We start from the raw sequence: 42862 nt of genomic DNA, 5'->3' as shown, positions 1-42862 counted from the left end.
CGCCGTGGGCCTCGATGAAGGTCCTGGCCAGGGAGAGGCCGAGGCCGACGCCGCCGTCGGCCCGGTTACGGGCCTTGTCAACCCGGTAGAATCGCTCGAAGATATGGGAAAGGTCGGCGGCGGGAATCCCCGCGCCGCTATCGATCACCGCGACCCGCGCCAGCCCGCCGTTGGTGTCGAGGGCCACGGAGATCTCGCCTCCGGCGGGGGTATACTTCACCGCATTGTCGATGAGGTTCATGAAGACCTGACGCAGCTTGAGCCAGTCACCCCGGACCACCACCGGCTCTTCGGCCGCAAAGCCGATCCTGAGCCCCTTGCCGGGGTCGATGAGCCGCGCCTGCTGGACCAGCCCCTCCAGGACATCCGCCAGATCGACTTCCGCAAGCTCCAGCCGCATCCCCCCCTCTTCGGCCCGGGAGAGGTCGAGAAGACACTCAATGATCTTCGACATCCGGTTGATCTCCTCCAGATTGCTCTGAAAGAGCTCCCGGAACTCCTCCGGCTCCTTGGCCCAGCGCAGCCCCACCTCCGTCTCCCCCCGCAGGATGGTAAGGGGGGTCCGCAGCTCATGGGAGACGTCGGCCGAAAACTGCCTGATCCGGGTGAAGGCGTTCTCCAGCCGTTCGAGGGTGTCGTTGAACGTCTCCGCCAGCCGGCCAATCTCATCCCGGGGGTTGGCGACCTCAAGCCGCAGCCCCAGGTTTTCGGCGGTGATCTTCTGGGCGCTGCGGGTAATGATATCCACCGGCTTCAGTGCCCTTCCCGCCAGGAACCACCCCCCCAGACTCCAGAGAAGGAGCGACAGGGGAATGGAAACGGCAAAAACGAGGAGCACCTTGTCGAGGGTCTCCGCCGACAGCTTCATGGAGGCGCCGACCTGGACGATCTGGAGCAGCTTCCCGTCCGCGAGGATCGGGTAGGTAATGGTCCGGACCGGATAGATGTCGAGGTTGACCTTCGTCTCGTAGGTCACCTTTCCCTCGACGGACCGTTGCAGCGCCCTCTTGCTGAGGGGAATCCGCAGCTCTTCGAGGTTTTTCGAAGAGGCGCCGACCTGTCCGGCGGGGTCGAGGACCTGGACGTACTTCCCCCTCAGTTTTTCTCCGATGAAGTCCTCCAGCACCTGGTCGAAGACCGACGGCCCCGAGCGGCGGAACGGCTCCAGCGTCGGGCTGGCAACCGCCTCGGCGATGGTCAGCAACTCATGGTCGACCCCCTTGTTCAGCTGGTTTCCGAGGACCAGATAGATGAAGGAGCTGAAGAGGACGAGAATGACCGCCAGCGTGACCGCGTACCAGAGGGTCAGGGAAAAGCGGATCGAGCGGAAGAGCAAGAACTACTCCTCCTCTTTGAGGATGTAACCGACCCCCCGCACGGTGTGAATGAGCTTCTTGTCGGTATCGCGGTCGATCTTCTTTCGCAGGTAGTTGACGTAGACGTCGATGATGTTGGTGAAGCTGTCAAAGGTATAGTCCCAGACATGCTCGGCGATCATGGTGCGGGTCAGGACCTGGTTCGGGTTGCGCATGAAGTACTCCAGGAGCGCGTACTCCTTCGCCGTCAGGTCGATCTCCTTGTCCTTGCGCCAGACCTTGTGGGTCACCGGGTCGAGCCGCAAGTCGGCGAAGTGGATCTCCGCTCCGCGGTCCTGCTCGCTGCGGCGGATGAGCGCCCGCACCCGCGCCAGAAGCTCGGCAAACGCGAACGGTTTGGTGAGGTAGTCGTCGGAGCCGGAGTCGAGCCCCGCCACGATGTCGTCCACCGAATCCTTGGCGGTCAGCATCAGCACAGGCGTCGCGGACCCCTTCTCCCGCATCTCGCGCACGACGCTGAGGCCGTCCTTCTTCGGGAGCATAACGTCGAGGACGACCAGGTCGTACCCCTTGTCGAGGGACATCTTGAGCCCCTCCTCACCGTTGAAGGCGGTATCGACCTCATACTTCTCCTCCTCAAGCCCCCGCTTGATGAAGCTGGAAACCTTCTTTTCGTCTTCAACCACGAGAATTCTCATTGTTCATCCCTCTCTTTCTCTAAAGTGCCAGCGTGCAACAGCAATTTGTCTCTTGAACCGTCACTCGTTCAACCTTTGCAGGATCTCCGCCGCCGATTCCTCCACCGACTTCCTCGTCACGTCGATGACCAGCCATTGGGGGTTGCGCCGATAGAGCCGACGGCAGGCATCGAGTTCCTCTTCCACCTTTTCAAGGGCGGCGTAGCTTCCGCGGGCACTCTGTCCCAGGTTGCGAAGCCGCGCCGAGCGAATCTCCACGAGCCGGTGGGGGTCGATGATGAGCCCCACCACCCGGTTCGGGTTCACCTTGAAGAGTTCCGGCGGCGGCTCGATCCCCTTCACCAGGGGGACGTTCGCCACCCGGTACCCCTTGTGGGCCAGGTACATGGAGAGAGGGGTCTTGGAGGAGCGCGATACCCCGACCAGGACAAAATCGGCCTTGGCGAGCCCCCGGGGATCCTGGCCGTCATCGTGCTTGACCGTGAAGTCGACCGCCTCCACCCGCTTGTGGTACTCGGCATTGAGCTGGTACAGGAGCCCCGGCTCCTTCTGGGGAGGGACCCCGAAGAAATCGGAGAGCTTGTAGAGGAGGGGGCTAATCAGGTCCACCGACTGGAGGCCATGGGCCTCGGCCTCGTCGCGCAGAAGCTGGGCCAGTTCGGTGTCGACCAGGGTATAGACCACGATCCCCCGCTCCTTCAGGACCTCTTCGAGGGAGTGACGGACGTCTTCGCGGCTCCTGATGCGGCTCATCCGGTGAAAACGGACCTCCACGTCCCGGAACTGGGAGAGGGCCGCGCGGACCACCCGCTCCACGGTCTCACCGGTTGCATCGGAAAAGAGATAGATATGTTTCATGGTCCCTTCTGCCTCACCGTCCCCGAGCCGATCTCATTTTCATTAAGCTATGTATACCATGTTTTTCCGTTCAGGCAAAAATTGTTGTTTATCCATTGAATTCCGCCCTGATTTTTTCCCGGATTTCCGGCCGCAGGACCAACTCGACAGCGGTCAGCGCCAGGGCGGCCGCCCCCTCCGCCACGGCGGCCCTCCCCCGCTCGGAGACGGTGGCCCGGGCAAACTCCTCGCTGTGGATCTGGATCCCGTCGCCGATCGGGACGTGGGGATGTATCGTCGGCACGATCTGGGAGACGTTGCCGATGTCCGACGACCCCCTGTTCTTATCGGCAGGCGCATCCGACTCCTGAAGCCCCAGGTACGCAAGCTGGGCCGAGTAGAGTGCCGAAAACGTCCGGTTGACCTTGAGGGGGGCGAGAACCCGGGGGTCGTCCTCCACCTGGAGCCGGCAGCCGGTGGCCGTTGCCGCCCCCTCGGCGCAGGCGACGACACGCCCCTTCACCCGCTCCAGCTCGGCCAGGTCGTCGGCGCGGACGTAGAAATAGGCGGCGGCCCGTTCCGGAATGATATTGGGGGCAATCCCCCCTTCGGTCACGATCCCGTGGACCCGCACATCCTGCCGGAGCTGCTGGCGCAGGGCGTTGATGGCGTTGAAGGTCTGGAGCACGGCGTCGAGGGCGTTGATCCCCTCCTCGGGGTACGCCGCGGCGTGGGCCGGCTTTCCGAAGAAGGTGAACCGGACCTTGGCGAGCCCGAGGTACTCCTTGATCACATAGCGGCGCGACGAGGGGTGGACCATGAGGGCGAAGGAGATATCGTCGAAGAGGCCGTGGCGGATCATCTCCACCTTGCCGATCCCGATCTCTTCCGCCGGCGTGCCGAGGACCACGATCCGGGCCGCGTCGGCGGGAAGGAAGCTCCGCAGGGCGGCGGCGGCCCCGATGGCCGCGGCAGCGATCACGTTATGGCCGCAGGCGTGCCCCATGACGGGAAGGGCGTCCATCTCGGCGATGAGGACGATGGCCGGCTCCCCCTCTCCGTACTCGGCCCGGAAGGCGGTCGGCAGACCGGCCTCCCCCCGCGTCACCCGGAAACCTTCCCTCACGAGAAAACCGGCAAGGAGCGCCGAACTTCGCACCTCGTCGAGGCCCGTTTCGGGGTGACGGAAGAGTTCGTCGGCAATGGCGCAGAAGTCGTCTTTGCGCCGCTCCACGAACGCCACGATCTCTCGTTTCAAGCTCTCAAGCTCCATCCCTCACCCCGAAACCATTTCTAATGAGAATTAGACCGCGCCCGGACGGATTTGTCAAGGTTTTTATTGTCTTACCCTTTTAGTTCTGCTACGTTAGCTCATCTTTTGGGCCCGCCGCGCCCCACAACGGCGAATTTCCTGCATAGGAGCATCCATGAACAAAGTCTGGGCAGAGGTCTGCTGCGAGATCCCCGCCGCCATGGTCGACCTCGTCGCCGACTACCTCGTCGAGCTGACGGGAAACGGCGTCAGCATCGACAATCTGGAGGTAGACACCTTCTCCATCGACACGATCCGGGAATCTCCGGTCAAGACCGTGCGGGGCTATTTCGCCCCCGGCGACGGGCTCGATGCCCGGATCGCCGAGCTGGAGCAGTTTCTCCGGGAGAACGGCCCACGGTTCGGGGCCGACAGCATCCCCACCCCCAGCGTCACCATGATCCGTGAGGAAGACTGGGCCACGGGATGGCGCCAGCACTTCGCGCCGGCACGCATCGGCAGACACCTCGTGATCAAGCCGACCTGGGAGCCGTTCGCCCCCCTCCCCGGAGACCTGGTGATCGAGCTCGACCCCGGCATGGCCTTCGGCACCGGCACGCACCCGACCACCCGGCTCTGCCTTGAAGCCCTGGAGGAAATCGTTGCCACGCTCCCGGCGGCCGACGCCTCCTCCCTGGCGGTGCTCGATGTGGGGACCGGGTCGGGGATCCTGGCCATCGCCGCCGCCAAGCTCGGCGCCCGCCGCGTGGTCGGGACCGATATCGACCCCGACGCCGTGGCCGTGGCGGCGGAGAACTGCGCCCTGAACGGCGTCGCCGACACCGTCGAGCTCGTCACCACCCCCCTGGCGGCCCTCCCGGGGCTCTTTGCCGTGACCCTTGCAAACATCCTCGCCGAAGACCTGGTCCGGATGGCGGGGGAGCTGGCGGTGAAGGTCGCCCCCGGCGGCTTCCTCGTCCTCTCTGGGATTCTCCGGGAGCGGGAAGAGTTCGTCCTCGCCGGCTTCGCCGCCACCGGCCTCTCCTTCCGGTCGGCCCGCCACGACGGCGAATGGAGCTGCCTCGTCTACCGGAGGGGAGCGTAGCGTGCGCCGCTTCATCCTCCCCGGAGCGGACCTCTCGGGAGACACCGTCGAGGTGCGCGGCGACCTTTTTCGTCACATGGCGAAGGTGCTGCGCCTGAAAATTGACACTCGCGTCCAGCTCGCCGACGGCCGCGGCTGCGAATGCACGGGGATCATCCGGGAGATCGGACGGGAGAGCCTTCGGGTGGCCATCACCCGGCGGCGCGCCGCGGCGCCGTTCAATGCGGCCCCCCGCATCACCCTCTACCAGGGAGTGCCGAAGGGGGACAAGATGGAACTCATCTTGCAGAAATGTACTGAACTCGGGGTAACCGAGGTGGTCCCGTTCCAGGCGGCCCGTTCCGTCAGCCGCATCGCCGGGGAGCGGGAAGCGGAAAAAATCCGCCGCTGGCAACGGGTCGCCGAAGAGGCATCCCGCCAGGCAGGGAGGGGGGTCGTCCCGGCGGTGCGGTTTGCCCCCGGCATGGGGGCGGTGGCCGACGAGGCTGACCACGACCTGAGGCTCCTTCTCTGGGAGGAGGAGCGGCTCACCGGCCTGCGGGACCTCCTTACCGCCACCCCCCTTCCGGAGAGCATCGCGGTCATCGTCGGCCCCGAAGGGGGGATCGCTCCCGAAGAGGCCGACCTTGCCCGGCGGGGGGGATTCGTTCCGGTTACCCTCGGCCGGCGGATCCTGCGGACCGAAACCGCGGGGATAGCCATCGTGGCGATTTTACAGTATCTGTTCGGCGACCTCGGAAGCGCAGGACCAACGACATAGCGGGACAGTGCAGCGACGTTGTCCCGCGCAAGGAGCATCAGCCGATGAAATGTCCCAAGTGCGGGTATAACAGCTTCGAGTTTCTCGACACCTGCAGGAAATGCAACCACGATCTGGCCGGGTTCAAGATGAGCCACGGCATCCGCCCCATCGTCGTTCCGGCTGTCGCGGCGGCTGCGGCCGTGGTGACCCCGGCGGCGATGGTTTCCCCCCTCGACGCGCCACCGGCCCCGGCGGATGAATCGTTCACGTGGGAGTCCCCGACCCCCCCCTCCCCTCCCCCGCCGAAGCCGGGGGACGACATCTTCCCCGACCTCGATCTCGGTTTTGCCGAAACCGCCAAACCGGCACCGGCGGAGGAGACCTTCTCCTTCGACCTCGAACCGACCGCCGCGCCCGAACCCCCTCCCGCCGCGGCTGCCGAACCTTCCTTCGCCGACTTCTCCTTCGACGAACCGACCGGGGAAGTCACGACGGCGGCTTCTCCCTCCTCCTTCGATGCGGAGAGCAGCGCCGATGACGGATTTGCGAGTCTTCTGGAGACCGACGCTCCCGACCCGCTGCTGGCCGCAGCGGTGGCCGACACCTCGGCCGGCGTCGAACTGGAAAATCCGTGGGACACGCCAACGGATCCGCTCGGAGGGTTCGCCATCAAGCCGGCGTCGGCCACCCCCCCGGCGGAGGAGGCGCCCGCCTCCTTCGAGCTGGAGAGCTTTGAGTGGGAGGAGGCGGAGAAAAAGCCCGAACCCCCTCCCGCCGCGGGACCAAAGGTCGAGCTTGATCCATTCTCGTCCGACGAGTTCGATTCGCTTTTCGGGGAGCCGGACGACAAGAAGGGGTAGAGGGGGGCGCGCTTACCGGACGGCGGCGAGGAGTGCCAGGATCGCCGGGCCGAACTCCCGCTTCTGCCATTGCCGCAGGCCGATGGCGTCAAGCTCCGCGTCAGAGCGGGGAGCGACGACGGCCAGTTGCTCCAGGAGGGCGTTGTTGGCCAGATACCCCATGTCGATCCCCAGCCGCGCCGCCTCCTTCTCGCGCCACCCCTTCAGGGCCTTCAGCCACTGCTCCTCGGGGCCGCTCAGCCGGCGGCGCTCCTCCCGGGGGTAGAGCGGCAGGCTCCGTTCCGGGACGGCCATCCCCTTCTCCACCGACTGCAGAATCCCTTCACCGTGGCGTGCCGCCACCTTCTCCGTAATCCCCGCGATCCCGGCAAGTTCGCCGGCCGACCGGGGGCGCTTCTCGGCCAGCTCCCGCACCGTCTCGGTCCCGAGGATCTTGAACGGCGGCACGTCGGCCTGCCGCGCCCGCCGGTCACGGAACCGGAGAATCTCCTCCAGCACCGCCAGGGTCCGCCGGTCCAGCCGGGCCGCCCCCTTGAACCGCAGAAAAAGCGGCTCATCGCCGCGCTGCGCCATCCGCACCCGGGTGAGAAGCACGCACTCCTCCTCCACCCACGCCAGCCGCCCCCTCTCCCGCAACTCACCCTCCAACTGCCGATAGAGCTCGATGAGGAGCGTCGTATCCTTCACGGCGTACTCGATCATCCCCGCGCTGAGGGGGCGGCGGCTCCAGTCGGCCCGCTGGTACTGCTTGTCGAGCTCCACCCCGAAGCGCTTGCGAAGCGCCGCCGCCAGGCCGAATTCCCGCTCCCCCAGATACTGGCATGCGATCATGGTGTCGAAGAGGCTGTTCACCTCGATGCCGAAATCGCGGTGCAGCGACCGGATGTCGTAATCGGCGCCGTGGAAGACCTTGCGCCGTGAGGCATCGGCGAAAAGCGGCGCCAGGGGGGAGAGGTCGGGGACGGCAAGGGGGTCGACGATGGCGGCATACCCCGGCACCGCGAACTGGAGAAGGCAGACCTTCTCCTGGTAGTGATGCATGGAGTCGGCCTCCAGGTCGCAGGCAACCAGGGGCTCCCGGTCGAGGCGCTGGGCGAGCTGGCGGACCCCGTTGGCGGTGGTGATGATCTCGGGTGAAACGGTGGTGTCAGACAAGGAAATCTCCAGTCGTGATAATTGGTTCGGGGAGGTGAATCTCTAAAAATCCCGGATGATCCGGTAGAGGGTGGTCCGCTGGGCCGCCCGGAAGCCGGCCTCCCTGATCAGCTCCACCATCTCTTCCAGACTCATCCGGAAGGTGCAGCCGGCGGCGGCGACCACGTTCTCCTCCAGCATGGTACCCCCCAGGTCGTTGGCACCGAAGAAGAGCGCCACCTGGGCCATGGCGGCCCCCTGGGTCACCCAGCTCGCCTGGATGTTCGGGATGTTGTCGAGGACGATCCGGGAGAGGGCCAGCACCTTCAGGTACTCCACGCCGGTGGCGGTCTTTCCCCCCAACTCGGTGTTCCCCGGCTGGTAGGTCCAGGGGATGAAGGCGGTGAAGGAGCCCCCCGCGGCCTGGAGCTCCCGGATCCGGAAGAGGTGCTCCACGATATCCTCAGGGCGCTCCGTGCTGCCGAACATCATGGTGGCGGTGGTCGGCATCCCCTGCCGCGCCGCCTCCCGCATCACCGCCGCCCACCCCTCCCAGCCGATCTTCTTGGGGGAGATCGCCTGCCGGACACTGTCCACCAGGATCTCGGCCCCGCCGCCGGGGATGGAGTCGAGCCCCGCCTCCCGCAGCCGCCGGATCGTCTCGGGGATGGCGAGCTTCGAGATGGCGGCGATCTGGGTGATCTCCGCCGGCGAGAGGGAGTGGTTCTGCACCCGGGGAAAGCGCTCCCTGATCCCCCGGAAGAGCGCCTCGAACCACTCGATGCCGAGCTGGGGGTGAAGCCCCCCCTGCATCAGGAGCTGGGTCCCTCCGCGCGCCACCAGCTCGGCGATCTTGGCGTAGATCGTCTCCTCGCCGAGGAGGTAGGCGTCCGGCGCCCCGAGGTCGCGGTAGAACGCGCAGAACCGGCATTTTGACTCGCAGACGTTGGTGTAGTTCACGTTGCGGTCCACCACGAAGGTAACCGTCTCTTCCGGGTGCATCCGGCGACGGATGCCGTCGGCAAGCCGCCCCAGGGCAAGGAGGTCGCCGGTGGTCAGGAGGTCCAGCGCTTCGGCGCGGGTGAGGGCTTCGCCCCGCTCGCTCTTTTCCAGTGCACGCGTCGTCATCAGTACACCCGCAGCTCGTTGTAGAGGGTATCCCGCTCCACCGGCACCCGGCCGGCCTTGCGAATGAGGGAGGTGATCTCGTCGCGCCCCATGGTCTGGGGAGAGGCGGCGCCGGCGTCGTGGCCGATTCGCTCCTCCACCACGGTGCCGTCCAGGTCGTTCACCCCGAAGGCGAGGGCCGTCTGGGCGATCTTCACCCCGAGCATGACCCAGTAGGCCTTGATGTTGGCGAAGTTGTCGAGGTAGATGCGGGCCACGGCCAGGGTCTTCAGGGCATCGACCCCGCCGGGGCCGGGGCGCTTCAGGTGGCCGAGGGGGTTGTTCTCCTTCTGGAAGGCGAGGGGGATGAAGACCTGGAACCCCCCGGTGCGGTCCTGGAGCTCCCGCAGCCGCCGCATGTGGTCGATGCGGTCGGCGTAGCTCTCGATGTGGCCGAAGAGCATGGTGGCGTTGGACTTTAGCCCCGCCCGGTGGACCTCCTCCATGACGGCGAGCCACCGCTCGCCGGAGATCTTCTCGGGGCAGAGCTTCTGCCGCACCGCTTCCCCCAGGATCTCCGCCCCGCCGCCGGGAAGGGAACCGAGCCCCGCCCCTTTCAGCTCCCGCAGGGTCTCGGCGAGGGAGAGCCCCGCGATCCGAGCCAGGTAGTCGATCTCCACGGCGGTGAACGCCTTCACGTGGAGGTAGGGGGAGACCCCCTTCACGGTCCGGAGCATCTCCAGGTAGAACTCGAAGGGGAGGTCCGGGTGGAGGCCGCCGACGATGTGGATCTCGGTGGCTCCCTGGGCGTACGCTTCCACGGCCCGGTTGCGGATCTCCTCCAGGTCGTAGAGGTATGCCCCCTGCTCGTCGGGGGTGCGGGAGAAGGCGCAGAAGGCACAGCGGTTCACGCAGATGTTCGTGTGGTTGATGTGGCGGTTCACGTTGAAGAAGACCCGGTCGCCGTTGCGGCGCCGGTTGACGGCGGCGGCCAGCTCTCCCACGGCGATGAGATCCCGGCACTCGAAGAGGAACAGGGCTTCCTCGCCGGTGATCCGCTCACCGGCTTTGACCTTGTCGGTTATGGCAGAAAGAGATGTCATGGTTGTTCCCCCGGGAGCAGATTCTCCCCTCCCGCGCCCCACCTCGCGAAGAGGTCATGCTCCACCCCCAGTTGATCCAGGACCTTGCCGGCCACGAACGCCACGAGATCATCCACCGTTGCGGGTTTCTGGTAGAAGGCGGGCATGGCCGGGACGATCCGGACCCCGAGCCGGGCGAGCTTCAGCATGTTCTCCAGGTGGATGGGGGAGAGCGGCGTCTCACGCGGGACGAGGACGAGGGGGCGCCCCTCCTTGAGCGCCACGTCGGCGCAACGCTCGATGAGGGTGCCTGAGAGGCCGGCGGCGATCCGGGCAAGGCTCCCCATGGAGCAGGGGCAGACCACCATGGCGTCGGGGGCGCGGGACCCGCTGGCAATGGGGGCCAGGAGATCGTCGTCGGCATAGTAGCGAAAGGTTCCGGCGCTCGCCCCGTAATGGGCGGCGAGGCGGGCGGCGACGGCGTGCGGTTCCCCCTCCCAGTCAAGGCCGCACTCCTCGCGCAGGACGACAAATCCCGGCCGACTCACCAGGAAGGAAACCCGGTGCCCCCCCCGCAGCAGTTCTCCCCCGAGCCGCAGGCCGTAGGCCGCGCCCGATGCGCCGGTAAGGGCAAGGACCACGTGCCGCCCCATCATGCGCTCCCCCTCCCCGCCAGCACGTCAACGAGGGTGGCGACGAAGAGGGTGATGCTGATGTAGCCGTTCATGTTGAAGAACGCGGCGTCAAGCCGGGAGAGATCCCCGCCCCGCAGCAGCCAGTGCTCGTAGAGGAGCATGGCGACACAGAGGGCAAAGCCGGCCACGAACCACCCTCCCAGGCCGGCAACGGGAACGAGGAGCGCCAGGAGAAGGACCATCGCCCCGTGAAAGAGGCGGGCGGTCCGGAGCGAACCGTTCACGCCTAGCCGCACCGGGATGGAGTGGAGGCCGCTTGCCCGGTCGAACTCCAGGTCCTGCAGGGCGTAGAGGATGTCGAACCCCGCGACCCAGAAGAGGACCGCGAGGCCGAGGAGCATGGCCGGCACCCCCACGCTCCCCCGGATGGCTATCCACGCCCCGAGCGGCGCCGCGGCGAGGCAGATGCCGAGGACCAGGTGGGCGAACGCCGTGAACCGTTTGCAGTACGAGTAGAGTACGAGAAAGAAAAGCGCCACCGGCGACAGGTAGAGGCAGAGGGGGTTCAGGCGGTGGGCCGCATGGAGCATGAGCAGGACCGAGGCGACGATGAAGAGCCCCACTGTCCCCTTGCCGATGAGCCCCGCCGGAATGGCGCGGCCGGCGGTCCGGGGGTTGCGGGCGTCGATCTCCGCGTCGATGAGGCGGTTCAGCCCCATGGCGGCGGTCCGGGCCCCCACCATCGCCATCAGGATCCAGAACGCCTGGGTCGCCGTGGGGAGCCCCCGGGCAGCCAGAATCGCCCCGGTGAACGCGAACGGCAGCGCAAAAACCGTGTGGGAGAATTTGATCATCTCCAGAAAGACGGCTATCTTTTTCACCATATCTGTCCCGATCCGCTCGTCACTGACCATTTCCCACTCCCGCGCGCAGGGCGGTTTCCAGCTCCCTTTTCACGCCGTTCAGCTCCCTGTTGACGACATCGAGGTCGAACATGCCGGGATAGTGCTCGTAGGGGTAGCGCTTCATGAAGTAATTGACCTTCCCCCCCTCGTCGTATGCATAACTGGAGCGGATCTCCAGGTCCACCGACTCTACGGCCACCTCGCTTCCCCCCGCGGCCTCCCGGACCGTGACCCTAAGCCGGTGGAAGTAGAGCCGCCCCCCCTCCGGCAGGGTGAGCCCCCCCGCGCGGGTGGCAAAGTGGCGAAACCCCGTCACAAGGAGCCTCTCCTTCCCCTCCTCCTGCTCGAACTCGTACCGTTCGCGCGCCAGCAGGCATTTCACGGCAGCATAGACGTCATCCGGCGGCCGGGGGACCTCGAACCGCCGCACATCGAGAGGGGTCGCCTCCAGGCGCAGATGGTAACATCCCGAGATGAGGAGAACCCCGACGCAGAGCGCCCAGAGCCATACAACGCGGCCAGGTCTCACAAACCGTATTCCCCCCACCGTTTATCGATCAGGCGACGAATCTCCTCCCCCATTCCCAGCGCCGGGGGCCTCGCTCCCCCCCCGCCGCAGCGGGTGGCGTCTATCCCGAGCCTGCTCCCGAGCCAGGGGAAGAGGGGCGTTCCCCGCTCCCGCGCGGAGACGACCAGGTCACTTCGCCAGTCGGGGAGATTCACGATCCGCCAGGCGATCTGGGACAGGTCGCGGACGTCCGTCTCCTCGTCCACCACGACGATGAGCCGCGAAGTCCCCATCAGTTCCGACTCCCACAGCTTCGCCATAAGCTCCTTGGCGCGGACCGCCGCTTCGCTTCGGACCGAGACGATGGCCCCGCCGTGAAAAATCCACTCCGTCGGAAAGGAGATGTCGACGATCTCGGGCCAGCGGCGGAGAAAAAGGGGACGCATGAGCATAGCCGCAGCCTGCGCCAGATGGCAATCCTCCATGGGAGGAGGTCCCACCACCGTGGCGGGGTAGACGCAATCCGCGCGCCGGGTCGCGCAGGAGACCCGGAGGTGGGGAACCTGGGCCGCAGGCGCATAAAAGCCGGTGTAATTGCCGAAGGCACCGTCCAGGATCGTATCGCCCGGCTCCACGAATCCTTCGATGACGAGCTCAGCCCCGGCCGGAACCCGCAGCTCGCTCGTCCGGCAGCGGACCATCTCCACAGGAGCCCCCCGCAGCCAACCGGCGAACTGCATCTCGTCGACCCCTTCGGGCAGGGGGAGCATGGCGGCCAGGGCCAGGGCCGGATCTCCTCCCACCGCCACCGCCACCGGCATCCGTTCACCCCGCTCGCGGTACCGGCGACTGTGGCGCTCCCCTCCCCTGCCGGCATACCAGCGGATGCCGGCACTCCGCTCCCCGGCTATCCAGACCCGGTACATGCCGCAGTTGGCGCAACCGGTCCCGGGATCCCGGGTGATAACCAGCGGGAGGGTAATGAAACGGCCGTCACCATGGGGGTGGCCGTCACCAGGCCAGGAGGTGAGAAAGGGGTAACGGGATAGATCAGGGACGGTTTCGACGATCTCCTGACACGGCGCGGCCGTCACTGTCACAGACAGAAACCGCTTTAGCACATTGGCGGCAAACGGCGCGGCCAGCTCGTCAATGGCACCCTCTCCCGCCGCCGGGCCGAGAAGCTCCTCCATGCGCACCGTCAGGGATTCCAGGGTCGAGACCCCCAGAGCCGCCGCCATCCGCCTGGGGGAGCCAAAGAGGTTGGTCGCCACCGGGATGTCGCTTCCCCGCACCCTTTCGAAGTGGAGCGCCCTTCCGCCGCCGGACGACTTGCAGACCCGGTCGGTGATGGCGGCGATCTCAAACCTCGGATCGACCTCGCTTCCCACCCGGTGCAGCTCCCCAAGGCGTTCGAGCTCCCCGAGAAACTCGTGCAGGCTGCGAAACATAGCGGCGCTTCCCTCCCGAAAACTACTGGCAACCATTGATACCTAGCATTTCGCCCGGACCGTGACAACCATTTTCTCGGCACCGCAAGCAGTTGACTAACGGAGCAGCACAACTAAAAAAGGAGGTCACCCAGACGGGTGGCCTCCTCAGGTACAGCGGGTAAAGCTGGTCGGGGCGAGAGGATTTGAACCTCCGACCCCCTGCTCCCGAAGCAGGTGCGCTACCAGGCTGCGCTACGCCCCGACACAGAGAATTTCGTTTATACCATGGCGGGCAACGTCGCGCAAGGTTTTTTTCCCCGACCGAGACTGAGGCCTACGCGACCAGCTTCCGCCACCAGCATGAAACGGGAGAGGTTCCTCGACGTGGTCCACCGAGCTATTGCGCAGATTTCTCCGGAAGGTACTGCTCGAACTGCTTCTTGTCCTGGGCGCAGCGGTACGCCTCCTCCGGGGCAATCTTCTTCATCTTGAGGTGGTCGAGCAGATGCTGATCCATGAGCTGCATGCCGTCTTTCTTGGCAGTCTGGATGATGGAGGGGATCTGGAAGGTCTTCGCTTCCCGGATCAGGTTGCCGATGGCCGGGGTGCCGAGCATGATCTCCAGGGCCGCCACCCGCCCCTTGCCGTCGGCGGTCTTGAGGAGCTGCTGGCAGACGACCCCCTTGAGGGACTCGGAGAGCATGGCCCGGACCTGCTCCTGGGAATCCTTCGGGAAGACGTCGATGATCCGGTCAATGGTCTTGGCCGCCGAGTTGGTGTGGAGCGTCCCGAAGACGAGGTGGCCGGTCTCGGCGGCGCTCATGGCGAGGCTGATGGTCTCCAGGTCCCGCATCTCGCCGACGAGGATCACGTCGGGGTCCTCCCGCAGGGCCGCCCGCAGTGCGTTGGAGAAGCTTTCGGAGTGCTCCCCGATCTGGCGCTGGTTCAGCAGAGACATCTTGTTCTCGTGGATGAACTCCAGCGGGTCCTCCAGGGTCAGGATGTGCTCCTTGCGAGTGGCATTGATGAGATCGATCATCGCCGCCAGGGTGGTCGATTTCCCCGAACCGGTGGGGCCGGTGACGAGCACTAGTCCCTTCTTGAACTGGGTCATCCTCCGCACCCCCTCCGGGAGGTTCAGGTCGTCGGCCGACAGGATTTTGCTCGGGATGATCCGGAATACCGCCGCGATCCCGCGGTGGGTCATCAGATAGTTCCCCCGGAAGCGGGCAAGCCCCGGAAGCGCATAGGCAAAGTCGAGGTCGCGCTTTGCCTCGAACTCGGCGATCTGTTTCTCCGTGAGGATTTCGTAGAGGATGACCTTCAGCTCCTCATGGGTGAGGGGCTTGAAGTTCTGGCGGGCCATCTCCCCGTGAAGCCGGAAAATCGGGGGGGTCCCGGAGGAGAGGTGAAGGTCCGATGCCCCCTGCTCCTTGAGCATTTTGAACAGTGCGTCTATGCGTGCCATGGATACGTCTCCGTCATGTGAGGCTCTTGCAAAACTATTGCGGGGCCGGTCTGCGGTTGCCGCTCGCTCGAAAGCTCAACGTACCAACGGGTACGCCTCGCTCCCTCGCTCGCTTGCGCCTTGCATACCGGCCTCCTCATGACGTTTTGCAAGTTCCTCATGTGAATAGGGAAGCCGCGAACTCCTCCGGCGAGAGGTCGCCGGAGGCGAGGAGATCCCGCGCATCCTCCTCCACCCCGCGCCATCCGCGGGACTTCGCGAAGTCCAGGAATGCCTCCGCCGTGGGAGCGGTTTCGAAGTGCCTGCGACTCTCCTCGTCGATTGCCAATACGTCGACGAGGCAGCGCTTTCCCCCGATCCCGGTCTGATCGCAGGAGGGGCACCCTACGGCCCGGTGGCAGCTTCCTCCCCCGCCGAGCCGCAGCGTCTTCGCCTCCTCCGGGGTGCAGGGTTCACTGCGCCGGCAGTCCGGGCAGAGGGTGCGGACCTCCCTGGCGACGAGCACTCCCCGAAGGTATGCCGGGGCGAGATGATGGCGGTCGCGGAAGGAAAGGAGCTGCCGGAACAGGGAGACGATGTCGCCCAACGCCACACCGGCCACCACGAGCTTGCCGCGAATCGCCGCCTTGCAGGCGGCGGAAAAGGCGCGCCCGTCGGTCGCATCTTCCATGACGACGAGGTCGGGGTCTTGCTCCAGCGCCGCCAGGAGCACTTCTCCAAGGTCTGCCCCCGGTGAAAGGGGGATGCGCGGAAACCGCTTTTCCCCCTGCCCCGGCCCGCTTCCCAGCACTATGACCGTCTTGGCGGCCGTTTCGTGCTCCTGGAGGTAGAGGTCGATCATCCGGCAGCGAAGCTCCGGTTCCCGGGCCCCCACCAGGATCATCCCTCTCTGCGCGGCTGCCAGCGCTTCAAAACTCCGCGCCTTTTCCGCGGAGAGCCCGAGGTCGGCCACTCCCGCGGGATACGGTGCCGCGATATGCACCCTGAACGTGAGGTGATCTCCCCCCTCTCCCCGCAGGAGTGCCGCCTGAAACGCGATCGTCTTCCCCTTCCAGGCGAAGCTGAGTTCGCCCCGGGCGGCAAACTCCCCGGCGCCGGCAATCCTGGCGAGCTTTCTGACCCGCAGGACCACTTCGGGATAGTGACAGGGGGATAGCCGCCCGATCTCCCGCGTCTGTCCGCCACGGCGGGCGGCAACGACAACGGCATCCCCCACGGGGTAAAGCGAGAGGGACGACAGCTTCTGCTGCACGATGAAGAGGAGAAGGTAGTCGATGAGCTTCGCACCGGAGAGGTCGCGATTGATGGCGTCGAGGGCAGCGGCGGGAAAGTTCGCCGAGACGAAACCGAGGCTCTCGGCCGTCTCCGAGGGACCGTAGAACTCATCCTGCATCTCGCGGATTTCCCGGATCAGCGCCACCGAGATGGAGACCGTGCAGCCGGTGGCCTGTTCGACCGCCGCGACGGCCGCCTTGTTGAGAGGGTCGGCGATGGCGATGCTGAGCTCGTCGCCGGCGCGGATGAGCGGCATCAGGTTGTGCTGGCGGGCCAGCGCCGCGGGGACGAGCGCCACGGTCCCCCGGTCGACCATGGCCGGCTTGAGCCGCACGTAGGGGATATTGAGCTGGTTGGAGAGCGCCCAGTCGATATCCTCCTGGGTGACGATGCCGAGCTTGACGAGCGCCTCGCCGAAGCGGCACCCCGTCTGCACCTGTTCCTCCAGGGCCGCCCGGATGTCGTCTTCGCTGATGATCTGGCACTTGAAGAGAATGGATCCGAGGGACCCTTCCTTGACGATGCTTTCCATTTTATTCCCTCCTCTTGTAACCATCGGTCGGAGCGGGCCGTTTCTTGAGACCTTTTTCGCCCGCCACCCTTTACATCCCGGCGAGCGTTGTGTTAGCCTGATGCAAAAATCCGGCCCCGTACCAGACCGTCCCACCCTTCCAGGTCCGTGATGGCGCCCCAGGAGCGACCATGAAACGAAAAGCCCTTGCCCTCCTCTCGGGGGGTCTCGACTCCACCCTTGCGGTCAAGGTGATGCTTGAACAGGGGATCGAGGTAGAGGCCCTCAATTTCACCTCCCCCTTCTGCACCTGCACCGCCAAGAGCGCCGGCTGCAAATCCGAGGCGGTGCGCGTCGCCGAAGAGTTCGGCATCCCGATCAAGGTAATGAACAAGGGGGCCGACTATCTTGAAGTCGTCCGCCGCCCGAAACACGGCTACGGCAAGGCGATGAATCCCTGCGTCGACTGCCGCATCTTCCTCCTTCGGAAGGCGAAGGAGTACATGGCAGAGAGCGGCGCCGATTTCGTGATAACCGGCGAGGTGCTCGGCCAGCGTCCCATGAGCCAGCGCCGCGACACCCTCCGGGTCATCGAGCGGGAGAGCGGCCTGGAGGGGCTCCTTCTGCGTCCCCTCTCGGCCAGGCATTTCGAGCCGACCATAGCGGAACGGGAAGGGTGGGTCGACCGGGAGAAGCTTCTCGCCATCCAGGGGCGCTCCCGCAAGGAGCAGATGCAGTTGGCCGAGGAGCTCGACGTGAAGAACTACCCCTGCCCCGCCGGGGGATGCCTCCTGACCGAAGTCTCCTTCGTCTCCAAGGTGCGCGACGTCTTCGGCCACTCGGACCAGCTAAACCTGCGCGATTTCCGCCTCCTCAAGACAGGGCGCCATTTCCGGGTCGGTCCGCGGACCAAGGTCCTCATCGGCCGCAACGAAGCGGAGAATGAGCTCCTCTCCCGCAACATCCAGCCGGGGGAGGCGACCCTGCGCTGGATCGACGGGTCGAGCCCCCTCGGCGTCCTTATGGGAACGGTGGCCGACGCGCTCCTTGAGACTGCCGCGAAGATCCTGCTGCGCTACACCAAGGCCGAACCCGGGAACGACTGCCGGGTGAAGGTGGTGATCGACGGCAGCGAGCGGATTGTCGTCGTCCCCAACGAGTTTTCGGACCCGGCCATCGAGGGGTATCGCGTATAGGCGGGAGCATCCGGACGCAATCTGTCACGCCACAGGCTCGATGCAAGAAGGGCGGGGAAAACCCCGCCCTTTTCTATTTCGGCTCCTCCCGAACGGGCGGAGCTGCACCATTGCCTTCCCCCCCGGGGGCCGCCCCGGCCGGCTCGGCAGACGGCGGCGCTGCCGGCGCCTCCCGGGAGGAGCTCTCTCCCTCGGGGATCGGCGTGGGCACCGGCTCCCGTGGGACGATGGCAGCCGTGACATTCTGGAAGGGGACCACCTCCTTCTCGATGCTCTCGTCTACCTTCCGCTGCAGACCGGCGATGTTGGGCATCTGCTGCAGAGCCACCCGGTACTCCCCTTCGGAGAGCACTCCCTTGCTCCTCAGCAGGCGGAGGATCATGTCCGAACGCTTGACGACCTTCCCCAGGTTCTTGTAGGGATTGTAGGCGACGCGGGGGCCGGGGAGCATGGCGGCCAGAAACGCGCATTCCCGGGGTGTAAGGGCGGAGGCCGGCTTGCCGAAGTAGTACCGTGCCCCATGGCCGATCCCGTAGACCATGGGGCCCAACTCCACCACGTTCAGGTAGAGTTCCATGATCCGCCCCTTCGTCAGCTCCTCCTCCATCCGTTTGGCCAGAACGAGCTCCTTGATTTTCCGGCTGATGGTCTTTTCCCTGGAGAGGAAGAGATTCTTCACCACCTGCTGGGTAATGGTCGAGGCCCCCCGGGCGAGGCTCTTCTTTTCGAGATCGTACTTGATGGCATTCTTGATCGCCTTGACGTCGATCCCCTCGTGCTTGTAATAATTGGCGTCCTCCGCCACGATCACCGCCCACTTCATCTCCGCCGGGATGCTCCCCGAAGGGGTCCAGTACCGGTTCTTCGGCCCCACGGTGTATGGATGGTAGTTCCCCTGCCAATCCTTCACCTGGATGGTCAGGTTCGTCCTGCGGTTCTGAAGGGTTCCCACCGGCGGAAGAAACATGAGCGACACGCCGATATAGCAGGCGTAGGCAACGACGAGCCCCCCCACGGCAAGCGCAATTTTCTTCTTTCCCATGGCGTCGATGCTCCTTCTTATTCCGCGGCGGCGCCCGACCCGCGGACGCGGGCCATGGCGGCCGCCATCTCGATGGCAGCGCACATGCTTAGTTCCGAGGCCTTCCCCGTCCCGGCCAGATCATAGGCGGTGCCATGATCGACCGAGGTACGAATGATCGGTAGCCCCAGCGTAACGTTCACTCCGTCGTCGAAGTGGAGAAGCTTCAGCGGAATGAGCCCCTGGTCGTGGTACATGCAGACCACGGCATCGTACTCCCCCCGGGCCGCAAAGTGGAAGAGCGTATCCGCCGACAGAGGACCTACGGCATCGATTCCCTCCACCCGGGCCGCCGCCACCGCCGGACCTATCACCGTCAACTCCTCATCGCCGAACAACCCCCCTTCGCCGCAGTGGGGGTTGAGGGAGAGGACGGCGATACGCGGATGGGGGCGAAAATAGCGATGCACGTCTCGGTGGGTGACTCGGATGGTATCGAGGACCCGCTCCACCGTCACCAATCGCGGGACGTCCGCCAGTGCCACATGGATCGTCACCAGGGCTACGCGAAGCCGCTTCCCCGCCAGCATCATCACGTACTTTTCCGTCCCGGTGAGCTCGGCCAGCAGCTCCGTGTGACCCGGATAGTGGTGCCCGGCCCGGTTGAGCGCCTCCTTGTTGATCGGCGCCGTAGCCATTCCCTGAGCGGTCCCGTCGAGGCAAAGCCGGGCAGCCTCATCGATGCAGCGAAACACTGCCTCCCCCCCGGCAAGCGTCGGCCGCCCCGGAATCAGGTCATCGGGACCAAGCTTGGCGACTTCCCTGAGATAGATCGTCCCCTCCTTCCACTTCCGGGGCAGGGTCGATCCCACCGGCTCGATCTCGAGCCGTACCCCCGTAATGGAGAGCGCCCGCTCGAACGCTCCCCGGACCCCTAGCACAAGGGGGCGGCAGACGGATGCAACGGTTTTCCGTGCCAAGGCCTTCACGATGATCTCCGGACCGATTCCGGAAGGATCCCCCATCGTGACAGCGATTAGGGGTAACTGCTCTTGCATGTCGACCTCCATGGAGCGTACCAACCGCAAGCTGCGTCGGCCTTGCAAAAAAAAAGAGCGGCATGGCCGCTCTTTCAATGTAGGGTAAGTTTTGCGCTACTTGCGGGCAGCCTTGGCAGCCACCTGCATCCGGATGGTGGCGCGTTCAAGGGCCGCCTCCATCACCCGGTAATCCTTATCCTCGATGGTAAGCTTCTTCAAGGCCTCTTCCGCTCGGCCGAGGGCGGCCTTCGCCCGCTCAAGGTCGATTTCGTCGGCCCGCTCCGCGGTCTCGACGAGGACGATCGCCTTGTCGTCCTTGACTTCCAGATACCCCCAGTTGAGGGCAAGGTGGCTAACGCCCCCCCCCTTCTTGTAGCTGAGCTCGCCGATTTTGAGGGAAGTGAGAAGGGGCGCGTGGCCGGGAAGAACTCCGAATTCCCCGAGCGCACCAGTGGCGGTGATCTCGTCGACCTCTTCAGTCAGGACCTTACGATACGGGGTTACCAGTTCAAGCGTTATCTTTTCAGCCATCTATCGTTATCCTTGCGCCTGCCGGCCTCCAGGAGCGGCCGGCAGTTACGGGTTATTTAAGCGGCAAGCTTCTTGGCCTTCTCAAGGGCCTCCTCAATGGTGCCAACCATGTAGAATGCCTGCTCGGGAATATCGTCGTGCTTGCCGGCGACGATTTCGCTGAACCCTTTGATGGTGTCCTTGAGCTCGACATAAACGCCCGGGGTGCCGGTGAAGGCCTCGGCGACGTGGAACGGCTGGGAGAGGAAGCGCTGGATTTTCCGGGCGCGGGCAACGACCTGCTTGTCCTCCTCGGAGAGTTCGTCCATACCGAGAATGGCGATGATGTCCTGGAGGTCCTTGTAACGCTGGAGGACGTACTGCACATCACGGGCAACCTTGTAATGCTCGTCCCCCACAACCTGGGGATCGAGGATCCGGGAGGTGGAGTCGAGGGGGTCGACGGCCGGGTAGATGCCGAGCTCGGCGATCTGGCGGGAAAGAACCGTCGTCGCGTCGAGGTGGGCAAAGGCCGTAGCCGGCGCCGGGTCGGTCAGGTCGTCGGCCGGAACGTAAATGGCCTGAACCGAGGTGATGGACCCCTTCTTGGTGGAGGTGATCCGCTCCTGGAGCTCGCCCATTTCGGTGGCAAGGGTCGGCTGGTAACCGACGGCGGAGGGGATGCGACCGAGGAGAGCCGAAACCTCGGAACCGGCCTGCGTAAACCGGAAGATGTTGTCGATGAAGAGAAGAACGTTCTGATTTTCTTCATCGCGGAAGTATTCGGCGATGGCGAGGGCGGTCAGGGCGACCCTGGCGCGGGCCCCGGGGGGCTCATTCATCTGCCCGTAAACAAGGGATGCCTTGTCGATAACCCCGGACTCCTTCATCTCCATCCAGAGGTCGTTCCCTTCACGGGTGCGCTCGCCGACCCCGGCAAAGACCGAGAAGCCGCCGTGCTGCTTGGCGATGTTGTTGATGAGCTCCATGATGAGAACGGTCTTGCCGACGCCGGCGCCACCGAAAAGGCCGATCTTGCCGCCGCGGGCATAGGGAGCGAGGAGGTCGACGACTTTGATGCCGGTGGTGAACGCCTCGACCTTGGTCGACTGGTCCTCGAAGGCGGGAGCCGAACGGTGAATGCCGTACTCCTTTTCCGCATTGACCGGTCCCATCTCGTCAACCGGCTCGCCGACGACGTTCAGGATGCGGCCGAGGGTCTTGCGGCCGACGGGAACCGAAATCTGCTTGCCGGTATCGAGAACCTCCTGGCCCCGCACGAGACCGTCAGTAGAGTCCATGGAGATGGTCCGGACCGCATTTTCACCCAGATGCTGGGCAACCTCAAGGACCAGGTTGTGCTCGCGGTCGTCGATGGACGGGTTGGTGACCTTCAGAGCATTGTAGATTGCCGGCAGCTTCCCCGGCTCGAATTCGACGTCGACAACGGCGCCGATGACCTGCGAAATTTTTCCGATGTTCTGGCTCATTGTACCCTTTTCCTCCTGCGGCCGCTTTTGGCCTCTCGTTTCTATTCGAACAGAAAGTTTATTATCCCTTGATCGATTCGGCGCCAGAAATGATCTCCATCAGCTCCTTCGTGATGGCTGCCTGACGTGCCCTGTTGTACTGCAGGGTCAGCTTGCCGATCATCTCCGTGGCGTTCTTGGAAGCACTGTCCATGGCAGTCATCCGTGCGCCGTGCTCGGCGGCGACGGATTCGAGAAGTGCCCTGAAGACCTGAACCTCAATGTGCTTCGGCAGGATTTCCTTCAGGAGCTCGCCCTTGGACGGCTCGTAGAGATACTCGGGTGCGTGTTCTTCCTCTTCAGCCGCCGGCGGGACGATCGGCAGAAGCTGCGTCAGGGTGATGTCCTGGGACATGACGCTACGGAAGGCGTTATAGAGGATGAAGACCTCGTCGTACTCTTCCGAGAGGAAGCCGTCGATCACCTCGCGTGCGATCAGCGCCGCAATCTGGTAGTTGGGGCTCGAAAGTACATTGGCGTAATTCTTCCAGATCCTGTGCCGGTTCTTGAGGAAATCGTGCCCCTTCCGACCGATGGTCAGGAGGCTGATCTCGGAGTACTCGCTCTTCTTCTCCTTGAGAAAGCGCTCGGCAGCCTTGCAGATGTTCGCGTTGAATCCCCCGCAGAGACCCCGGTCCGACGTCACTACGATGAGGAGGGCCTTTTCGGCAACCCGCTTTTCCAGAAGCGGAATCCCTTCCACATCGCTGCTCTTGGCAAGGCGCTCAAGCACTTCACCCAGCTTCTGGGCATAGGGGCGGGCTGCCACCACGTTTTCCTGGGCACGACGGAGCTTCGCCGCCGACACCATCTTCATGGCCTTGGTAATCTGCCGGGTGTTCTTGACAGACGTGATACGTTTTTTTATCGCTTTGAGGCTTGGCATGGGCGAAGCACCGTCCTTGTCTTACGCGGTAAATTCCTTCTTGAACTCGTCGAGCGCGCCAGCGACCTTGGCCTTCAGCTCGTCATCGATGGCCTTCTTCTCGCGCAGGTCGGCGAGGACATCGGACTTTCTCGTGTCGAAGAAGGTCAACAGTTCCGCCTCGTACCGCTTGAGGACCGAAACGGGGTAGTCATCGACGTAGCCGTTGTTGGCCGCAAAGATGACGAGAACCTGCTTTTCGAAGGGAAGCGGACGATACTGCGGCTGCTTGAGAATTTCCACCAGACGCTCTCCACGTGCGAGCTGCATCTGTGTCGCCTTGTCGAGGTCCGAACCGAACTGGGCGAACGCCGCCATCTCCCGGTATTGGGCGAGGTTAAGGCGAAGCGTGCCGGCAACCTGCTTCATCGCCTTGGTCTGGGCGGCACCGCCGACGCGGGAAACCGAAAGGCCGACGTTGATGGCGGGACGGACGCCGGAGTAGAAGAGGTCGGTCTCAAGATAGATCTGACCGTCGGTGATCGAGATGACGTTGGTCGGGATGTACGCTGAAACGTCGCCCGCCTGGGTCTCGATGATCGGCAGCGCCGTGATGGAGCCTGCCCCGCAGTCGTCGGAAAGCTTGGCGGCACGCTCAAGGAGACGGCTGTGGAGATAGAAGACGTCGCCGGGATACGCCTCGCGTCCCGGCGGACGGCGAAGGAGGAGCGAAAGCTGACGGTAGGCAACGGCCTGCTTGGAAAGGTCGTCGTAGATTATGAGGGCGTGCTTTCCGCCGTCGCGGAAGTATTCGCCCATGGTGACGCCGGTATACGGGGCGATGAACTGCAGCGGCGCCGGCTCGGAGGCGGTGGCGGCAACAACGATGGTGTAATCCATCGCACCGTGCTCCTGCAGTTTCGACACAACCTGGGCGACCGTCGAACGCTTCTGGCCGATGGCGACGTAGATACAGATGACGTCGCCACCCTTCTGATTGATGATGGTGTCGATGGCAACGGCCGTCTTGCCGGTCTGACGGTCGCCGATGATGAGCTCGCGCTGGCCGCGGCCGATCGGCACCATCGCATCGATCGCCTTGAGGCCGGTGGCCATCGGCTGGTGCACCGACTTCCGCTTGACGATGCCGGGGGCCTTCACCTCCACCTTGCGGAAGGTGTCGCTGTTGATGGGGCCTTTGCCGTCGATGGGCTGACCGATGGCGTTCACCACGCGACCGACAAGGGCCTCGCCGACGGGAACCTCGACGATGCGGCCGGTCCGCTTGACGGAGTCGCCTTCCTTGATCTCCTCGAAGTCGCCGAGAATGGCGGCACCGACGTTATCCTCTTCCAGGTTGAGGACCATGCCGGAAACCCCGCCGGGGAACTCCAGAAGCTCACCCGCCATGGCCTTGTCGAGGCCGTGGATACGGGCGATACCGTCACCGACCGAGATGATGGTGCCGGTCTCGGCAACCTCCACCTCTTTGCCGTACTCCTTGATCTGCTTCCTGATAATCTCGCTGATTTCTTCCGCTCTGATTTCCATGGAACCTCTCACCCCTTCTGTAATATATCCCTAATCCTGTCAAGCTGGGTACGTACGCTGCCGTCGAAAACCTTGTCACCAATCTTTGTGACCACCCCACCGATCAGTGTGGCGTCGACTTTGACGGAAAGCACCACCTTTTTCCCGGTAGCTTTAGCGAGAGCCGACTTCATCTCCTCAACCTGCGCCTCATCCAAGGGCACGGCGGACATGAGGACCGGCCGGATCACCCCGGACAGATCATCGGCAAAGGACTCGTAGCTCTCTACGATCTGGAAAAGGCAGTCGATCCGTCCCCGGTCGAGAAGTACCTGAAGAAAGTTCGCGACGCTTCCCGACAGATCCAATCTGGCGATTACATCCCTGAGAATTTCCCGTTTTGCCTCGATGCGGTACGCGGGACTCCCGAGGACCGACCGAAGGTCGACGCTGGTTCCCAGCACCGCGGCAGCCCGGGCAAGCTCGGCGCCGAACCGGTCGACCGCACCCTCTTCCGCCCCAAGCTGCACCAGAGCCTTGGCATAGCGACGTGCAATTGCGTTCGAGATCAATGTAAACTCTCCACCTTCGTAAGATAGTCTTTCGCAAGCCGATCCTGGTCATCCTTCGTGATCTTTTCCCGGATTGCCTGTTCGGCCATTTGTACAGCAAGGCGGGCGGCCTCGTCTCTAAGCTCGGCCTTTGCCTTCACTATTTCCTGGTTCGCGGCGGCGGAGGCCTGTTCGCGGATCTTCTCCGCGGCGGCCTGAGCCTCGGCAATTATCCGCTCCTTCTCGAGCTCGCCTTCCCTGCGGATGCCGGCGTAGATCTCATCGACCTCCTTGTTCGCCGTCTCAAGCTTGTCACGGTATTCGGCGAGCTTGCGCTCCGCCGCGTCCCGGGCCGTCTCCGCATCGCGAAGCGCCTTTTCTATGGCGGCAGTCCGGTCACCGAGGGCACCCTTGACGTTCGCCTTCTTGAGCGCCCAGACAAGAAGCGCAAGCAGGGCCGCAAAGTCGATAACCCTCCACATGAAATCCTTGAGCTGCTTGCCGGTATCGACATGGTGGGCTCCCTCACCACCTTCGGAGGCAAACCCCAGCGCCGCCAGCCCGACGAGCACGAGGCAGAACACCGCGGTCGCCACCATGGGCCGAACGGACCCTTTGTACCCTCTCGCCTTTGCCATCTTACAGACTCCTCCCAAGCACTTTCTCGCAAATTTCGAGCGACAGGGCGCGGGCCTGCTCCTTCAGGAGCTCCTTTGCGTCAGCAGCCTCCTTCGCCACCCGGTTCTTGATCGTGGAGAGGGAATCGGCCGCTTCGGCGCGGGCACGCTCGAGCCGGACCGCCTGCTCCTGCTGCGCCTCTTTCCGGAGCGCCTCGCGCTCCTCGCCCGCCTTGGCCTTGACCTCGCGCAGCCGGGCCTCGTACAGTGCGACCTTCTCCTGCACCTCCCGGTCTACCGCGGCCGCACGCTCCTTGGCCCCCTCGATCTTCGCCTTGCGATCGGCAATGACCTTCCTGATCGGTTTGTAGAGAAGGATGTTCAGCACCAGCATCAGCACCAGAAAGTTCACTACCTGGATGACAAAGGCAAGATCCAAACTAATCACGCTACCACCCCGTCGAATTCTTGAATGAATTTTGTATACAGTATGCAAAAAAAATACGGTCGGTCGGCCGCAAATAGACGTTAGCTACCACAGGCCAATGGCCCTGTCAAGTTTTTTATATGATTTGCAATATCTGAATAATTCCCGGATTCAGGCGGCACAACGGTTTTCAGCCGAGAAGAAGTTCCGCGAGCCGCGTCAGTTCATCCTGCCCGCCGAACGCAATCTCGATGCGACCGCCCTTGCCGCTGCGGCGTATGGCGACCTTGGCCATGAAACGGCGCTGGAGCTGCTCCACGAGGTCGGAGGCATGGAGGTCGGCCTTCGCTTTCGCGCCCGCCTTGGGCCTGGGGCCGGACCGGACCCGCTTCACCAGCGCCTCGGCTTCCCGCACCGTCAGGTTCCCACGCACGATCGCCTCGCGCGCCTCCCGCTGCTGCTCATGACTTTCGAGCGACAGCAGGGCCCGGGCGTGCCCCATGGCGAGGCGCTCCTCAACGATATCCTTTTTCAGCTCGGGAGAAAGCTTGAGCAGCCGCAGCGAGTTGGCAACGGTGGAGCGGTCTTTCCCGACCCGCTTCGCCAGCTCTTCCTGGGTGAGGCCGAAGGTTTCCATCAACGCACGGTAGGCCTCCGCCTCTTCCACGGCATTGAGGTCTTCCCGCTGGATATTCTCGATGAGCGCCATCTCCAGCGCCGTGTCCTCGGAGACATCCTGGATGACCACCGGAACTTCGCGCAGTTCCGCCTTCTGGGCGGCACGCCAGCGGCGCTCGCCGGCAATCAGTTCGTAGTGGTCTCCCTTCCTGCGCACCACCAGCGGCTGAATGATCCCTTTCTCGCGAATCGACGCGGCCAGCTCATCGAGTTTTTCCGGGACAAAGGTCTTGCGGGGCTGGTTCTTGTTGGGGCGTATCTCTTCGATCGGACAGGAGAAATAGCGCTTCCCCTCTTCCTCGACCACCGGGAGAAGAGCGGCCATCCCCTTGCCGAGACCGGTTTTCCTAACCATGGCGTGTCTCCCTCCCCATGAGTTCCTTCGCTAGCTCCATGTAGGTGACCGCCCCCTTGGAGGTGATGTCGTACAGGATAATGGGGCGGCCATGGCTTGGCGCCTCGGAGAGCCTGACGTTGCGGGGGATGACGGTCTCGAACGCCAGATCCTTGAAGTGCGTCCTGATCTCCTCGCTCACCTGACGGGCAAGATTGTTTCGGCCGTCGTACATGGTGAGGAGGATCCCCTCGATCCCGAGCTTCGGATTGAGCCCCTTCTGGACGAGCTTGATGGTCTTTATGATCTGGGACAGCCCCTCCATGGCGTAGTACTCGCACTGAAGCGGGATGAGTACCGAGTCGGCGGCCGCCATGGCATTGACCGTCAGCAGCCCGAGCGAAGGAGGGCAGTCGATGAGGATATAGTCGTAGCGGCCGTCGAGGCGGGAGAGGGCCTGCTTGAGCTTCCATTCCCGCCCTTCGGTGGCCACCAGCTCCAGTTCGGCGCCGGCCAGATCGGTGGTGGAGGGGAGAAGCTCCAGAAACGCCAGATCGGTCGGGACCACGAGCGTCACGGGGTCCGCATCGTTGATAATCGCGTCGTAGACCGACTCGGCAAGCCCCCCCTTGTCGATGCCTACCCCGCTGCCGGCGTTCCCCTGGGGATCCATGTCCACGAGGAGCGTCCGCTTTTCGGCGGCGGCAAGCGACGCAGCGAGGTTCACCGCGGTGGTGGTCTTGCCGACCCCCCCCTTCTGGTTCGCGATGCAGATTTTCTTGGCCATTGGTGTCGTCTTCGTGAGCTGGTGAGGAGAGGGTGCACTTTCCGGAAGCGAATGTTAGTTACCACACTCTCCCCCGTTTGTGAAGGGATTTATTCCCGCGGCGCAGCGAGCGGGCTACTGGTACGACTTTTCCGGGCACCGGGAAAATTTGACTTTGGTCAATGCCATCCGAAGGAGCGTCAAATAGGGTGGGATAAAAGACAACGGAGAGTGCATCATGCTTACGAGACTAGTCATCGCGGGATTACTCACCGCCGCCGCGGCCGGAAGCGCTTGGGGCGGCATCTTCGAATGCAAGGAATGCCACAGCAAGAAGCCCGGCATGGTCCGGATGCACCAGGCGCTGCAGGGGCGCGGCTGCTTCGGCTGCCACAGGATGGGGGAGCGCCTCATGGGAAAAGCTGAGGCGAAGGACCCTGACGCCCTGCTGAAACGGCGCGTGAGCGATCCGCTCTGCGTCGAGTGCCACAAGAAATGACCCGGAATCCGGCCGACTGGTGAGATGTCCCCTCGGGGGCCCGGATCGCTCCGCTACCCTTTTCGGAGCACCCGCTTGTCGCCGACGCGGATGGTCACCTTCTCCTGGTCGAAGTACTCCAGAAGCGGGATCATGAACTTGCGGGAGAGCCCAGTGATCTCCCGGAACTCGGGAGGCGTGATCTCCCCCTTTTCCCTGAGACTCGCAATGAGTTTCTCCCGCAGCGCCGCCAGCGCCTCCGGGGCGTAGAAGAAATCGCTCTTCACCTTCACCACCCGCCCTTCCCGGACCAGGACCGCAAGGTGCTCGAGAAGCTCCTTCTCACCGCAGCGAAGCGCCTCGCAGAGCTCTTTCACCGTTGGCGGCTCCGCTCCTCCCCGCACCAGCGCCGCCTCGATCCGCGCCTGGAGCCCCGCCTGGCCGGCGGTGGCGCTTCCCTTGCGGCCGGGGAGCTTGACCAGCTCCCGGTCGACCACCACCTTCCCCTCCTTTTCGAGGGCCTGGAGGAGCGGGCCGAAAAACCTCCGGTCGCTCCGACGGGGGATTCGGGTCTTGAGTTCCTCCTTCCCGATGCCGTCCCTGAGGGTGTTTTCCCGGAGAAACCCTTCCACCTCGCCGAGCAGGAGCTCTTTCAACGCCCCGAAGGCGTCACGGGAGAGGAAGATCCGGGGCTCGCGGACCACCTGTACCACCTCGCCGGAGGAGAGGAGGAAGGCAAGGGCCCCCTCGCACCTCCTGGCCGCAAGGCCGCTGCGGACCGCGATCTCCTCCAGGGTGACGCCGGAAAGGAGGCTTCCCGCCACGAGCCAGCGCACCTTCTCTCTGTCGTCGCCTCCGCCTAGGGCGTCGAGGAGCTGCAGGGCCTCGGTACTGCGGCGTCGGTGCCGGGGAGGCATCGGGTCGAGGACCCGCCCGCCGCCAACGGTCGCCGCGGGAGAGTAGGTGCGGAGGACGAAGGGGTCGCCGGGGAGGAGGAGCACCGGCGACTTGAGGCGAAGCTGGACGAAGGCCGACTCTCCCGGCTGGAGGATGTCGCGGTCGAGGAGGATCACCTGGGCCGCAACCTCGTAGGTGGCCGAATGGAGGCGAAGCGTCGCCCGGTGCCGCAGCTCCTTGGGCGCCGAGGGGAGGTAGTCGAGGCAGGCGTCCACGGCACGGGTGGTGCGGTAGACGCCGCGGGGAATGACGATATCCCCCCGCGCCACCTCCGTGTGCTCCACTCCCTGCAGGTTCACCGCTACCCGCTGGCCGGCGGCGGCGGCTTCCCCCTTCCGCCCATGGGTCTGGACCCCCCGCACCCGGGCCGGGCGCCCCGACGGCAGCAGCTCCACCTCGTCGCCGACCTGGATCTCCCCCGCCAGGAGGGTCCCGGTCACGACGGTGCCGAAGCCGGTAACGGTGAAGACCCGGTCGATCGGGAGGCGGAACGGTCCCTCCCCCTTCTTCTCCTCGACCTCTGCCCCGAGGCGCGCCAGCTCCCCCCTGAGTTCGTCCAGGCCGGCACCGGTCCGCGACGACACCGCCACCACCGGCGCCCCCTCCAGAAAGCTCCCGGCAAGGTACTCCCGCACCTCCTCGGCCACGAGGCCGAGCCACTCGGGATCCACCATGTCGCTCTTGGTGAGGGCCACGACCCCCCGGCGGACCCCCAGGAGCTGGCAGATCTCCAGGTGCTCCCGGGTCTGGGGCATCACCCCCTCGTCGGCGGCGATGACAAGTATCACGAGATCCATCCCCCCCACGCCGGCCACCATGGTCCGGACGAAGCGCTCGTGCCCCGGCACATCGACGATCCCGAACCGGATCCCCCCTGGAAGCTCCAGGTGGGCGAAGCCGAGCTCGATGGTGATGCCGCGCTTCTTCTCCTCCGGGAGCCGGTCGGTGTCGATGCCGGTCAGGGCCCGCACCAGGGAGGTCTTGCCATGGTCGATGTGGCCGGCGGTGCCGAGGATGAGATGCTTCATGTCCGCTCCTGTTCCCTGAATTGCAGTCGATGGAGCCGGCTGTAGAGCCCGCCGGCGGCCAGCAGCTCCCGGTGGGTCCCCTCCTCCACCTTCTCACCCCGATGGATGACGCAGATCCGGTCCGCATCCTGGATCGTGGAGAGCCGGTGGGCGACGACAAACGACGTCCGGCCGGCCATGAGTCCCCGCAGCCCCTCCTGGATCAGTCGCTCACTGGCCGAATCGACGCTGGCGGTCGCCTCGTCGAGGACGAGGATCTCGGGATCGAAGGCAACGGCCCGGGCAAAGGAGATGAGCTGGCGCTCGCCGGCGGAGAAGTTTCCTCCCCGTTCTCGCACCTCCTCGTCGTAGCCGTTGGGAAGTGCCCGGATGAAGCGGTCGGCCCCGACGAGGCGGGCGGCCTCCTCGACCCGGCGCGCGGCCATCTCGTCGCCGAGGGAGATGTTGAAGGCAACCGTCCCGGTAAAGAGGTACGGCTCCTGGAGAACCACCCCGATCCGACGGCGGAGATCCGGGAGGGGAAGCTCCCGGATGTCGATGCCGTCGAACCGGATGCTCCCCCGGGAGACGTCGTAAAAGCGGGAGAGGAGGCGCGTCACCGTGGTCTTCCCCCCGCCGGTCTCGCCGACCAGCGCCACCTTCTCGCCGCGGCGGACCATGAGATTGAACCCCCGCAGGACATGGTCGTCGTCCCGGTAGGCGAACCAGACATCCCGGAACTCGATCGTTTCCACCGCCCCCTCCACCGGTCTTCCCCCCTCCTCTCCCACGGGGTGAGGCACGGGGGAGGAAACGCCCCCTTCCGCGTCCAGCAGGTTGAAGATCCGCTCCAGCGCTGCCATCGCCCCCTGCATGATCGAGTACTTGGCGGAGAGATCCCGGATCGGGCCGAAAAACTTCTCGATGTACTGGATGAAGGCGACCAGGGCACCGAAGGTGAGCGCCCCCCGCCCGATCTCGCCGCCGCCGTACCAGACGATGAGTCCTACCGCCACCGACGAGAGGGCCTCCACGAGGGCGTAGAGCGAGGCATCCCAGGTGATGACCGGAAGATTGGCGTCGCGGTAAGCGGCGTTGAGCCGGGTGAACTCCCGGCGCTCGTGCTCCTGGCGGTTGAAGAGCTGCACGATGGCCATGCCGCCGATGGTTTCCGCCAGGAAGGTGTTGAGGCTTGCGAACCGGGCGCGGACCTCGCGGAACGTCGTGCGCATTCGGACCCGGAAGGTGAAGGCGACCCAGACGAGGAGCGGCAGGACTGAGAAGGTGACCAGGGAGAGGGCGGGGTTCATCCAGAGCATGACGCCAACGATCCCCGCGAGAAAGAGGATGTCCCCCACCACGGTGATGATGCCGGCGGCGAACATCTCGCCTAGGACCTCCACGTCGCTGGTGAGCCGGGTCACGAGGCTGCCGGTGGGGGTCCGGTCGAAGAAAGGGATCGGCAGACGCTGGACGCGGGCGAAGAGTTCCAGCCGCAGGTCGAACATGACCCGCTGCCCGAGGTACTGGAGCAGCCATGCCTCAAGGAAGGTGAAAAGCGACTCGGCGATGATCAGCGCAAAAAAGCCCGCCGCCACCAGGGGTAGCCCCTCCATCCGCCCGGAGACGATGTGCTCGTCGATCGCCACCTTGAGAAGCCAGGGCTGGGCCAGGCGGACCGCCGCGGAAAGGGGGAGAAGCGCCAGCGATGCCGCGGCGAGTCCGGCGTACGGCCGCACGTACCGGAGGAAGCGCCCCATGAGGCGCCGGTCGTAGGCCCTGCCGACTATCTCGTCTTCGTAGGCGTTGCCGTAGTGCATCGGTCTCCCTTGCGCGGCAAAAGAAAAAACCCACGGGTTACCCCATGGGCTCGTCGACGCAGCGGCGCGAAACCGCCCCCGGGTTCATCTCCCTTTCTTCAGGTCGATGAGGATCAGCTTTGCCACCGCCTTGAGAGTCTCGAAGACCCCCTCCCCCGTGGCGGCACAGGCCTCGAAGTCGGGGACCCCCGTGGGGTTCAGCTCCTGCCGCAGCTCCTCCACCGGCAGCACGCCGGGGAGATCCCGCTTGTTGTACTGGACCACGTAGGGAAGCCTGTCGAGGTCGTACCCCTGCTCCTTCAGGTTGAAGCGGAGGTTCTCGAGGGACTCGATATTCGCGTCCATCCGCTCCTCCTGAGAGTCGGCCACGAACACCACCCCATCGACCCCCTTGAGGATCAGCTTCCGGGAGGCATCGTAGAAGACCTGACCGGGGACGGTGTAGAGGTGGAAGCGAGTTTTGAAGCCACGAATCTCCCCCAGGGCCAGGGGGAGGAAGTCGAAGAAGAGGGTCCGTTCCGTCTCCGTGGCGAGGCTGATCATCTTCCCCTTCGCCTCGGGAGCAGTCTTCTGGTAGACGTACTGGAGATTGGTCGTCTTGCCGCAGAGGCCCGGCCCGTAATAGACGATCTTGCAGTTGATCTCGCGCGACGCGTAATTAATGAAAGACATCCAACGTACCTCGGGCTAGCTGAACAGGTTGTCGATATCGTCGTCGGTGATCTCGGCGAAGGGAAACTCCGGCACCCCGCTCCGCTCCTTCTCTTCTGCCTTCCGCACGAGCCGGTCGAAGATGCCGGTCAGCTCCTCCGAGGCCTTTTTCACCCGCAGCCGCACGAGCCCCAGTGACGAGCGGTTGTCGAAGATGACCACCAGGATCACCCGTCCCCCGACGATGGAGATGTGGAGGTTGTCCTTCTCCCCTTCGTGGAAGAGGATGGAGAACTCCTTCTCGCCGATCAGCTTGGCCAGGCCGCCGGTGGCGGCGATGTTCCCCGCGGTGAGAGAGGCAAGCGAGGTCGTGTCGAACCGGTCCGTCTCGCCGACGCCGGAGATGAGCTGGCCGTTCTTGTCGACCAGGAAAATCACCTTGGCGTTGGCCTCCCGGAGGAGTTTCTCAATCACGAAGTTTATCTGCTTGAACTCCTCATCGTACATCACCATCTGAGGATAAGCCATGGAGCACCTCTTCGCCGGTCGGGCGGTCTCATGCGTACATCAGCTTGTTTATAACAAAATGTTGACGCCGGTTCAAGGGGATAAACCCCTTACGGCGGCAGCGAAAAAGCCCCGGCACACAATCCGTGCCGGGGCTTTTTCGTTGTGGTGGAGTTGAAGCTGCTTACTACTCGCCGAAGGCGAGGGCGGCCAGCTTCTCATAGTAGGCGAAGCGCCGCTTCGTCCACTCACTCCCCTTCTGCATCAGAAGGGCAGCCGCTTCCGGATTGTTCTTCTTGAGAACACGGTAGCGGTTCTCGCTGAGGGCATACTCCTCGAAGGAGATGGTCGGCGCCTTGCTGTCGAGCTGCAGCGGGTTCTTCCCTTCTGCCGCCAGCGCCGGATTATAGCGGTAGAGGGGCCAGTAGCCCGAGGCGACCGCCTTCTTGTTCTCATCCACACCCTTGGACATGTCGATGCCGTGGGCGATGCAGTGCGAGTAGGCAATGATGAGGGAGGGGCCGTTATAGGCCTCGGCCTCGATGAAGGCCTTCACGCACTGGGTCGGGTTGGCAAGGGAGACGTTGGCCACATAGACGTTGCCGTAGGCCATGGCGATCATGCCGAGGTCCTTCTTCGGCATCCCCTTGCCGCCGGCGGCGAATTGGGCCACGGCGCCGAGCGGGGTCGATTTCGAGGCCTGACCGCCTGTGTTGGAGTAAACCTCGGTGTCGAGTACCAGCAGGTTGATGTTCTTGCCGCTGGCGATGACATGATCGAGGACGCCGTAGCCGATGTCGTAGGCCCATCCATCGCCGCCGACGCACCAGACCGACTTCTTCACCAGGTAGTCGGCCAGCGAGATGAGACGCTTCGCCGCCGGCTCGGGACACGACTCGAGGGTCTTCTTGAGGTTTGCCACCCGCTCCCGCTGTAGCTCGATCCCCTCCTGGGTCGACTGGTCGGCGTTCTTGATCTCGGCCATGATCCCCAAGAAAGATTCGCAAGACTTGCAGCCGCAGGTCATCAGCTCGTCGAGGAGCTCAAGGGCCGCCTGGCTGAACTTGTCGACGGCGAGCCGCATGCCGAAACCGAACTCGGCGTTGTCCTCGAAGAGGGAGTTGGACCAGGCCGGACCACGGCCGTCGGCCCGTTTCGCCCACGGGGTGGTCGGTAGGTTCCCGCCGTAGATGGAGGTGCAGCCGGTGGCGTTGGCGACGAAGAGGCGGTCACCGAAGAGCTGGGAGAGGAGGTTCAGGAACGGGGTCTCGCCGCAGCCGGCGCAAGCGCCGGAAAACTCGAAGAGCGACCGCACCAGCTGGCTACCCTTGAGGGTGTCCCGCTTGATGAGCTTCGGATCGGTATCGGGAAGGGAGAAGAAGAAGTCCCAGTTGGCCGCCTCCCGCTCGCGGATGGGAGGCTGGAACTCCATGTTGATCGCCTTGTGGTTCGGATCGTCCTTGCTCTTGGCCGGGCAGTTGTGGACGCAGGCACCGCAGCCGGTGCAGTCCTCGGGAGCTACCTGGACGGTGAACTTCAGCCCCTTGAACTCGGGACCGCGGGCATCCGCCGACTTGAAGCTCTTCGGAGCCTTCTCGAGAAGCGTGGGCTCGTAAGCCTTCAGGCGAATGGTGGCGTGGGGGCAGACGAAGGAGCAGATGCCGCACTGGATGCAGATCGCCTCGTCCCAGATCGGAATCTCGACGGCGATATTCCGCTTCTCGTACTGGGAGGTGCCGGTGGGGAAGGTGCCGTCGGCCGGCATTTTGGAAACCGGCACGTCGTCGCCGTAGCCGGCGATGATGGTGGCGGTCACGTCCTGCACGAAGGCGGGGGCATTGGCGGAAACCACCGGCGGCTTGCGGATGGCACTCGTGGCCGTCGCCGGCACCTGGACCTCATAGATGTTCTCGAGGGCCACGTCCACCGACTTGTAGTTCATCTCCACGACCTTCTCGCCAGCCTTGCCGTAGGTCTTCTTGATAGCGTCCTTGATGGCGGCAAGGGCGGTCTCCAGCGGGATGATGCCGGAGATCTTGAAGAAGGCGGTCTGCATGATGACGTTGATGCGGGCGCCGAGACCGAGCTCCTCGGCCAGCTTGATGGCGTTGATCACGTAAAACTTCAGCTTCTTGCCAATGATCTGCTGCTGTACTTCAATCGGCATTCTGTCCCAGACTTCTTCCTTGCCGAAGGGGGAGCAGAGGAGGAAGGTGGCGCCCGCCTTCGCCTTGGAGAGCATGTCGTATTTCTCCAGGAAGGAGAAATTGTGGCAGGCGACGAAGTCGGCCTGGTCGATCAGGTACGGCGAACGGATCGGGTTCTTGCCGAAGCGCAGGTGGGAGGTGGTGATGGAGCCCGACTTCTTGGAGTCATAGACGAAGTAGGCCTGGGCATTGTTGTCGGTCTTCTCGCCAATGATCTTGATGGAGTTCTTGTTCGCCCCCACGGTGCCGTCGGCGCCGAGACCGTAGAACATGGCGGAATAGAGCCCCGGAGCCGGGTTGGTGAAGGCCGGGTCGAAGTCGAGACTCGTATTGCAGACATCTTCCTTGATCCCCACCACGAAGTGGTTCTTCGGCCGGTCGTCCTTCAGGTTGTCGAAGACCGCCTTCGCCATGGCCGGGGTGAACTCCTTGGAGCCGAGGCCGTAACGGCCGCCGACGGTGGCGGGATAGGAGGTGAAGGGGGTCTTCCCGTCAGCCATCGCCTCGCCGAGGGCGGTGCGGACGTCGAGGTAGAGCGGCTCGCCCAGAGAACCGGGCTCCTTGGTCCGGTCGAGGACCGCGATCTTCTTCACGGTGGCGGGAAGCGCCGCCACAAAGGCGTCGACTGGGAAAGGACGGAAAAGGCGGACCTTGACCACGCCGACCTTCTCTCCCTTGGCGGCGAGATTTTCCACGGTCTCCTGGACCGTGTCAGCGCCGGAGCCCATAATGACGATCACCCGCTCGGCGTCGGGGGCGCCGACGTAATCGACCAGCTTGTACTGGCGGCCAGCGATCTTGGCGAACTTGTCCATCTCCTCCTGGACGATCTCCTCCGCTGCCGGGTAATATTTATTAACAGTCTCGCGCCCCTGGAAGTAGACGTCGGGATTCTGGGCAGTACCGCGCATGACCGGACGGTCGGGACAGAGGCCACGCTCGCGGTGGGCCCTGATAAGTTCCTCGTCGAGCATGGCACGCATATCGTCGTAAGTGAGCTCTTCGACCTTCTGCACCTCGTGGGAGGTCCGGAAACCGTCGAAGAAGTGGAGGAACGGCACCCGGGCACGGAGGGTCGCCGCCTGGGCGATGAGGGCGAAGTCCATGACCTCCTGGACGTTGTTGGAGCAGAGCATGGCCCAGCCGGTGGAACGGCACGCCATGACGTCGGAGTGGTCGCCGAAGATGGAGAGGGCCTGGGCCGCGATGGCGCGGGCCGAGACGTGAAAGACCGTAGAGGTGAGCTCGCCGGCGATCTTGAACATGTTGGGGATCATGAGGAGAAGCCCCTGGCTGGCGGTGAAGGTGGTGGTGAGGGCACCCGCCTGAAGCGCACCGTGGACGGCGCCGGAGGCGCCCCCTTCGGACTGCATCTCGGCGACCGAGGGCACGGTCCCCCAGATATTCTTCTCGCCCATGGCACTCTTCATGTCGGAGATCTCGCCCATGACCGACGAAGGGGTGATGGGGTAGATGGCGATCACCTCGTTGGTGGCGTGGGCCACGTGGGCAGCGGCGGTGTTGCCATCGATCGTTACCATTTTTCTGCTCATACACTCCTCCTCTTGGATAGTACGCACAGCCGTAACTGTTCGTTAGTCTGCGGTTTACGGAACCACACAGTCAGATCAACCACTACAGTTCGTTTCGCCCTTCCAGTGCCCGCTGCACCGTGGCGGCATCCACATACTCCAGATCGCTCCCGGTCGGAATGCCGTGGGCGAGCCTCGTGACCCTGATCCCAAGCGGCTTGATGAGGCGGGCCAGATAGAGTGCCGTCGCCTCCCCCTCCACTGAGAAGTTGGTAGCGATCACCACCTCCTGCACCGTCCCCTCCCCGAGCCGCGCCATCAGTTCGGCGATCCGCAACCGGGAGGGAGTGACGCCGTTAAGCGGCGACAGGGCCCCCTGCAGGACGTGATAGCGCCCCCGGAACGCCCCGGTCCGTTCCACGGCCAGGAGGTCCTGGGGTTCCTCCACGACACAGAGGGAGGTCTCTTCCCGCAGACCGGTGCAGAGCCGACAGGGATCCTCCTCGGTGATGCCGAAGCAGGTCGAGCAGAACCTCACCCGGGATGTTACCGCGCACAGACTCTCGGCGAGGGCATTGGCGTTATCGGGAGATTTCAGGAGGTGAAAGGCAAATCGCAGCGCCGTCTTCTCGCCGACTCCCGGAAGTTTCTGCAACTCGGCGAGAAGCCTGGTCAATGAACTTGAGAAATGTATCATATTTTTACCGACATATAAAACATTTTTTGATTACATTGTTATTGAATTTTTTCAGTTTAAATAAAAAACGCCATAACATCTTGCAACGTTTGGCGTTTCCCGGACAGCCGCCGCCACCCCTCCTTTCCGGAACCCATCGGCGGAGACGGCGAAGACGAACGGCAAATCAATTTTCCGTATACCTCGGCCTCAGAAGAGACCGGGAATATTCAGCCCGCCAGTGATCTTGCTCATCTCTTCGGAGAACTGGGACTGAACCTTCTTCAGCGCCTCGTTCACCGCCGCCATGACCAGATCCTGGAGCATCTCCACATCTTCCGGATCCACCGCCTCCTTCTTGATGCTCAGGGAAAGAAGCTGGTTTTTGCCACTCACCACGGCCACCACCGCCCCGCCGCCGGCGGTCGCCTCGGCGGTACGGTTCGCCGCCTCTTCCTGGAGTTTCGCCATCTTCTGCTGCATCATCTGGGCCTGCTTCATGATACCTGCCAAACCTTTGGACATCTCTTCCTCCGTCTGTGGTGATAGAAAATTTACTTTCACTCAAAGAGTTTTGCTGTGATCAAAACAAAGTTATACTTTTTCCTTTGACCCCAGGGGAACGACCTCGGCAATGGTTCCTCCGAAGACATCAAGGACTGCCGAGACCGCCGGATGGGATGCGGCAGCCTGCCGGAGATCAGCCTCACGCCGGGCGGATTCAGCTCTTTTTTTTTCCAGGAGATTGGGCGGCGCCCCGCCTCCTCCCGCCAGCGGCTTGAGAACCACCACCGGTTCGGCGCCGAAAAAGCGTGCAGCCAACTCCTTCAGGGAAGCGAGAGAATCGCGGTCCTTGAGGCTCGTGAGTGCGAACGATCCCTCGGGAAACCCGATTTCGAGCCGTTCGGCGGTGACGGCGAGGGGGCTGCCATGCTCCAGCAGGGATCCGAGCCGCACCTTCGACCCTTTGGCAAAGGCGACAAAATCAGCCCAGTCGTCCCCAGTCCGGCGGGGTTCGGGAGCCGCGCCCCCCCTGGCGGCAGCGTTCGGGGGAGGGGGTTCGGAGACGGGTTGCGCAGGAGCCGGACTCTGCCCCGGAGCGCGCGCCGCCGAAGGGGAGAGACCCGCCGCCGGTTGTTGCTCCGGAGGACGTGACGCAGCGGGTGTCGCGCTGGACGCCCCCCCTGCGGGACGCCACTGGGCACGTGCATCGGCAGCGACTCCCCCTCCCCCGGCGGATTCGATCTTTCTCAGCCGCTCCAGAAGGTCGTCCACCGGCACCACCGGCGCCAGGGTCGCCATCTTGATAAGGGTCAGTTCGAGCAGGAGCCGGGGGTAGGACGAATGGGCCATCTCCCCTTCCGCCCGCAGCAGGATCGTCAGATGCCGCTGAAGGTCGGCGAGCGGCACGGCCGCCGCCTGTTCCCGGAGCGCCGAGAGCTCGGCCTCGGAGAGATCGAGTAGATCCCGGGGATCGGCCACCGCCGCAAGGATCATCAGATTCCGGAAATGGTCGATCAGTTCGCCGCAAAACTGCCGCATGCTGTAGCCGAAACCGTCCACCTTCGCCGCAACGCCGAGGGCCGACGCGGTGTCACGGGCAAAGACCGCCGCCGAAGCCTCCAGCAGGAGCCGCCTGTCGACGACGCCGAGCAGATTTGCCACCTCCTCGTCCCGCACCTGGTCGCCGCAGAAGGCGAGGACCTGGTCGAGGACCGAGAGGGAGTCGCGCATGCTCCCGTCCCCCTTGCGGGCCACGACGGTGAGGGCCTCGTCGCTGATGGTGATCCGTTCCCGGGCGACGATGAAGCGGAGCCGCTCCACCACCTGGCCGAGGGGAATCCGCTTGAAGTCGAAGCGCTGACAGCGGGAGAGGATGGTGATCGGGACCTTGTGGGGCTCGGTGGTGGCGAAGATGAACTTGACGTGGGGCGGGGGTTCCTCCAGGGTCTTCAGCAGGGCGTTGAAGGCGCTGGTGGAGAGCATGTGGACTTCGTCGATAATGAAGACCTTGTAGCGGAGCCGAGAAGGGAGGTACTTGACGTTCTCGCGCAGCTCGCGGATATCGTCGACCCCGGTGTTGGAGGCGCCGTCGATCTCGAGGACGTCCACGGCGGTACCGGCGGTGATCTCCAGGCAGGCGGGGCACTGGTTGCACGGCTCGGGGCTCATCCCCCGTTCACAGTTGAGGGCCTTGGCCAGGATGCGGGCCGATGAGGTTTTCCCCACCCCCCGGGCACCGGTGAAGAGAAAGGCGTGGGCGATCCTGCCGGAATCGATGGCGTTTTTCAGTGTCTGGCTGACATGCCCCTGGCCGGTGAGGTCACTGAAGGTCTGGGGGCGCCACTTTCGAGCGAGGACGAGATAGGACAATGTATAAGCACCTCACTGCGTGAACGGTTCGTGCTCGGGCAAGATGGGGGAAGGGATAGTCAGGGGGTTTGCGGGCACAACTGATAGCTGGGCTCCCCCGCGGCACACGGTGTCAGTTACTGCCGTTGCTTCCTTCCGGACCTGGCGGGGTTCATAACCTACCGTTGCGCGGGACCCAGCTATCAGCTCTGCCCGCAAAATGCGCTCGGCCCGAAACGGAAACGCCGGGCCGAGATGGACTGCTCTGCCGCCCGGGGCGGCTTTTCTGAAGTTGTTTATGGCGGAGAGAGAGGGATTCGAACCCTCGGTACCTTGCAGTACACACGATTTCCAATCGTGCTCCTTCGACCTCTCGGACATCTCTCCGGAACGATGGACTATAGTATATCGTCCCCTTTTTGTAAAGCCTCTTTTTCCAGAACGTTTTCCGTCCCCCGGCGGTCCCGGAAGCCGGCGATCTCCTCCCGGATCTTCTGTTCCTCCCACATGGCGGCATACCCCCCCCCACGCCACAGAAGCTCGTCGTGGCTCCCCCGCTCGGCAACGGCGCCTCCCTCCAGCACGACGATGACGTCGCAGTCCCGCACCGCCGACAGGCGATGGGAGACAATCAGGACGGTCCGCGTGCCGTAGTAGCCGGCAAGCTCCCGCAGGATCTCCTCCTCGGTGCGGGCATCCACCGCCGAGAGGGGATCGTCAAGCACCAGAATCGCCGGATCCTTGAGGAGCGCCCGGGCGATGGCGGCCCGCTGCCTCTGCCCCCCCGACAGCGTCACCCCCCGTTCGCCGACCAGGGTATCGTAGCCGTCGGGAAAGCGCTGCAGGTCGACATCGAGTCGGGCCAGCCGCGCCGCAGCCAGCACCTCCACCTCAGCGGCCCCCTCCTTGCCGTAGGCGATGTTCTCCCTGATGGTGCGGGAAAAGAGAAACCCCTCCTGGGGAACGAAACCGATGGCCCCGCGCAGGACCCCGAGTGGAATCCGGTTGATGTCGATGCCGTCGATGAAGAGCTCCCCGTCCGCCACCGGAAAGAGCCGGGCGACGAGCCGGACCAGGGTCGACTTGCCGCTCCCGACCCTCCCGACGATGCCGACCCTTTGCCCCGGCTCGATCTCAAGAGATATCCCCCGGAGCATTTCGCCGCCGTTGTAGCCGAACGAGAGCCCGCGCAGCTCGATTTTTCCCCGCAGGGCCGCCACCGGCGCCGGATCGGCCGGCTCCACCACCCGGGCGCGGGCGTCCAGCACCTCGTTGAGGCGCGCCATGGAAGCCGCCCCCCGCTGGACGAGATTCAGAATCCAGCCGAAGACCACCGTAGGCCAGACGAGCATGGCGAGATAGCCATTGAAGGCAACAAAATCGCCCAGGGTCATCGCCCCCGCTATGACCCGCTGGCCGCCGAGGAAGAGGACCACCAGGGTCCCCAGCGCCGACGTCGCCGCCATGAGCGGAAGGATCACCCCCCGCAGCCGCGCCATCGCCATATTGCTTGCCTGGTAGCTGCGGCCGATCTCCCGGAAGGCATCGACCGCCGCCGCCTCGCGGCAGTAGGCCCGTACCACCATCGCCGCCGAGATGTTTTCCTCGGCCTGGCTCGTCAGCCGTGCCAGCTCCTCCTGCGCCCGCTTCGAGTGATGGTACATCCGACGGGTAAGCCCCTTCACGCAGTAGATCATGAGCGGAAGAGGCGCCACGGCGCAGAGGGTCAGCACCACACTGATCCTTCCCATGAGGACGAAGGCGGCGCCGTAAATGACGGCGGTATTGATGACGTTGAGCACCCCGAAACCGAGGAGCATCCGGATATTGGTCAGGTCGTTGGCGAAGCGGGACATGAGGTCGCCGGTCCGTTCGCCGGAGAAATAGGGAAGATCGAGGGAGAGGAGTTTTGCGTAGAGCTCCTCGCGGATGGCGTATTCGATCCGGCGGGCCGCATGGAGCAGCGTCGTGCGCGAAAAGATCCGCACCCCACCCTGAAGCGCTGCCACCCCGACAATCGCCCCGCCGTACCAGGCAGGCGTATGGTGCGCTTCCGCCGGCCTCCGGAGGGCTTCCACCGCCAGCTTCAGGAGCCACGGGACAACAAGGGCGAGGCCGTTGGTCCCGACAAGACAGAGGGCGCCGAGAAAATAGCTTCTCCGGCACCCCCGCAGGTAGCCATAGAGTCGTCCGAGCTCGCCGATTGGAAACCTCACCTTCGCAACGTGATCACCAACCCTTGTAATTCATTTCGCACCTCTTGTCAAAGAGCGCCCATTCTTTGTTGTCTTTTTGTTACCATGTCGAGCATAATTAACAAAAACCATCGGAGACCCGCCCCAACATACGTTGTTTTATTATGACATTGACAAACCATCCGAAGCTGTGGTAGCTGTTTTAGTCACACTAAAAACACTTCGCCCACCATGCAAGAATAACTGCATTTGGCGGCCACCGGTTTACTGAAACTAAAACACAACTGCTCGATTTCAAAGGACGGTCCAATGGAGCACCTCCTTCCCCACGCTCCGCGCCGCCGGTTCACCCTCATCGCCGGCGTCTCCGCCCGCCCCCGCAGCTCCTTCGGCCATCCCCGCCCCATGGAGGCACCGTGAAACACACCAAGATGCAGCTATCGACCGAGACGATGAATCTCGGGTTCGTGAGAAAAGTGGAGGCCCTGTCGGGGAGTTCGGTTCGGCGCTGTTTCCAGTGCGGGAAGTGCTCGGCGGGGTGCCCGATG

General features: G+C 64.1%; 38 protein-coding genes, 2 tRNA genes, 1 other RNA gene and 1 pseudogene. 6 read left to right on the top strand and 36 right to left on the bottom strand.

Translation table 11 applies throughout. The features are described from left to right. The 4 genes from M6689_RS09320 to M6689_RS09305 all read right to left on the bottom strand — a co-directional run. On the bottom strand, positions 1–1336 hold a 1336-nt coding region (locus tag M6689_RS09320), incomplete at its 3' end, for an ATP-binding protein (protein ID WP_298270633.1). A 3-nt stretch (positions 1337–1339) separates the two neighbouring features. Then, complete coding sequence (locus M6689_RS09315) at positions 1340–2014, bottom strand: response regulator transcription factor (RefSeq protein WP_298270631.1); 675 nt, start codon at positions 2012–2014, stop codon at positions 1340–1342. Positions 2015–2074: 60 nt separating this feature from the next. Further along, positions 2075–2872, bottom strand: coding sequence for a pyruvate, water dikinase regulatory protein (locus tag M6689_RS09310; RefSeq protein ID WP_298270629.1), 798 nt, complete (start codon positions 2870–2872; stop codon positions 2075–2077). 88 nt (positions 2873–2960) lie between these two features. Beyond that, a complete protein-coding gene (locus M6689_RS09305; RefSeq protein WP_298270627.1) occupies positions 2961–4109 on the bottom strand; it encodes a M20 family metallopeptidase in 1149 nt (382 codons plus the stop codon). Positions 4110–4278: 169 nt separating this feature from the next. Between M6689_RS09305 and prmA the strand changes: the two genes are divergently transcribed. From prmA to M6689_RS09290, 3 genes are read left to right on the top strand one after another with little or no spacing between them, the layout of a single operon-like run. Beyond that, a complete protein-coding gene (prmA, locus tag M6689_RS09300; protein WP_298270625.1) occupies positions 4279–5208 on the top strand; it encodes a 50S ribosomal protein L11 methyltransferase in 930 nt (309 codons plus the stop codon). A gap of 1 nt (position 5209) precedes the next feature. Beyond that, entirely contained in the window at positions 5210–5968 is a 759-nt protein-coding gene (locus tag M6689_RS09295; protein WP_298270622.1) for a 16S rRNA (uracil(1498)-N(3))-methyltransferase, read from the top strand. A gap of 44 nt (positions 5969–6012) precedes the next feature. Next, positions 6013–6810 carry a hypothetical protein gene (locus M6689_RS09290; RefSeq protein WP_298270620.1) on the top strand — a complete coding sequence of 266 codons (798 nt, stop codon included), beginning with the start codon at positions 6013–6015 and terminating at the stop codon, positions 6808–6810. Positions 6811–6822: 12 nt separating this feature from the next. Here M6689_RS09290 and M6689_RS09285 read toward each other — a convergent pair whose 3' ends face one another. The 10 genes from M6689_RS09285 to M6689_RS09240 form a co-directional block, all read right to left on the bottom strand. Continuing rightward, complete coding sequence (locus M6689_RS09285; RefSeq protein WP_298270618.1) at positions 6823–7965, bottom strand: ribonuclease D; 1143 nt, start codon at positions 7963–7965, stop codon at positions 6823–6825. 42 nt (positions 7966–8007) lie between these two features. Continuing rightward, the gene (gene mqnC, locus M6689_RS09280; RefSeq protein WP_298270616.1) at positions 8008–9072 is read right to left on the bottom strand and encodes a cyclic dehypoxanthinyl futalosine synthase; all 1065 of its coding nucleotides are present in this window, start codon (positions 9070–9072) and stop codon (positions 8008–8010) included. Continuing rightward, positions 9072–10154 (bottom strand): aminofutalosine synthase MqnE, encoded by a 1083-nt coding sequence (mqnE, locus tag M6689_RS09275; RefSeq protein ID WP_298270614.1) that lies wholly within the window; start codon positions 10152–10154, stop codon positions 9072–9074. Before mqnE ends, mqnC begins: the two co-directional genes overlap by 1 nt. Then, a complete protein-coding gene (locus tag M6689_RS09270) occupies positions 10151–10789 on the bottom strand; it encodes a UbiX family flavin prenyltransferase (RefSeq protein ID WP_298270613.1) in 639 nt (212 codons plus the stop codon). Before M6689_RS09270 ends, mqnE begins: the two co-directional genes overlap by 4 nt. Beyond that, positions 10786–11682 (bottom strand): 4-hydroxybenzoate octaprenyltransferase, encoded by an 897-nt coding sequence (locus tag M6689_RS09265; RefSeq protein WP_298270611.1) that lies wholly within the window; start codon positions 11680–11682, stop codon positions 10786–10788. Before M6689_RS09265 ends, M6689_RS09270 begins: the two co-directional genes overlap by 4 nt. Continuing rightward, complete coding sequence (locus tag M6689_RS09260) at positions 11672–12202, bottom strand: hypothetical protein (RefSeq protein ID WP_298270609.1); 531 nt, start codon at positions 12200–12202, stop codon at positions 11672–11674. The genes M6689_RS09265 and M6689_RS09260 overlap by 11 nt, the downstream gene beginning before the upstream one ends. Continuing rightward, entirely contained in the window at positions 12199–13632 is a 1434-nt protein-coding gene (locus M6689_RS09255) for a UbiD family decarboxylase (RefSeq protein ID WP_298270607.1), read from the bottom strand. The genes M6689_RS09260 and M6689_RS09255 overlap by 4 nt, the downstream gene beginning before the upstream one ends. Before the next feature lie 167 nt (positions 13633–13799). Next, positions 13800–13876: transfer RNA gene (locus M6689_RS09250), tRNA-Pro, on the bottom strand. Between the two features lie 135 nt (positions 13877–14011). Next, positions 14012–15082, bottom strand: coding sequence for a type IV pilus twitching motility protein PilT (locus M6689_RS09245; protein WP_298270605.1), 1071 nt, complete (start codon positions 15080–15082; stop codon positions 14012–14014). Between the two features lie 157 nt (positions 15083–15239). Next, positions 15240–16889 carry a pilus assembly protein PilB gene (locus tag M6689_RS09240; RefSeq protein WP_298270603.1) on the bottom strand — a complete coding sequence of 550 codons (1650 nt, stop codon included), beginning with the start codon at positions 16887–16889 and terminating at the stop codon, positions 15240–15242. 170 nt (positions 16890–17059) lie between these two features. On the opposite strand from M6689_RS09240, the gene M6689_RS09235 reads away from it, so the two are divergent. Further along, positions 17060–18064 carry a hypothetical protein gene (locus tag M6689_RS09235; RefSeq protein WP_298270601.1) on the top strand — a complete coding sequence of 335 codons (1005 nt, stop codon included), beginning with the start codon at positions 17060–17062 and terminating at the stop codon, positions 18062–18064. Between the two features lie 73 nt (positions 18065–18137). On the opposite strand, the gene M6689_RS09230 is transcribed toward M6689_RS09235, so the two are convergent. The 11 genes from M6689_RS09230 to M6689_RS09180 all read right to left on the bottom strand — a co-directional run bounded on the left by M6689_RS09230 (position 18138) and on the right by M6689_RS09180 (position 27953). After that, entirely contained in the window at positions 18138–19106 is a 969-nt protein-coding gene (locus M6689_RS09230) for a transglycosylase domain-containing protein (protein ID WP_298270599.1), read from the bottom strand. Positions 19107–19123: 17 nt separating this feature from the next. Then, entirely contained in the window at positions 19124–20143 is a 1020-nt protein-coding gene (gene pdxA, locus M6689_RS09225) for a 4-hydroxythreonine-4-phosphate dehydrogenase PdxA (RefSeq protein WP_298270598.1), read from the bottom strand. A gap of 96 nt (positions 20144–20239) precedes the next feature. Continuing rightward, a complete protein-coding gene (locus M6689_RS09220) occupies positions 20240–20656 on the bottom strand; it encodes a F0F1 ATP synthase subunit epsilon (protein ID WP_298270596.1) in 417 nt (138 codons plus the stop codon). A gap of 56 nt (positions 20657–20712) precedes the next feature. Then, complete coding sequence (gene atpD, locus M6689_RS09215; RefSeq protein WP_298270594.1) at positions 20713–22125, bottom strand: F0F1 ATP synthase subunit beta; 1413 nt, start codon at positions 22123–22125, stop codon at positions 20713–20715. Positions 22126–22186: 61 nt separating this feature from the next. Next, positions 22187–23050, bottom strand: coding sequence for an ATP synthase F1 subunit gamma (gene atpG, locus M6689_RS09210; RefSeq protein ID WP_298270592.1), 864 nt, complete (start codon positions 23048–23050; stop codon positions 22187–22189). A gap of 21 nt (positions 23051–23071) precedes the next feature. Next, on the bottom strand, positions 23072–24580 hold the full coding sequence (gene atpA / locus M6689_RS09205; RefSeq protein ID WP_298270590.1) for a F0F1 ATP synthase subunit alpha: 1509 nt from the start codon (positions 24578–24580) through the stop codon (positions 23072–23074). Positions 24581–24588: 8 nt separating this feature from the next. Next, positions 24589–25131: an ATP synthase F1 subunit delta gene (gene atpH, locus M6689_RS09200; protein WP_298270588.1), complete on the bottom strand. Its 543-nt coding sequence runs from the start codon at positions 25129–25131 to the stop codon at positions 24589–24591. Continuing rightward, complete coding sequence (locus M6689_RS09195; RefSeq protein ID WP_298270637.1) at positions 25128–25709, bottom strand: ATP synthase F0 subunit B; 582 nt, start codon at positions 25707–25709, stop codon at positions 25128–25130. The genes atpH and M6689_RS09195 overlap by 4 nt, the downstream gene beginning before the upstream one ends. Before the next feature lie 40 nt (positions 25710–25749). Further along, entirely contained in the window at positions 25750–26175 is a 426-nt protein-coding gene (locus tag M6689_RS09190; protein WP_298270586.1) for an ATP synthase F0 subunit B, read from the bottom strand. A 169-nt stretch (positions 26176–26344) separates the two neighbouring features. Next, positions 26345–27187 (bottom strand): ParB/RepB/Spo0J family partition protein, encoded by an 843-nt coding sequence (locus M6689_RS09185; RefSeq protein ID WP_298270584.1) that lies wholly within the window; start codon positions 27185–27187, stop codon positions 26345–26347. Next, complete coding sequence (locus M6689_RS09180; protein WP_298270582.1) at positions 27180–27953, bottom strand: AAA family ATPase; 774 nt, start codon at positions 27951–27953, stop codon at positions 27180–27182. The genes M6689_RS09185 and M6689_RS09180 overlap by 8 nt, the downstream gene beginning before the upstream one ends. A 217-nt stretch (positions 27954–28170) precedes the next feature. Between M6689_RS09180 and M6689_RS09175 the strand changes: the two genes are divergently transcribed. Beyond that, positions 28171–28431 (top strand): cytochrome c3 family protein, encoded by a 261-nt coding sequence (locus M6689_RS09175; RefSeq protein WP_298270579.1) that lies wholly within the window; start codon positions 28171–28173, stop codon positions 28429–28431. 53 nt (positions 28432–28484) lie between these two features. Here M6689_RS09175 and selB read toward each other — a convergent pair whose 3' ends face one another. From selB to M6689_RS09120, 11 genes are all read right to left on the bottom strand, one after another. After that, positions 28485–30395 (bottom strand): selenocysteine-specific translation elongation factor, encoded by a 1911-nt coding sequence (gene selB, locus M6689_RS09170; RefSeq protein ID WP_298270576.1) that lies wholly within the window; start codon positions 30393–30395, stop codon positions 28485–28487. Continuing rightward, on the bottom strand, positions 30392–32194 hold the full coding sequence (locus M6689_RS09165) for an ABC transporter ATP-binding protein (protein ID WP_298270573.1): 1803 nt from the start codon (positions 32192–32194) through the stop codon (positions 30392–30394). Before M6689_RS09165 ends, selB begins: the two co-directional genes overlap by 4 nt. A gap of 84 nt (positions 32195–32278) precedes the next feature. Then, complete coding sequence (locus M6689_RS09160) at positions 32279–32866, bottom strand: GTPase domain-containing protein (protein ID WP_298270570.1); 588 nt, start codon at positions 32864–32866, stop codon at positions 32279–32281. Positions 32867–32881: 15 nt separating this feature from the next. Next, a complete protein-coding gene (locus M6689_RS09155) occupies positions 32882–33373 on the bottom strand; it encodes a roadblock/LC7 domain-containing protein (RefSeq protein ID WP_298270568.1) in 492 nt (163 codons plus the stop codon). A gap of 166 nt (positions 33374–33539) precedes the next feature. Then, a complete protein-coding gene (nifJ, locus tag M6689_RS09150) occupies positions 33540–37112 on the bottom strand; it encodes a pyruvate:ferredoxin (flavodoxin) oxidoreductase (protein ID WP_298270565.1) in 3573 nt (1190 codons plus the stop codon). Between the two features lie 82 nt (positions 37113–37194). Continuing rightward, positions 37195–37788, bottom strand: a complete 594-nt coding sequence (gene recR, locus M6689_RS09145; protein WP_298270563.1) for a recombination mediator RecR — start codon at positions 37786–37788, stop codon at positions 37195–37197. Positions 37789–37977: 189 nt separating this feature from the next. Continuing rightward, the gene (locus M6689_RS09140) at positions 37978–38292 is read right to left on the bottom strand and encodes a YbaB/EbfC family nucleoid-associated protein (protein WP_298270561.1); all 315 of its coding nucleotides are present in this window, start codon (positions 38290–38292) and stop codon (positions 37978–37980) included. Positions 38293–38361: 69 nt separating this feature from the next. Then, positions 38362–40140: a DNA polymerase III subunit gamma/tau gene (gene dnaX, locus M6689_RS09135; RefSeq protein ID WP_298270558.1), complete on the bottom strand. Its 1779-nt coding sequence runs from the start codon at positions 40138–40140 to the stop codon at positions 38362–38364. 82 nt (positions 40141–40222) lie between these two features. Further along, an RNA gene (gene ffs, locus M6689_RS09130) (signal recognition particle sRNA small type) lies at positions 40223–40321 on the bottom strand. 97 nt (positions 40322–40418) lie between these two features. Continuing rightward, positions 40419–40506 (bottom strand) — tRNA-Ser (locus M6689_RS09125). Between the two features lie 11 nt (positions 40507–40517). Next, entirely contained in the window at positions 40518–42293 is a 1776-nt protein-coding gene (locus M6689_RS09120; RefSeq protein WP_298270635.1) for an ABC transporter ATP-binding protein, read from the bottom strand. 437 nt (positions 42294–42730) lie between these two features. Between M6689_RS09120 and M6689_RS09115 the strand changes: the two are divergent. Beyond that, positions 42731–42862 (top strand): annotated as a pseudogene (locus tag M6689_RS09115) (heterodisulfide reductase subunit C); the annotation flags it as partial.

Origin of the sequence: Geobacter sp. (assembly GCF_027327745.1) — a bacterium.
GTDB lineage: Bacteria > Desulfobacterota > Desulfuromonadia > Geobacterales > Geobacteraceae > Geobacter.
The sequence above is the reverse complement of the archived record's forward strand: the minus strand, read 5'-3'. Positions and strand labels throughout refer to the sequence as shown.

Bases quoted from the DNA above. Each gene is read 5' to 3' on its own strand.
- M6689_RS09315 (WP_298270631.1), bottom strand. From the start codon at position 2,014: ATGAGAATTCTCGTGGTTGAAGACGAAAAGAAGGTTTCCAGCTTCATC.
- M6689_RS09310 (WP_298270629.1), bottom strand. From the start codon at position 2,872: ATGAAACATATCTATCTCTTTTCCGATGCAACCGGTGAGACCGTGGAG.
- prmA (WP_298270625.1), top strand. From the start codon at position 4,279: ATGAACAAAGTCTGGGCAGAGGTCTGCTGCGAGATCCCCGCCGCCATG.
- M6689_RS09290 (WP_298270620.1), top strand. From the start codon at position 6,013: ATGAAATGTCCCAAGTGCGGGTATAACAGCTTCGAGTTTCTCGACACC.
- mqnC (WP_298270616.1), bottom strand. From the start codon at position 9,072: ATGACGACGCGTGCACTGGAAAAGAGCGAGCGGGGCGAAGCCCTCACC.
- mqnE (WP_298270614.1), bottom strand. From the start codon at position 10,154: ATGACATCTCTTTCTGCCATAACCGACAAGGTCAAAGCCGGTGAGCGG.
- M6689_RS09270 (WP_298270613.1), bottom strand. From the start codon at position 10,789: ATGATGGGGCGGCACGTGGTCCTTGCCCTTACCGGCGCATCGGGCGCG.
- M6689_RS09265 (WP_298270611.1), bottom strand. From the start codon at position 11,682: ATGGTCAGTGACGAGCGGATCGGGACAGATATGGTGAAAAAGATAGCC.
- M6689_RS09255 (WP_298270607.1), bottom strand. From the start codon at position 13,632: ATGTTTCGCAGCCTGCACGAGTTTCTCGGGGAGCTCGAACGCCTTGGG.
- M6689_RS09245 (WP_298270605.1), bottom strand. From the start codon at position 15,082: ATGGCACGCATAGACGCACTGTTCAAAATGCTCAAGGAGCAGGGGGCA.
- M6689_RS09240 (WP_298270603.1), bottom strand. From the start codon at position 16,889: ATGGAAAGCATCGTCAAGGAAGGGTCCCTCGGATCCATTCTCTTCAAG.
- M6689_RS09235 (WP_298270601.1), top strand. From the start codon at position 17,060: ATGAAACGAAAAGCCCTTGCCCTCCTCTCGGGGGGTCTCGACTCCACC.
- M6689_RS09230 (WP_298270599.1), bottom strand. From the start codon at position 19,106: ATGGGAAAGAAGAAAATTGCGCTTGCCGTGGGGGGGCTCGTCGTTGCC.
- pdxA (WP_298270598.1), bottom strand. From the start codon at position 20,143: ATGCAAGAGCAGTTACCCCTAATCGCTGTCACGATGGGGGATCCTTCC.
- M6689_RS09220 (WP_298270596.1), bottom strand. From the start codon at position 20,656: ATGGCTGAAAAGATAACGCTTGAACTGGTAACCCCGTATCGTAAGGTC.
- atpD (WP_298270594.1), bottom strand. From the start codon at position 22,125: ATGAGCCAGAACATCGGAAAAATTTCGCAGGTCATCGGCGCCGTTGTC.
- atpG (WP_298270592.1), bottom strand. From the start codon at position 23,050: ATGCCAAGCCTCAAAGCGATAAAAAAACGTATCACGTCTGTCAAGAAC.
- atpA (WP_298270590.1), bottom strand. From the start codon at position 24,580: ATGGAAATCAGAGCGGAAGAAATCAGCGAGATTATCAGGAAGCAGATC.
- M6689_RS09195 (WP_298270637.1), bottom strand. From the start codon at position 25,709: ATGGTGGCGACCGCGGTGTTCTGCCTCGTGCTCGTCGGGCTGGCGGCG.
- M6689_RS09185 (WP_298270584.1), bottom strand. From the start codon at position 27,187: ATGGTTAGGAAAACCGGTCTCGGCAAGGGGATGGCCGCTCTTCTCCCG.
- M6689_RS09180 (WP_298270582.1), bottom strand. From the start codon at position 27,953: ATGGCCAAGAAAATCTGCATCGCGAACCAGAAGGGGGGGGTCGGCAAG.
- M6689_RS09175 (WP_298270579.1), top strand. From the start codon at position 28,171: ATGCTTACGAGACTAGTCATCGCGGGATTACTCACCGCCGCCGCGGCC.
- selB (WP_298270576.1), bottom strand. From the start codon at position 30,395: ATGAAGCATCTCATCCTCGGCACCGCCGGCCACATCGACCATGGCAAG.
- M6689_RS09165 (WP_298270573.1), bottom strand. From the start codon at position 32,194: ATGCACTACGGCAACGCCTACGAAGACGAGATAGTCGGCAGGGCCTAC.
- M6689_RS09160 (WP_298270570.1), bottom strand. From the start codon at position 32,866: ATGTCTTTCATTAATTACGCGTCGCGCGAGATCAACTGCAAGATCGTC.
- M6689_RS09155 (WP_298270568.1), bottom strand. From the start codon at position 33,373: ATGGCTTATCCTCAGATGGTGATGTACGATGAGGAGTTCAAGCAGATA.
- nifJ (WP_298270565.1), bottom strand. From the start codon at position 37,112: ATGAGCAGAAAAATGGTAACGATCGATGGCAACACCGCCGCTGCCCAC.
- recR (WP_298270563.1), bottom strand. From the start codon at position 37,788: ATGATACATTTCTCAAGTTCATTGACCAGGCTTCTCGCCGAGTTGCAG.
- M6689_RS09140 (WP_298270561.1), bottom strand. From the start codon at position 38,292: ATGTCCAAAGGTTTGGCAGGTATCATGAAGCAGGCCCAGATGATGCAG.